52 protein-coding genes (1 of these 52 running past the window's edge) are annotated in these 57,671 nt (G+C 54.7%); 14 read left to right on the top strand and 38 right to left on the bottom strand.

The window, feature by feature from the left end:
• From ACUVOF_RS08070 to ACUVOF_RS08030, 9 genes are all read right to left on the bottom strand, one after another.
• Nucleotides 1–73, bottom strand: the 5' end (the start) of a protein-coding gene (locus ACUVOF_RS08070) for a glutathione S-transferase family protein (RefSeq protein WP_447043859.1). 554 nt of this gene lie to the left of the window's left edge; 73 of the gene's 627 nt are visible here — the first part of the coding sequence; its start codon is at nt 71–73; the stop codon falls past the left edge of the window.
• A gap of 102 nt (nt 74–175) precedes the next feature.
• A complete protein-coding gene (mmsB, locus tag ACUVOF_RS08065) occupies nt 176–1,075 on the bottom strand; it encodes a 3-hydroxyisobutyrate dehydrogenase (RefSeq protein ID WP_447043858.1) in 900 nt (299 codons plus the stop codon).
• Between the two features lie 46 nt (nt 1,076–1,121).
• Nucleotides 1,122–2,237: an enoyl-CoA hydratase/isomerase family protein gene (locus ACUVOF_RS08060; RefSeq protein ID WP_447043857.1), complete on the bottom strand. Its 1,116-nt coding sequence runs from the start codon at nt 2,235–2,237 to the stop codon at nt 1,122–1,124.
• Between the two features lie 17 nt (nt 2,238–2,254).
• Complete coding sequence (locus tag ACUVOF_RS08055; RefSeq protein ID WP_447043856.1) at nt 2,255–3,409, bottom strand: acyl-CoA dehydrogenase family protein; 1,155 nt, start codon at nt 3,407–3,409, stop codon at nt 2,255–2,257.
• Between the two features lie 216 nt (nt 3,410–3,625).
• The gene (locus tag ACUVOF_RS08050) at nt 3,626–4,618 is read right to left on the bottom strand and encodes a branched-chain amino acid ABC transporter permease (RefSeq protein ID WP_447043855.1); all 993 of its coding nucleotides are present in this window, start codon (nt 4,616–4,618) and stop codon (nt 3,626–3,628) included.
• A gap of 2 nt (nt 4,619–4,620) precedes the next feature.
• Complete coding sequence (locus ACUVOF_RS08045; protein ID WP_447043854.1) at nt 4,621–5,508, bottom strand: branched-chain amino acid ABC transporter permease; 888 nt, start codon at nt 5,506–5,508, stop codon at nt 4,621–4,623.
• Between the two features lie 101 nt (nt 5,509–5,609).
• Complete coding sequence (locus tag ACUVOF_RS08040; RefSeq protein ID WP_447043853.1) at nt 5,610–6,833, bottom strand: ABC transporter substrate-binding protein; 1,224 nt, start codon at nt 6,831–6,833, stop codon at nt 5,610–5,612.
• A gap of 126 nt (nt 6,834–6,959) precedes the next feature.
• Nucleotides 6,960–7,703: an ABC transporter ATP-binding protein gene (locus tag ACUVOF_RS08035; protein WP_447043852.1), complete on the bottom strand. Its 744-nt coding sequence runs from the start codon at nt 7,701–7,703 to the stop codon at nt 6,960–6,962.
• Entirely contained in the window at nt 7,700–8,506 is an 807-nt protein-coding gene (locus ACUVOF_RS08030; protein WP_447043851.1) for an ABC transporter ATP-binding protein, read from the bottom strand. The genes ACUVOF_RS08035 and ACUVOF_RS08030 overlap by 4 nt, the downstream gene beginning before the upstream one ends.
• 393 nt (nt 8,507–8,899) lie before the next feature.
• Here ACUVOF_RS08030 and ACUVOF_RS08025 point away from each other — a divergent pair, with 393 nt between their 5' ends.
• The 9 genes from ACUVOF_RS08025 to ACUVOF_RS07985 all read left to right on the top strand — a co-directional run bounded on the left by ACUVOF_RS08025 (nt 8,900) and on the right by ACUVOF_RS07985 (nt 19,271).
• Entirely contained in the window at nt 8,900–9,352 is a 453-nt protein-coding gene (locus tag ACUVOF_RS08025; protein WP_447043850.1) for a MerR family transcriptional regulator, read from the top strand.
• 91 nt (nt 9,353–9,443) lie between these two features.
• Entirely contained in the window at nt 9,444–10,613 is a 1,170-nt protein-coding gene (locus tag ACUVOF_RS08020) for an isovaleryl-CoA dehydrogenase (protein WP_447043849.1), read from the top strand.
• Between the two features lie 22 nt (nt 10,614–10,635).
• On the top strand, nt 10,636–12,243 hold the full coding sequence (locus ACUVOF_RS08015) for a carboxyl transferase domain-containing protein (RefSeq protein WP_447043848.1): 1,608 nt from the start codon (nt 10,636–10,638) through the stop codon (nt 12,241–12,243).
• A gap of 11 nt (nt 12,244–12,254) precedes the next feature.
• Nucleotides 12,255–13,079: an enoyl-CoA hydratase/isomerase family protein gene (locus ACUVOF_RS08010; RefSeq protein ID WP_447043847.1), complete on the top strand. Its 825-nt coding sequence runs from the start codon at nt 12,255–12,257 to the stop codon at nt 13,077–13,079.
• Nucleotides 13,076–15,157, top strand: a complete 2,082-nt coding sequence (locus tag ACUVOF_RS08005) for an acetyl/propionyl/methylcrotonyl-CoA carboxylase subunit alpha (RefSeq protein ID WP_447043846.1) — start codon at nt 13,076–13,078, stop codon at nt 15,155–15,157. The genes ACUVOF_RS08010 and ACUVOF_RS08005 overlap by 4 nt, the downstream gene beginning before the upstream one ends.
• 10 nt (nt 15,158–15,167) lie before the next feature.
• Nucleotides 15,168–16,073 (top strand): hydroxymethylglutaryl-CoA lyase, encoded by a 906-nt coding sequence (locus tag ACUVOF_RS08000; protein WP_447043845.1) that lies wholly within the window; start codon nt 15,168–15,170, stop codon nt 16,071–16,073.
• Nucleotides 16,074–16,123: 50 nt separating this feature from the next.
• Nucleotides 16,124–17,827, top strand: a complete 1,704-nt coding sequence (locus ACUVOF_RS07995) for an AMP-binding protein (protein WP_447043844.1) — start codon at nt 16,124–16,126, stop codon at nt 17,825–17,827.
• Nucleotides 17,828–17,833: 6 nt separating this feature from the next.
• Nucleotides 17,834–18,661, top strand: a complete 828-nt coding sequence (locus ACUVOF_RS07990; protein WP_447043843.1) for a class I SAM-dependent methyltransferase — start codon at nt 17,834–17,836, stop codon at nt 18,659–18,661.
• A gap of 46 nt (nt 18,662–18,707) precedes the next feature.
• A complete protein-coding gene (locus ACUVOF_RS07985; protein ID WP_447043842.1) occupies nt 18,708–19,271 on the top strand; it encodes a hypothetical protein in 564 nt (187 codons plus the stop codon).
• Here the strand turns inward: ACUVOF_RS07985 and ACUVOF_RS07980 are convergent.
• From ACUVOF_RS07980 to cysM, 9 genes are all read right to left on the bottom strand, one after another.
• The gene (locus ACUVOF_RS07980) at nt 19,268–21,160 is read right to left on the bottom strand and encodes a monovalent cation:proton antiporter-2 (CPA2) family protein (RefSeq protein ID WP_447043841.1); all 1,893 of its coding nucleotides are present in this window, start codon (nt 21,158–21,160) and stop codon (nt 19,268–19,270) included. The genes ACUVOF_RS07985 and ACUVOF_RS07980 overlap by 4 nt on opposite strands.
• A 4-nt stretch (nt 21,161–21,164) precedes the next feature.
• Complete coding sequence (locus ACUVOF_RS07975; protein ID WP_447043840.1) at nt 21,165–21,440, bottom strand: DUF1294 domain-containing protein; 276 nt, start codon at nt 21,438–21,440, stop codon at nt 21,165–21,167.
• 26 nt (nt 21,441–21,466) lie between these two features.
• Nucleotides 21,467–22,519, bottom strand: coding sequence for a 23S rRNA pseudouridine(2604) synthase RluF (gene rluF / locus ACUVOF_RS07970; protein ID WP_447043839.1), 1,053 nt, complete (start codon nt 22,517–22,519; stop codon nt 21,467–21,469).
• Nucleotides 22,520–22,571: 52 nt separating this feature from the next.
• Nucleotides 22,572–23,117, bottom strand: coding sequence for a DUF924 family protein (locus tag ACUVOF_RS07965; protein WP_447043838.1), 546 nt, complete (start codon nt 23,115–23,117; stop codon nt 22,572–22,574).
• A 69-nt stretch (nt 23,118–23,186) separates the two neighbouring features.
• A complete protein-coding gene (gene ppc, locus ACUVOF_RS07960; RefSeq protein WP_447043837.1) occupies nt 23,187–25,835 on the bottom strand; it encodes a phosphoenolpyruvate carboxylase in 2,649 nt (882 codons plus the stop codon).
• Nucleotides 25,836–25,873: 38 nt separating this feature from the next.
• Nucleotides 25,874–26,728: a nucleoside triphosphate pyrophosphohydrolase gene (gene mazG / locus ACUVOF_RS07955; RefSeq protein WP_447044347.1), complete on the bottom strand. Its 855-nt coding sequence runs from the start codon at nt 26,726–26,728 to the stop codon at nt 25,874–25,876.
• Complete coding sequence (gene relA, locus ACUVOF_RS07950) at nt 26,728–29,004, bottom strand: GTP diphosphokinase (RefSeq protein ID WP_447043836.1); 2,277 nt, start codon at nt 29,002–29,004, stop codon at nt 26,728–26,730. Before relA ends, mazG begins: the two co-directional genes overlap by 1 nt.
• Before the next feature lie 85 nt (nt 29,005–29,089).
• Nucleotides 29,090–30,490: a 23S rRNA (uracil(1939)-C(5))-methyltransferase RlmD gene (gene rlmD, locus ACUVOF_RS07945; protein ID WP_447043835.1), complete on the bottom strand. Its 1,401-nt coding sequence runs from the start codon at nt 30,488–30,490 to the stop codon at nt 29,090–29,092.
• A 2-nt stretch (nt 30,491–30,492) separates the two neighbouring features.
• Nucleotides 30,493–31,413 (bottom strand): cysteine synthase CysM, encoded by a 921-nt coding sequence (gene cysM, locus ACUVOF_RS07940; protein ID WP_447043834.1) that lies wholly within the window; start codon nt 31,411–31,413, stop codon nt 30,493–30,495.
• Between the two features lie 91 nt (nt 31,414–31,504).
• Between cysM and ACUVOF_RS07935 the strand changes: the two genes are divergently transcribed.
• Nucleotides 31,505–34,249 (top strand): ATP-binding protein, encoded by a 2,745-nt coding sequence (locus tag ACUVOF_RS07935; protein ID WP_447043833.1) that lies wholly within the window; start codon nt 31,505–31,507, stop codon nt 34,247–34,249.
• A 55-nt stretch (nt 34,250–34,304) separates the two neighbouring features.
• Here ACUVOF_RS07935 and acpS read toward each other — a convergent pair whose 3' ends face one another.
• The 7 genes from acpS to lepA all read right to left on the bottom strand — a co-directional run bounded on the left by acpS (nt 34,305) and on the right by lepA (nt 40,566).
• Nucleotides 34,305–34,682, bottom strand: coding sequence for a holo-ACP synthase (gene acpS / locus ACUVOF_RS07930; RefSeq protein WP_447043832.1), 378 nt, complete (start codon nt 34,680–34,682; stop codon nt 34,305–34,307).
• A gap of 3 nt (nt 34,683–34,685) precedes the next feature.
• On the bottom strand, nt 34,686–35,522 hold the full coding sequence (pdxJ, locus tag ACUVOF_RS07925; protein ID WP_447043831.1) for a pyridoxine 5'-phosphate synthase: 837 nt from the start codon (nt 35,520–35,522) through the stop codon (nt 34,686–34,688).
• A gap of 50 nt (nt 35,523–35,572) precedes the next feature.
• A complete protein-coding gene (gene recO / locus ACUVOF_RS07920; RefSeq protein ID WP_447043830.1) occupies nt 35,573–36,268 on the bottom strand; it encodes a DNA repair protein RecO in 696 nt (231 codons plus the stop codon).
• A gap of 8 nt (nt 36,269–36,276) precedes the next feature.
• Nucleotides 36,277–37,176 (bottom strand): GTPase Era, encoded by a 900-nt coding sequence (era, locus tag ACUVOF_RS07915; protein ID WP_447043829.1) that lies wholly within the window; start codon nt 37,174–37,176, stop codon nt 36,277–36,279.
• The gene (gene rnc, locus ACUVOF_RS07910; RefSeq protein ID WP_113268093.1) at nt 37,173–37,865 is read right to left on the bottom strand and encodes a ribonuclease III; all 693 of its coding nucleotides are present in this window, start codon (nt 37,863–37,865) and stop codon (nt 37,173–37,175) included. Before rnc ends, era begins: the two co-directional genes overlap by 4 nt.
• A 67-nt stretch (nt 37,866–37,932) precedes the next feature.
• Nucleotides 37,933–38,736: a signal peptidase I gene (gene lepB, locus ACUVOF_RS07905; protein ID WP_447043828.1), complete on the bottom strand. Its 804-nt coding sequence runs from the start codon at nt 38,734–38,736 to the stop codon at nt 37,933–37,935.
• 15 nt (nt 38,737–38,751) lie between these two features.
• Nucleotides 38,752–40,566 carry a translation elongation factor 4 gene (gene lepA / locus ACUVOF_RS07900; protein ID WP_113268095.1) on the bottom strand — a complete coding sequence of 605 codons (1,815 nt, stop codon included), beginning with the start codon at nt 40,564–40,566 and terminating at the stop codon, nt 38,752–38,754.
• Nucleotides 40,567–40,871: 305 nt separating this feature from the next.
• Here lepA and ACUVOF_RS07895 point away from each other — a divergent pair, with 305 nt between their 5' ends.
• Nucleotides 40,872–41,372, top strand: a complete 501-nt coding sequence (locus tag ACUVOF_RS07895; protein ID WP_447043827.1) for an MgtC/SapB family protein — start codon at nt 40,872–40,874, stop codon at nt 41,370–41,372.
• 127 nt (nt 41,373–41,499) lie between these two features.
• Here ACUVOF_RS07895 and ACUVOF_RS07890 read toward each other — a convergent pair whose 3' ends face one another.
• From ACUVOF_RS07890 to rpoE, 5 genes are all read right to left on the bottom strand, one after another.
• The gene (locus ACUVOF_RS07890) at nt 41,500–42,921 is read right to left on the bottom strand and encodes a DegQ family serine endoprotease (protein ID WP_447043826.1); all 1,422 of its coding nucleotides are present in this window, start codon (nt 42,919–42,921) and stop codon (nt 41,500–41,502) included.
• An 82-nt stretch (nt 42,922–43,003) separates the two neighbouring features.
• A complete protein-coding gene (locus tag ACUVOF_RS07885) occupies nt 43,004–43,456 on the bottom strand; it encodes a SoxR reducing system RseC family protein (RefSeq protein WP_447043825.1) in 453 nt (150 codons plus the stop codon).
• Between the two features lie 46 nt (nt 43,457–43,502).
• A complete protein-coding gene (locus ACUVOF_RS07880; RefSeq protein WP_447043824.1) occupies nt 43,503–44,576 on the bottom strand; it encodes a MucB/RseB C-terminal domain-containing protein in 1,074 nt (357 codons plus the stop codon).
• A 47-nt stretch (nt 44,577–44,623) separates the two neighbouring features.
• On the bottom strand, nt 44,624–45,367 hold the full coding sequence (locus ACUVOF_RS07875) for a sigma-E factor negative regulatory protein (RefSeq protein ID WP_447043823.1): 744 nt from the start codon (nt 45,365–45,367) through the stop codon (nt 44,624–44,626).
• A 292-nt stretch (nt 45,368–45,659) separates the two neighbouring features.
• Complete coding sequence (gene rpoE, locus ACUVOF_RS07870) at nt 45,660–46,259, bottom strand: RNA polymerase sigma factor RpoE (protein WP_035578604.1); 600 nt, start codon at nt 46,257–46,259, stop codon at nt 45,660–45,662.
• A 391-nt stretch (nt 46,260–46,650) separates the two neighbouring features.
• Between rpoE and ACUVOF_RS07865 the strand changes: the two genes are divergently transcribed.
• Nucleotides 46,651–47,727, top strand: coding sequence for a 3-deoxy-7-phosphoheptulonate synthase (locus ACUVOF_RS07865; RefSeq protein WP_447043822.1), 1,077 nt, complete (start codon nt 46,651–46,653; stop codon nt 47,725–47,727).
• A gap of 38 nt (nt 47,728–47,765) precedes the next feature.
• On the opposite strand, the gene dinG is transcribed toward ACUVOF_RS07865, so the two are convergent.
• Both dinG and rhlB read right to left on the bottom strand, forming a co-directional pair.
• On the bottom strand, nt 47,766–49,895 hold the full coding sequence (gene dinG, locus ACUVOF_RS07860; protein ID WP_447043821.1) for an ATP-dependent DNA helicase DinG: 2,130 nt from the start codon (nt 49,893–49,895) through the stop codon (nt 47,766–47,768).
• A 5-nt stretch (nt 49,896–49,900) separates the two neighbouring features.
• Nucleotides 49,901–51,175: an ATP-dependent RNA helicase RhlB gene (rhlB, locus tag ACUVOF_RS07855; RefSeq protein WP_241524523.1), complete on the bottom strand. Its 1,275-nt coding sequence runs from the start codon at nt 51,173–51,175 to the stop codon at nt 49,901–49,903.
• Between the two features lie 144 nt (nt 51,176–51,319).
• On the opposite strand from rhlB, the gene ACUVOF_RS07850 reads away from it, so the two are divergent.
• Nucleotides 51,320–51,574, top strand: coding sequence for a hypothetical protein (locus ACUVOF_RS07850; protein ID WP_447043820.1), 255 nt, complete (start codon nt 51,320–51,322; stop codon nt 51,572–51,574).
• Nucleotides 51,574–52,401 carry an exodeoxyribonuclease III gene (xthA, locus tag ACUVOF_RS07845; protein ID WP_447043819.1) on the top strand — a complete coding sequence of 276 codons (828 nt, stop codon included), beginning with the start codon at nt 51,574–51,576 and terminating at the stop codon, nt 52,399–52,401. Before ACUVOF_RS07850 ends, xthA begins: the two co-directional genes overlap by 1 nt.
• A 26-nt stretch (nt 52,402–52,427) precedes the next feature.
• Here the strand turns inward: xthA and ACUVOF_RS07840 are convergent, their stop codons facing one another.
• The 6 genes from ACUVOF_RS07840 to ACUVOF_RS07815 are packed head-to-tail and all read right to left on the bottom strand — an operon-like array spanning nt 52,428 to nt 57,354.
• A complete protein-coding gene (locus ACUVOF_RS07840; RefSeq protein ID WP_447043818.1) occupies nt 52,428–53,492 on the bottom strand; it encodes a hypothetical protein in 1,065 nt (354 codons plus the stop codon).
• Between the two features lie 4 nt (nt 53,493–53,496).
• Nucleotides 53,497–54,264 (bottom strand): TonB family protein, encoded by a 768-nt coding sequence (locus ACUVOF_RS07835; RefSeq protein WP_447043816.1) that lies wholly within the window; start codon nt 54,262–54,264, stop codon nt 53,497–53,499.
• Entirely contained in the window at nt 54,261–54,668 is a 408-nt protein-coding gene (locus tag ACUVOF_RS07830; protein WP_447043814.1) for an ExbD/TolR family protein, read from the bottom strand. The genes ACUVOF_RS07835 and ACUVOF_RS07830 overlap by 4 nt, the downstream gene beginning before the upstream one ends.
• Nucleotides 54,661–55,203 carry a MotA/TolQ/ExbB proton channel family protein gene (locus ACUVOF_RS07825; RefSeq protein WP_113268106.1) on the bottom strand — a complete coding sequence of 181 codons (543 nt, stop codon included), beginning with the start codon at nt 55,201–55,203 and terminating at the stop codon, nt 54,661–54,663. Before ACUVOF_RS07825 ends, ACUVOF_RS07830 begins: the two co-directional genes overlap by 8 nt.
• A 1-nt stretch (nt 55,204) precedes the next feature.
• Nucleotides 55,205–56,575, bottom strand: a complete 1,371-nt coding sequence (locus ACUVOF_RS07820; RefSeq protein WP_447043812.1) for a MotA/TolQ/ExbB proton channel family protein — start codon at nt 56,573–56,575, stop codon at nt 55,205–55,207.
• Nucleotides 56,572–57,354: a DUF3450 domain-containing protein gene (locus ACUVOF_RS07815; RefSeq protein ID WP_447043810.1), complete on the bottom strand. Its 783-nt coding sequence runs from the start codon at nt 57,352–57,354 to the stop codon at nt 56,572–56,574. Before ACUVOF_RS07815 ends, ACUVOF_RS07820 begins: the two co-directional genes overlap by 4 nt.
• Between the last annotated feature and the right edge of the window lie 317 nt (nt 57,355–57,671).

Below are 57,671 nucleotides of genomic sequence, written 5' to 3'. Positions count from 1 at the left end.
GTTCCAGCTCTTCTAACACCCACCGCACTTTTTTAACGTTGGTGGAGTTATTGCGGCCCCAAAGCGTGATCATGGCAATCCTTTTTTAGTGGTTTTTTTGAGTTTGCCCGCAAGCCTTGGGTGTGACAAGTAGTGGGCAGGCGCGCTGCCCCTACCACTCCTCTTTCACCGTTGGCTATTCGCCTTCTTTATCTTGATAAAACCGCATTAGGCTTGAGAAATCGAGCTTGCCGTTGCCTTTGGCTTTGTGAAGAGTGAACAGCGAACGAGCAGCGGATCCCATGGGCACCGCAGAAGCGCTTTGCTGACTGACATCCATGGCGAGCCCCAGGTCTTTAATCATTAGGTCTACCTGGAAGCCGCCTTGGTAGTTTTTGGAAGCCGGTGCATTTTCCATGACGCCTGGGTAGGGGTTGTAAACGTTGAGCGCCCAGTTGCCGCCGGAGCTCTGCTTCATAATCTCTGACAGCACAGCGGGATCTAGGCCGTTTTTAACGCCCATATTGATTGCTTCGCAGGTGCCCGCCATCAGGATAGAGAGCAGCATGTTATTGCAGACTTTGGCCACCTGCCCTGCGCCATGGTCACCGGCATGGAAGATGTTTTTGCCCATTACGTCCAGCACCTGCTTGGCCTGTTCGAACTGGGCCTCGGAGCCGCCGACAATAAAGGTGAGTGTGCCCGCTTGGGCGCCACCAACCCCGCCTGACACCGGCGCGTCCACAAAGCCAATGCCCTTTTCCGCGCCAGCGGCGGCGACACTGCGCGCGGTATCGGCGTCAATGGTGGAACAATCGATGACCAGCGCGCTCTGCTTGATTACATCAAACAGCGGCGTATCACCCTCTACATAGAGTCCGCGCACATGTTTTCCCGCCGGCAGCATCGAAATGACAAAATCCGCATCGGTGGCAGCTTCTTGGGCCGAAAAAGCCACTTCACAACCGTTGGACTTGGCAACGTCTAACGCCTCTTGAGAAAGATCGAAGGCGCGAACATTGAAACCTGCTTTTGCCAGATTGGCAGCCATCGGGCCACCCATATTGCCTAAACCAATAAACGCGACGGTAGTCATCTGTATTGTCCTTATTCGTTATATAGATTGTATCTAGGTCTGTTATTTACTGTAGATCGGCAAGCGGGTTCTTCTCCCACGGCGAAGCTAACAGCTCATCAATAAAGTGCTGCTCGACCGAAGCGACATCCGGGTACGTCCACACCGGTTGGCCGTCTTTATCGACCAGCAGCGCGCGCACCCCTTCGGGAAACTCACGGTGGCGGCAGCACTGTACCGAAAGCGCCATCTCGGACTGAAATACCTCTGCTAGCGACATATGCTTGGCGCGCTTTAGCTGCTCATCAATCAGTTTGACCGACACCGGGCTACCGTGGGCCAACGTTTTCTGTGCTTTGTTAAACCACTTATTGTCACTTTTCACCGCGGCAATGGCCGCGACGATTTGCTCGACACTATCGTGGTCCATCAATTCGCGAATCAGCGGTGAGTGCTGGTAAACGGGGGCTTCCAGCTCGCTGAAGACTGGCTGCGATGTTTGCTCTAGCTCACGCATGAGGCGGTTGACCACACCGTTGGCATCGGTATTTTCCCCTTTCCCCCAGCGTGCGTCGGCTAACTGCTGCAACAAGGCATCGCGGTGGTGGCTGGCAATGCAGCGGTCGGCCAAACCCAGATGCACGGCATCAGGTGCGTTGATCTGGCTGCCGGTCATCGCTAAAAAGCGCCCTGCGCCATTGGTTAAGCGGTTCAAAAACCAACTGGCCCCCACATCCGGGTAAAGCCCGATGGTGACTTCCGGCATTGCCAGGCGCGAGGTTTCGGTCACCACGCGGTGGCTGCTGGCACTTAACAGCCCCATGCCGCCGCCCATCACAATGCCATTGCCCCAGCAAATGACGGGCTTGGGGTAAGTGTGGAGGAGAAAGTCGAGCCGGTACTCGGTCTCAAAAAAGCGTTCAGGGAAACGGGGATCGCCGTCGCCGGTAATCGCCTTATACAAGTTCACGACATCGCCACCGGCACAAAAGGCTTTTTCGCCTTCGCTATCGAGCAGTACCGCCACGACTCGCTCATCGGTGGCCCAGGCGTGCAGACGAGGCAACATCGCTTCACACATCTCAAGCGTTAACGCATTGAGCGAGCGTTCAGCATTGAGCTTAATCTCAGCAATGACATGGCCATCGTGGGTAGGGTGTTCGTTAAACAGTACGCTGCTCATTGGTATTCCTTATTTTCTTACAGCTCGGTGGCACCGTCTGCCAGTACCCGGCGTGAGATGATCAGTCGCATGATTTCATTTGTACCTTCAAGTATTCGGTGTACCCGCGTATCACGCACGTAGCGTTCCATAGGGTACTCCTTGATATAGCCGTTGCCGCCGTACAGCTGAAGTGCCTCGTCGCATACCTTGAAACCCACATCGGTGGCGAAGCGCTTAGCCATGGCACAATAGGTCGGTGCGTCGGCGTGGCCTGCATCCAGCTTGGTGGCGGCCATGCGCACCAACTGCCGTGCGGCGACCAGTTCGGTGACCATATCGGCCAGGCGGAACTGCAGCGCCTGAAACTCGGCCAAGCGCTTGCCGAACTGCTTGCGCTCAAGCATGTATTCCCGCGCTTTGTTTATTGCCTGCTGAGCAGTACCGATGGAGCAGGTGGCGATGTTGATTCGCCCCCCATCCAGGCCCTTCATAGCGATCTTAAAGCCGTCACCTTCGTTGCCCAATAGGTGGTTGGCGGGCACCCGTACGTCTTCAAATGTGACCATTCGAGTGGGCTGACTGTTCCAGCCCATTTTCTCCTCTTTACGCCCGTAGCTGATGCCATCACTTTTGGCATCTACCGCAAACGCCGAGACGCCGCCTGCACCTTCCCCACCGGTACGCGCCATCACCACGAGAAAATCCGTGCTGCCGGCGCCAGAAATAAACATTTTACTGCCGGTTAATACGTAGTGATCACCATCACGCTTGGCGGTGGTTTTCAACGAGGCAGCATCAGAGCCTGAATTGGGTTCGGTTAAACAATAGGAACCCAGAAGTTCGCCCGTGGCGAGCCTTGCGCCCCACTGCTCAACCGCTTCAGGCGTACCGAAATCCGCCAACATCCAGGTCACCATATTGTGGATCGTTAGATACGCCGTGGTAGAGGTGCAGCCCATGGAAAGCTGTTCGAAAATGATGCTGGCGTCTAACCGGGAAAGCCCTAACCCACCCACGCTTTCAGGTGCATAGAGTGAGCAAAAACCCAGCTCGCCTGCTCTACGGATCACGTCGACAGGGAAGAACGAAGTTTGGTCCCATTCTGCGGCGTGAGGTTCTAGTTCATTTTGAGCAAAGGCCCGCGCCATATCGGCAAAGGCGACCTGATCTTCATTGAGTTCAAAATTCATGGCGTATCTCCGCTAATGCGCTAGCGCACTGGCTGTTGTCGTTGTAATTGACGTTAACGTTAACTTATCTATTTACCCACCCACAAGCAACATGCCAGCGCTTGCTACCTTAGATGTAGGTCTTCAATGAATAGCTAAAAAAAGGGCGCCAAGCGGCGCCCAACAGTAAGGATCAATAAGTCCGAGGCAGAGAAGCTTCTACTGTCAGAAAAACGGCTACTTAAAGTTCTTGCGATACATCTTGTCCAGCTCGCCGATAATCCCACTGCGAAAGCTAAGCACACAGAGGACAAAGATAATCCCAAGGATTACGCTCACCCAGTTGCCCAAGGGTGATTGCGCCAGGATATGTTGGAGGCTGACCACGATACTTGCGCCCATTAAAGGACCAAGCAGCGTGCCCACGCCGCCCAGCAGGGTCATCAAAATAACCTCACCCGACATATGCCAGTGCGCATCGGTCAGCGAAGCCAGCTGAAAAACCACGGTTTTAGTCGAGCCCGCCAAGCCCGCCAAACCTGCGGAAATCACGAACGCCACTAGCTTGTAGGCATCGGTGTTGTAGCCCAGCGATATTGCCCTGGGTTCGTTTTCACGAATCGCTTTTAGCACTTGGCCGAACGGTGAATGCACCGTGCGCTGAATAAGCGCGAAGCCAGCTATGAATATCGCAAAAACAAAGTAGTACATCGCTAGATTGCTACTCAGGCTGATGACGCCAAAGAGTTCGCCGCGCGGTACGCCGTGCAAACCGTCTTCCCCGCCGGTAAACGGTGCCTGAACGAACATAAAGAAAACCAGTTGCGCCAGCGCCAACGTAACCATCGCGAAATAGATACCCTGGCGGCGAATAGAGAGCACCCCAAACAGCCCACCAAGCAGCGTCGCCAGCAAGGTACCGGCAATAATCCCCACTTCTGGCGTTAACCCTGGGTAGCTTGCCAACAGGTAGCCAGTCACATAGCCACCGGTCGCCAGGAAAGCCGCATGCCCGAAGGACAACAGCCCCGCATAGCCCAGCAACAGGTTAAACGCACAGGCAAACAGCGCAAAACAGAGCACTTTCATTAAAAACACAGGGTAGGCTAGAAATGGCGCCACCAGCCCCACCACGATCAACGCCAGATAGAACATATTGCGGCGAAACTTCGCACGCTTCTGGCGTTCCAGCACGGCGGACGGGGCCGCCATCATTTGAGATTCCGTCATGCTTATGCCTCCTTACCGAACAGCCCGACAGGGCGCAACATGAGTACGAGGATCATGACGAGGAAGATCACCGTATTGGAGGCTTCGGGGTAATACACCTTGGTCAACCCTTCGATGATACCCATCGCCAGGCCGGTAATAATCGCGCCTAGGATTGAGCCCATTCCGCCAATGACGACCACTGCAAACACCACGATTAACAAACTCGACCCCATGGTGGGCGATACCGGATAGAGCGGCGCAGCCAGCACCCCAGCAAACGCTGCCAAGCCAACACCGAAACCGTAGGTAAGCGTAATCAGCAGCGGCACATTAACGCCAAAGGCCTGCATTAACTGCGAGTTTTCCGTGCCCGCGCGTAGGTAAGCCCCCAACCGCGTGCGTTCGATCATAAACCAGGTAAATAGGCACATGGCCAAAGCAGCGACCAGCACCCATGCGCGGTAAGTGGGTAAGAACATAAAGCCAAGGTTCAAACCGCCTTGCAGGATTTCAGGCGTTGCGTAACGTGTGCCGGAAACACCAAAAAAGTTGACCAGCGTGCCCTCGAAAATCAGCGCTAGGCCAAAGGTCAGAAGCAGTCCATAAAGGTGGTCCAGGTGGGCAATCCGGCGTAGTAAAAAACGCTCTAAAAGCACCCCAAACGCACCGACCACCAAGGGCACCAAAAACAGCGCCAGCCAATAATTAATACCTAGATAACGAAAGCCTAACAGCGCGGCGAAGGCCCCCAGCATGTATTGCGCCCCGTGGGCAAAGTTGACGATCTTCAACAGGCCGAAGATGACCGCCAGGCCCAGGCTAAGCAGTGCGTAAAAGGCACCATTCACAAGGCCCAGCGTTAGCTGCCCCATGAAGACGGCCATTGGCACGCCGAATATCATCGTCATAACGCGACTCTCCTCGCCGTCAAGCAGTTGGCGGCAATGCGCCGCCAACCGGTTCTACACGTCTCTTGCAATTGCTGTCTGATCCAAGCGCTGCCTGGAAATTAGTTTTGCACCAACTTGCACTGGCTTTCAGACAGCGGGCGGTAGGCTTCTTCGGCGGGAATCGTGCTGAGAATCTCGTAAAGGTCCCACTCACCAGTGGACTCTTCAGGTGTTTTCACCTGGGCCAGGTACATATCGTGGATCATGCGGCCATCTTCACGAATTTGACCATTACGGGCGAAGAAATCATCGATGGGCATTTCAGCCATTTGTGCACGAACAGCTTCAGGGTCGTCGGTGCCAGCGGCTTCGACGGCTTTCAGGTAATGCATGGTGCTGGAGTAAATACCTGCTTGCACCATGGTCGGCATGCGGCCGACTTCATCGAAGTAGCGCTGCGCCCATTCACGCGACTGTTCATCCATATCCCAGTACCAGCCGGTGGTGAGCAGCAGATTCTGTGTGGCCTCCAGGCCAAGTGCGTGAACGTCGTTCAAGAAAATCAACAGACCCGCTAACTGCTGTCCGGATTGCGTCAAACCAAACTGACTTGCCGTGGTGATTGCATTCACGGTATCCGCACCGGCATTGGCCAAGCCAATGATTTTGGCACCCGAGCCTTGGGCCTGAAGGATATAAGAAGAGAAGTCGTTAGTCGGGAACGGATGGCGCACACCGCCGACAATTTCACCGCCGCTTTCTTCCACGACTTTTGTCACGTCGGCTTCGAGCGCATGACCGAACGCATAGTCAGCCGTCAGCATGAACCAGGTATCGCCGCCCTGCTCAACCACCGCTTTAGCGGTACCGTTAGCAAGCGGATAGGTATCGTATACCCAGTGAATGTGGTTAGGCGTGCAATGTTCATTGGTAATACTAGAAGCCGCTGAGCCGGACACAATGCCCAGGCCGTTATTCTCTTCCAGCACTTTGGTGACCGCGATCGACACCGAGGAAGCCACCAAGCCGCCGACCATATCGACGTTATCCTGGTCGATCCAGCCACGCACCGTGTTTGCGCCAACGTCAGCGCTGTTGCGATCATCCGCGCTGGAAATCACGATCGGAGCGCCATTTACGCTGCCACCAAAATCGGCCACCGCCATCTCCATCGCGGTTAAGCCGCCAGGGCCAGCCAGATCGCGGTATGTACCGGACATATCGGCCAGGTAGCCAATGCGTACTTCGCCATCGCTCATATCCGCCTGGGCGGTAGACACAGCGAGGCTAGACGCTGCAGCGACGGCGATGCTGGTAGCCAGCGTTTTTTTCATAAAAGTCATATTCGTCTCCTGGCCCTTGGGGCCTTTGTTGTTGTCTAACGACGTGCAATTTATTGTTTTTTAATAACAGTCTTGTAATTTTTGAGCAGTTTGCGCTGATGTTGTGAGCGTATAATCGTGCGTGCTTTATACCCCTAGCATTGAGTTGAGATGTTCCCGACGCGATGGCAACTGCGCGGCGCTAATTTCTTCGACAATCTGACCGTGATCCATCACGAAGTGACGATCCGCAAGCGGTGCCGCAAAGCGGAAGTTCTGTTCCACAAGCACGATGGTCATACCGCGCTCTTTTAGTTGAACCAGCACTTCGGCTAACTTCTGAACAATGACCGGGGCCAGCCCCTCGGTGATTTCATCCAGCAACAACATGCGTGCACCGGTGCGCAAAATGCGCGCCATGGCTAGCATCTGCTGTTCGCCACCGGAAAGCCGCGTGCCCTGGCTTTTGCGCCGCTCATATAGGTTGGGGAACATGGCGTAGATTTCATCCAGGCTCATTCCCCCCGAGCGCACCGTGGGCGGCAGTAAAAGGTTTTCGTGTACATCCAAACTGGAAAAAATACCGCGCTCTTCGGGGCAGTAACCAATCCCTAAACGCGGGATATGGTGAGGCTTCATATGCAGCGTTTCGTTACCGTTTATCACGATAGAGCCCGTGCGACGTCCCGCCATATTCATAATCGACTTCAACGTCGTGCTGCGGCCTGCGCCGTTTCGTCCTAATAGCGTGACCAGTTCGCCACGCTTAACGTCAAAATTAACCCCGTGCAGAATATGTGATTCGCCGTAAAAAGCATGCAGATCCTGCACGCGTAACATTTCCAGGCTTTGGGCATTCTCGACAGGCGCGTGCGCTTCAGCAGTATTCATACGGCTGCCCCCTCTTTTTCAGAACCATCCTCTTCCGCGGCGTCGCTGCCCATATAGGCTTCGCGTACCAATGGGTTACGAGAGACCGTATCGTAATCACCCTCAGCGAGTACCGCGCCCCGCGCCAGCACGGTAATCCGATCACACAGGCGGCTAACGACGCTTAAATTATGTTCGACCATCAATACAGTACGCCCTTGGGAGACACGCTTAATCAGGGCCACGATGCGATCAACGTCTTCTGCCCCCATCCCCTGAGTTGGCTCATCCAACAGCATCATGCTCGGATCAAGCGCTAGAGTCGTGGCGAGTTCGAGCGCTCGCTTGCGGCCGTAGGGCATTTCCACCGTTAAAGTGTCGGCGTATTCACGCAGACCTACTTCTTCCAGTAGTTCAAGGGCTCGCTCATTGAGATGGTCCAGAGATTTCTCGGATTTCCAGAAATGAAACGAGGTACCCAGCTTGCGCTGTAGCGCCACCCGCACATTCTCAAGTGCGGTCATGTGGGCAAAAACCGCTGAAATCTGAAACGAACGCACCAGTCCTAACTGAGCTATTTCGTTAGATTTTTTACTGGTAATCGACTTTCCACGGTACAAAATATCGCCGCGGGTAGGTGGTAGAAATTTGGTCAATAGATTAAATACGGTGGTTTTGCCTGCGCCGTTGGGGCCAATCAGTGCATGGATATGCCCTTCCTGCACCTGCAGATTGACTTCGTCCACAGCGGTAAACCCACGGAACTCTTTGGTTAGTCCTCGGGTTTCGAGGACAGGTCCCTGAAGGACATCGTTTGCACTCATAGAGTGGCAAGCCTCTTGTTGTTGTAGTGCTGACTGTTGTAGTGCTGATCGTTGTAGCGCTGACTCTTTTACAGGTAATCAATGAAGTAGCATAAGTGCTTGCCACTGCCTTACCTGAACGTAAGGTGTACGTGCAAACTAGCAACTCTAGCTATGGCAATACAATTACAACTTTGGTCTATCGACGATATTTTGCTGAATTAACAGTCGCATCGAAAATAATAAAATCAGCTGTTTATGACATTTCAACGCTTTTCAACTGCTAGCAACTATCGCTTTACGTTAACGTAAACTTGTTTTAGCCTCAGTGGCAGTGTTCCATAGGTGTCATGTCTTGGGACTAATTCTAAGAAACTGTCCTTAAGAACAAAGCCTTTTTGAGAGAACGTCACCATGAGCAAAACTTACTCGATCAGTGAACTGGCCAACGAGTTTGATTTAACTACCCGCAGCATTCGTTTTTATGAGGATCAGGAGTTGCTTCACCCCACCCGCCGTGGGCAAACGCGGGTTTACAGCAGCAAAGACCGAGTGCGGCTTAAGCTAACCATTCGTGGCAAGCGTCTGGGGTTTTCACTGGCAGAAATTCGAGAACTGTTCGAGCTTTGGGACGAAACCCGCAGCGGCAGTAAAAAGCAGCTGCATTTAATGCTCAGCAAAATAGCCGAGCGACGAGCGGCTCTCGACCAGCAAATGAAAGACATCACAATGGTGCAACTAGAACTTGAAAGCGCGGAAATTCGCTGCCGCCAAGCGCTGGAAGAACTGCACGAAAAACAGAACGAAGAAGAGCGAGCGGGAGCAAGCGATCAGTCGTCGCCCTCCTCTCCTGCCACGATGCACTGAGTCGACATTCCATATACCGCCAGCTCGGCTAGCCGACACAGCTAACCACAAGAACTAGCCTCTATAAATAATTAGTAATAGGTGATTGACCATGTTTTCACACTACTCAGAACTTAATTTTGGCCTCGATGACGAACTGAACATGCTGCGCGAGCAGGTCAACGCCTTTGCGGCCAGCGAAATAGCGCCCCGCGCTGCCGAGATCGACCGCAACAATGAATTCCCCAACGATTTATGGAAGAAGTTTGGGGATATGGGCCTGTTGGGCATCACCGTCTCAGAAGAAGATGGCGGCAGCGGCATGGGCTACCTCGCCCACTGTATTGCCATGGAAGAGATCTCCCGTGCCAGCGCATCGGTCGCGCTCTCCTACGGCGCCCATTCCAACCTGTGCGTTAACCAAATCAAGATCAATGCCTCCCCCGAACAGAAAGCCAAGTACCTGCCCAAGCTGATTAGCGGCGACCATGTGGGCGCGCTGGCGATGTCCGAGCCCGGCGCGGGTTCTGATGTGGTCTCGATGCAGCTGCGCGCCAAGAAGGATGGCGACCATTACGTTCTTAATGGCAACAAGATGTGGATCACTAACGGTCCCGATGCCGATGTACTGGTGGTCTACGCAAAGACAGATCCGGAAGCCGGCTCCAAAGGCATCACCGCGTTTATTATCGAAAAAGGCATGCCGGGGTTCTCTACCGCCCAGAAGCTCGACAAGCTGGGCATGCGCGGCTCCAACACGTGTGAACTGGTGTTCCAGGATTGCAAAGTGCCCGCTGAGAATATCCTTGGTGACGAAGGTAAAGGGGTTCGCGTACTGATGAGCGGCCTGGATTACGAGCGCACCGTACTGGCCGCTGGCCCGATTGGCATTATGCAAGCCGCCATGGATGTGGTGATGCCCTATATCCACGAGCGCAAACAGTTCAATCAGTCGATTGGTGAGTTCCAACTGGTGCAGGGCAAAGTGGCCGATATGTACACCACCCTAAACGCCTGCCGCGCCTATTTATACGCCGTCGCCGGTGCCTGCGACCGCGGCCAAACCTCGCGCAAAGACGCCGCTGGGGTGATTCTCTACTGCGCTGAAAAAGCCACCCAGGTGGCGCTGGATTCCATTCAATTACTCGGCGGAAATGGCTATATCAACGAATACCCCACCGGGCGTCTGCTGCGCGATGCCAAGCTGTATGAAATTGGTGCGGGCACCAGCGAAATTCGGCGGATGTTAATTGGCCGCGAACTGTTCACTGAAACCCTTTAATTAAAATCAGCAGGGCCGCGCCATGAGTACCATCAATAGCCAAGTCAATCCGCGTAGCGATGTGTTTCAAGCCAACGAAGCTTCAATGCTCGGTGAAGTCCACAAACTGCGTGAACTGACCGCCGCTGTCGCGCAGGGTGGCGGTGCCAAAGCCCGCGAGCGCCACGAAAGCCGCGGCAAGCTGTTTGTCCGCGACCGCATCGATCACCTGATCGATGAAGGCTCACCATTTTTGGAGTTTTCCGCCCTGGCGGCGCACAACATATACGATAGCGAGATCCCTGCCGCAGGCGTGGTCACGGGTATTGGCCGTGTTTCCGGCGTGGAGTGCGTGATCGTCGCTAACGACGCCACGGTGAAAGGTGGCACTTACTTCCCCCTCACGGTGAAAAAGCATATTCGCGCCCAGGAGGTCGCCCGCAAGCATCGCCTGCCGTGCATTTACCTGGTCGATTCCGGCGGCGCCTTTCTGCCCCGCCAGGATGAAGTATTCCCCGACCGCGACCACTTCGGTCGCATCTTCTATAACCAGGCAACCATGTCGGCCGAAGGCATTCCGCAAATCGCCGTGGTGATGGGCTCCTGCACTGCCGGTGGCGCTTACGTGCCTGCCATGGCGGATGAATCGATCATCGTTAAAGAGCAGGGCACGATTTTCCTGGGTGGCCCCCCGCTGGTAAAAGCCGCCACCGGTGAAAGCATTAGCGCTGAAGATCTGGGCGGTGCGGATGTTCACGCCAAGGTCAGCGGCGTGGCCGACCACTACGCTGAAAATGATGCCCACGCGCTGCAGCTTGCCCGCGCCTGTGTCTCTCGCCTGAACTGGCAGAAGCGCGGCAAACTGGCCATGAAAGCGCCCAAACCGCCCAAGCTCGATCCCACCGAGCTGTATGGGATTGTGGGCACCGACCTGAAAAAGCCCTATGACGTACGCGAAGTGATTGGCCGTATCGTCGATGACTCCGATTTCGACGAGTTCAAACGTTACTACGGCGAAACCCTGGTGACCGGTTTTGCGCATATTCACGGCTACCCGGTCGGCATCGTGGCCAACAATGGCGTGCTGTTTTCTGAAAGTGCAGTGAAAGGCGCACACTTTATTGAGCTATGCGCCCAGCGCAAGATTCCGCTGATCTTCCTGCAGAACATTACCGGCTTTATGGTCGGCTCCAAGTACGAACACGAAGGCATTGCCAAGCACGGCGCCAAGCTAGTGACCGCTGTGGCCTGTGCCAAGGTGCCCAAATACACCGTCCTGATTGGCGGTAGCTTCGGTGCGGGCAACTACGGCATGTGTGGTCGCGCCTACGATCCCAACCTGCTATTCATGTGGCCCAATGCGCGCATTTCCGTGATGGGCGGCGAACAGGCGGCGGGCGTACTGGCTCAGGTGAAGCGTGAGCAGCACGAACGTGACGGTCGTGAATGGAGCAAAGAGGAAGAAGAAGCCTTCAAGCAGCCCACCCGCGAGCAGTACGAACACCAGGGCCACCCCTATTACGCCAGTGCCCGTTTGTGGGATGACGGCGTCATTGATCCGCTACAAACCCGCGATGTGCTGGGGCTTTCACTGGCTGCCGCAATGAACGCAGAAGTAGAAGAGACACGCTTCGGCGTGTTCAGGATGTAGGGGCGAACTCAATGGCTTACTCAACACTGAAAATCGAAGACGGCGTGGCGCGTCTTACCTTAAACCGCCCAGAGGTGCATAACGCTTTTGACGACAGCCTGATCGCCGAGCTAAACGCGCACCTCAATGAACTCCATCGACTTGCCGACGCAGGCGATGTGCGTGTGGTAGTGCTCGGCTCCGAAGGTAAAAGCTTCTCAGCGGGCGCCGATTTAAATTGGATGAAGCGCATGGTCGATTACGACCTTGACGATAACCTCGCCGATTCCCGTAAGCTCGCCGCACTGATGCATGGTTTGGATGCGTTGCCCTGCCCCACGCTATGTCGTGTGCAAGGCGCCGCCTTTGGTGGCGCTGTAGGCCTTGCCGCCTGCTGCGATGTGGTGATTGCCTCGGATAAAGCCAAATTCTGTCTCTCGGAAGTCAAAATTGGTTTATCGCCTGCCGTCATCAGCCCGTATGTTCAGCGCGCCCTGGGCGAGCGCCAGATGCGCCGCTATGCGCTAACAGCCGAAGTGATGGATGCCCCAACCGCGCTCGCGCTCGGCCTAGCCCATCAAGTGGTGGAACACGAGGCGTTAGATAGCGCGATCGACGCCATGCTGGTAACGCTATTAGCAGGCTCGCCTCAAGCCCAGCGTGCCACTAAAGCATTGATGGCAACCGTCGCCCAAGCGCCGGATTCTGATGCTACCCGCGAACATACCTGCCAGGTGATCGCCAAGCTGCGGGTAAGCCCAGAGGGCCAAGAGGGCTTATCCAGCTTTTTTGAAAAGCGCCGCCCGAATTGGGTCGAATCTAATCACACACCTCACGCTTCGGAGCGTCGCTCATGAGTCATTCACCCCCTATTGAAAAAGCCGAAAAAGCTGAAAACGCCGCTCGCACGACGCCTTTTGGTACGCTGTTAGTCGCCAACCGCGGTGAAATCGCCTGCCGTGTGATGCGCACTGCCCGCCGGATGGGCCTGAAAACCGTCGCGGTCTACTCCGATGCCGACGCCAGCGCCCGCCACGTTCGTGAAGCCGACGAGGCCGTGCGTTTAGGCCCCGCTGCTGCGCGCGAAAGCTATCTCAACATTGATGCGGTCATCGACGCCGCCAAGCGCACCGGTACCGGTGCTATCCACCCCGGCTACGGCTTTCTTTCCGAAAACGGCAGCTTCGTCAAAGCCCTTGAAGAAGCGGGCATTACCTTTGTTGGCCCGCCCGCCTCGGCGATTGCTGCCATGGGCGATAAATCCGCCGCCAAAGCGCGCATGGCCAACGCGGGCGTACCACTGGTGCCGGGCTATCACGGGGATAATCAGGACGACGCCCTGCTGCGCACTGAAGCCGATAAAATCGGTTATCCGGTCATGATTAAAGCCAGCGCCGGCGGCGGTGGTAAAGGCATGCGCGTGGTTGAATCTGGCGATGGTTTTCAGGCTGCGTTAGAGGGCTGCCGCCGTGAATCCAAAGCCGCCTTCGGCGATGACCGCATGCTGATCGAAAAGTACCTGGTGCAGCCGCGCCATGTGGAAGTGCAGGTGTTCTGCGACCGCCACGGCAACGGCGTTTACCTATTCGAGCGTGACTGCAGCGTGCAGCGCCGTCACCAGAAAGTGATCGAGGAAGCCCCCGCTCCCGGCATGACGGCGAAGCTGCGCAGCGCCATGGGCGATGCCGCGGTACGTGCCGCCCAGGAGATCGGCTATGTGGGCGCAGGTACCGTCGAATTCTTATTAGACGCGGACGGCTCGTTCTACTTTATGGAGATGAATACCCGTCTCCAGGTCGAGCATCCGGTGACCGAAATGATCACCGGGCAAGACCTGGTCGAGTGGCAGCTACGCGTGGCCATGGGCGAGCCGCTCCCTTTCAGCCAAGACGAGCTGACAATTACCGGCCATAGCTTTGAAGCACGCATTTACGCCGAAGACCCGGAGCAGGACTTTCTGCCCGCCACCGGCCTGCTGAACCGGTTCGCGCTGGATTTAGTGGGTGCTGGTTTAAGCGCTGATCAAGTGCGCCTGGACAGCGGCGTAGAGAGCGGCGATGCGGTGTCGATGCACTACGACCCCATGCTGGCCAAGCTGATTGTGCATGGGCCTGACCGCGACGCGGCGCTGGCCACGCTTAACCGCGCCCTGGCGGCACTGGATGTGCAAGGCGTGGTGACCAACCGTGCCTTCCTGATGCGTCTGGCGACTCACCCGGGCTTTAAGAACGTGGAGCTGGACACACGCTTCATTGAACGCAACGAAGCGACGCTGTTTGCACCACGCACCTACAGTATGGACGCCTACGCGAGCGCGGCGCTGATCGGCCTACATCAGCTCGCCCAGGAGTGTGAAAGCGACTCCCCCTGGGATCGCCACGACGGCTTCCGGCTCAACGCGCCGCACACCATTCGTATTGCGCTGTGTGACCCAGCCAATGTTCAAGCGGATGATAGCGATGAAGCAGTCGTCATCGTTGAAGGCAAACGCAGCGCAGGCGAATCGCTTTGGAATCTTACCATTGGCGATGACACCCTTACCGCAAGCCTGCAGCCGCTCACTGGTGATGCAGTCGCCGTTACTTTAAACGGCCATCGTCGCCGCCTCCAGGCGCGCCGTGACGGGCATGTCGTGGTAATGGCCGACCCAAGCGGTGAAACCCGTCTGTTCTGGCGTCGCATCGATGCGGTTGACCATGGCCACCACGAAGCTGAATCGACACTCACGGCGCCGATGAACGGCACGGTGGTGGCACTGCTGGTGGAGCCCGGTAAGGCGGTTGAAAAAGGCATGCCGCTGATGGTGATGGAAGCCATGAAAATGGAGCACACCATGACTGCCCCCGCCGATGGTAGCGTGGAAGCCTTCCACTTCCAGGCGGGCGATACGGTCAGCCAAGGTGCTGTACTTCTCGACTTTGCCCCCAGCGAATAGGAGCTCACCCATGGCACTGCCGACATCCGTCAAACTGTTTGAAATGGCCCCCCGTGACGGCCTGCAAAACGAGCCGGGGGCAATGGTGCCCACCGCGACTAAAATTGCCCTGGTCGAACGGCTTGCCAAGGCGGGGATCACGCATATTGAAGCCGCCAGCTTTGTCTCGCCCAAGTGGGTGCCACAAATGGGCGATGCCGTTGAGGTCATGGGCAGTATTCAGCGCCAGCCCGGTGTGGTGTATTCAGCACTGACACCCAATCTCAAAGGGCTGGAAAACGCGCTATCGGTGGGCGTGGAAGAGGTCGCCGTGTTTGGTGCCGCCTCGGAGGCCTTTTCACAAAAAAATATCAACTGCTCGATTGCCGAATCACTTACGCGCTTTGAACCTGTGTTAGAGCGCGCCCGAGAGGCTGGCGTGCGCGTGCGTGGGTACGTTTCGTGTGTGTTGGGCTGCCCTTACGAAGGCGAGATTGCCCCCACCAAAGTGGCTGAGGTGGCCAAAGCGCTTTATGAGATGGGCTGTTACGAGGTGTCACTGGGCGACACCATTGGCGTGGGTACACCGCTGGCTGCTAAACGCATGATTGAAGCCGTTCAGCAGCAGGTGCCCTTAGAGTTTCTGGCCGCCCACTTCCACGACACTTACGGCATGGCATTGGCTAATTTGTACGCCGTAATGGAAGAAGGCGTTAGCGTGATTGATGCGGCGACGGCAGGCCTGGGTGGCTGCCCCTATGCCAAAGGCGCCTCCGGCAATGTGGCCACCGAAGACGTACTCTACCTGCTTGAAGGGTTGGGTGTTAAAACGGGCATCGACCTGCAGGCCGTGATTGATACCGGCTATTGGATCACCGGCGAGCTAGGCCGCAAACCCAGTTCCAAAGTCGCCCTGGCGAAAGGCGCTAGCAGCTAACCAACCGCTGCCGATCCGTTCGGACAAGAAAAATATCGGAGAGTCTCAACATGACGTCACAAGCACTCACGTTACCCAGCTACTCCAGCAGCATGGCGGACAAGCCACTGCTGGGCATGACCATTGGCGACAAGTTTGACCAGATCGCCACGCAATATGCCGATAACGACGCGCTGATTGTGCTGCACCAGAACATCCACTGGAGCTATCGCCAGCTTCAGGAAGAGGTCAATCGCTGCGCCCGCGCCTTGCTCGCTATCGGTGTTCAAAAAGGCGACCGCGTCGCCATTTGGGCGCCCAATTGCAGCGAATGGACACTCACCCAGTTTGCGACCGCTAAAATTGGCGCCATTCTGGTCAACATTAATCCTTCATACCGTACTCATGAACTGGAATATGCGCTGAATCAATCCGGCGCTCGCTTTTTGGTCACCGCCAACAGCTTCAAAACCTCTGACTACAGCGGCATGCTGTATGAATTGGCTCCCGAGTTAAAAGCCTGCAACGAAGGCGAGCTGAAATCCCAGAAACTGCCCGACCTTGAGTGCATCATTAATTTAAGTAGCGAAAAGCTCAGCGGTATGTGGCGCTGGGCAGACCTGATGAGCGAGGCCAACAAGGTTAGCCAAACCGACGTTGATGACCTGCAAGCGACACTACAGTTCGATGACGCCATTAATATTCAGTACACCTCAGGCACCACGGGCTTTCCCAAAGGGGCGACGCTTTCTCACCACAATATCCTCAATAATGGTTTTTTTGTGGCAGAAAGCATGGGCTTCACCCACGAAGATCGCCTGGTGATCCCCGTACCGCTTTACCACTGCTTCGGTATGGTGATGGGTAACCTGGGTTGTGTGACCCACGGCGCCACCATGATCTACCCGGATGAGGGCTTCGACCCCGGCAAAGTGCTGAAAGCCGTTCATGAACAGAAAGCTACCGCCCTTTACGGCGTGCCAACCATGTTTATCGCTGAGCTAGATCACCCTGATTTCCCCAGCACCGATCTCTCATCGCTACGCACCGGTATCATGGCGGGCTCGATCTGCCCCGCTGAGATCATGAAGCAGGTGATCAACAAGATGAACATGAAAGGCGTACAGATCGCCTACGGCATGACAGAAACCAGCCCGGTGTCTACCCAGACAGGTGCCAACGACAGCATCGAGAAACGCGTTTCCACGGTGGGCCGCACTCAACCGCACCTGGAGAATAAGATTGTCGATCCCGGCAATGGCGGCATTCTGCCCCGAGGTGAAATCGGCGAGCTGTGTACCCGTGGTTACAGCGTGATGCTCAAATACTGGAACAACGACAAAGCCACCGCTGAAGCCATTGACGAAGCGGGCTGGATGCACACCGGTGACCTCGCCACCATGGATGAAGAGGGTTACATTCAGATCGTGGGGCGCATTAAAGACATGGTGATTCGCGGCGGAGAGAACGTTTACCCCAAAGAGATCGAGGAATTCCTGTACGCCCACCCGGCCATTTCAGAGGTACAGGTCACTGGGGTGCCTGATAAAAAGTACGGTGAAGAGTTGATTGCCTGGGTAAAACTCAACAGCTCAGCGGGCGAAGTCACTGGCGAAGAGTTGCGCGAGTACTGCAAAGGCAAAATCACCCACTTCAAAATTCCGCGCTACTTTAAATTCGTTGACGAGTTCCCAATGACCGTTACCGGCAAAATTCAGAAGTTTAAAATGCGCGAGATTTCGATACAGGAGCTAGGCCTGGATCAAGAACCATAACTGGCCATGTCTACCTCCCACCCTTTGTCAGACCATTATCAGCGCGCCCTGCGCGCTGATGAAGTTTTGGCACAAATTGATGCTCACTACCCCGATGGCCCTACTCTGCATCAACTAGCCCCCTTGGATCAGCTACATATCGGTGGCTTGGCGGCCTCCGCTCGGTTACTTGATCGGCTCAACCCTGACACCCATGGCAAGGTATTGGATATTGGCGCTGGGCTGGGGGGATTAATGCGCCAGGGTGCATCGCTGGGCTTTCATATAACAGGGCTGGATATTACCCATGGGTTTAGTGCGTTAAACAAAGCACTGAGCACTAGGGCTAATCAATCTGCCGTTTCATCGCTTGCCTGGGTAACGGGTAATGCACGCGCGCTACCGTTTGCTGATCATAGTTTCGACGCGGTTTTGTTTCAGCACAGCCTACTCAACATGCCCGACCCCACCAAGGTGCTGGCTGAGAGCTTGCGCGTGCTGCGCCCTGGCGGGCAGTTGGTGATGCACGAAGTCGTCAGCGGCCCCAACGTGTCACAACTTCACTACCCAGTGCCCTGGGCGGTTTCTCCTGAACATTCGCACCTCCTGCCCCTAACGACGCTAATCCGCTTGCTCGAAACAAGTGGCTTTGTACTTGAGCACGTGGAGGATTGGAGCGAACTAGCCTTGGCGTGGCGCCAGCGCCAACGCCAGAAAGAGCAGTCAGCCGCCCGGCAATCGGTGCTCTCACCTCAGTGGGTATTTGGAGAGCAATTTCTGACCATGGGGAGTAATTTGCTAAAAAATTTGGCCGAGGGCGCAATTAAAGTGGTAGAGATAGACGTCCGTTGCTAGTCTCAATAAGTACCGTTCTTTCTTCCTACCGATAGGCGTACGAGAAATGCCAATGGCACGCTTGGCAAGCACCCTGCTCTGTTGCTCAGTTCCCTGGTTTAGCAGCTACGCCGACGATAAACCGCCGGTGATGGCCTATACCGCCCCTGATAGTGAACTCATGCAACTTGATAACGGCGTTATCCTAGAAGGTAGTGACCTTCAAAGCCTTGATAACTATTCCAGTGGTTTCCGCGTAACCGCAGGTTTCAGCCCCTGGCGGCTCCCTCAACTCGATATTGGCGCTGAAATCGCCTATCGGGAAAGCGAAGAAATCTCCACCACATCCAGTGTTAATCCGCTCGTTATGGATACGTTAAGTTTGGGGGGCGCCCTTGTAGCCGGTGTTCGCATGGGCGCCTTTAGTGTCTATGCGAAGTCCGGCATTACTGAATGGCGCGGTGACAGCGAGGTGGAAGGTGCCGATGAAAGTGGCACCGCGATGCTGCAAGGCTTCGGTGCTACCGTGACGATCAATCGGCTCGTCAGTCGTCTAGAGTATGAGCGCATTGATGCCCCAAGCCTTGAGCATCTCAATATACTCAGCGCCTCGCTGCACCTGCCGTTTTAAAGGGCATCGTTTTTCTGATCGGGTGGCGTCCAGATAGGCACATCTTCGCGCTGCGGCTCGTGCCAATCCTGCTTCATAGCACTGTTCAGCGACTCTTCCAGTTTCATAAACAGCTCGCCATAGCGCGGACTAAAGCTAATACCGCCCTCTATCTCTTTCCAGGCTTCGAACAACTCGTCTTCGTGGGCATCTTCATTCCGCACAAACGACCAGGTCATTTGCTTGGCACGCATGGGGTGAACGCCCATGGCGGTGAGCGCGTGGCCACCCAGCTCAAGCGCTGAATGGTAGGTTTCGCTGACCGTATCATCGGCGCCCGCTTCACGCAGTTGGTAGCCATGACCACGATCAAAGGCACGGGCCAGCACCCAAACGTGGGGATAGTACTGTTTTACGTGCCTGACCATCTGCACAGCACGGTCACGGTCGTCCAACGCGATCACAAGTAACCGGGCCTGCTCAATACCTGCGGTTTCGAGCAAATCGGAGCGGCTGGCATCGCCGAAGTAGCTTTTGATACTTATCTTGCGCAGGTTCTCGATCTGCTCAATCTCATGATCCAGGGCAACAATGGGGATATTATTGGCACGCAGCAAGCGGCAGATAATCTGCCCAAACCGCCCCACCCCCGCAACGATAACCGGGGCCTGCTCCTCTATCGTATCGGCCTCACGATCATCATTTTTAGCGCTACGATAACGCGGCAGTACCAAGCGGTCGTAGGCGATGAACAGCAAGGGGGTCAAGAACATCGAGAGTGCCACAACGAGCGAGAGAATCTGAGATATATCCGAAGGGATCACGCTGTTTTGTACGCTATAAGTCAACAGTACAAAGCCAAATTCACCCGCTTGGGCAAGGCTTAAAGTGAACAGCCAGCCGTTGCTGCCATGTAGCCGAAACAGCAGCGCCAAGCCAAACAGAATTAATCCTTTTACGACGATAACCGCCGTGCCTAACAGCAGTATCGTCTCCCACTCCGCTGCCAGCACAGCGAAGTTGATACCCGCTCCCACGGTAATAAAGAACAGCCCCAGCAGCAGCCCCTTGAAGGGTTCAATATTGGCTTCCAGTTCGTGCTTGAACTCACTATTGGCGAGCACCACCCCCGCCAGGAATGCGCCAAGGGCGGGGGATAAATTGACTAAACTCATCAGGGCGGCAATACCTATCACCAGCATTAGGGCAGTGGCGGTAAATATTTCGCGCAGGCCAGAGCCAATCACATAGCGAAACAACAACGGCACTAAATAGTAGCCCGCGGCTATAACGCTCGCGATAGCCGCGACGACCACTAAAGCATGAGCCCAGCCGGGCAGATCCGATACCAAATTTAAACTGGCATGGCCCTCATCACTGACCGGGCCCATTAACTCGGGAAGAGCTAGCAGCGGAATTAACGCCAGCATGGGAATAACGGCTATATCCTGAAACAGCAGCACCGAGAAGGCGCTGCGGCCGCCTTCAGTTTTGGCAAGCCCTTTTTCATTCAATGTTTGCAGCACAATGGCCGTGGATGAGAGCGCAAAAATCAGCCCCACCGCCAGAGCGGTTTGCAATACTAGCCCCAGCCATAAGGCGATGGCAGTACCAGCAACCGTCGTTAACACGACCTGAAGCCCGCCCAGACCAAGCAGCCGTACACGCATGGCCCATAGCCCTTTGGGATCTAGCTCCAGGCCCACCAAAAACAGCATCATCACGACGCCAAATTCTGCAAAATGCTGAATGGTGGTGGTCTCCTGGCCCACCAGCCCTAGGATCGGGCCAATGACTACGCCAGCAACCAAATAGCCCAGCACCGATCCAAGTCCAAACCGCTTGGCGAGGGGAACCGCAATGACGGCCGCAAGAAGGTAGATAAACGCCTGAACGAAATAGGCTGTCATTTTTTCACCCGCCGTAAGGGTAGAGAGTTAAGCTCAATAAGCACGCCACATTCACGGCGACCGTCAGCCAGAAAATGGCTTGAAAAGTAGTTTTCTGGGTTTTATGCCTCAGCCGCTGCTGAGCAAACAGCCCGCCCGGCCAGCCACCCAACAACCCAAGCAGGTGTAACGACTTCTCGCTCACTCGCCGTCGCTGTTTGATAGCAGCCTGTTTATCAATAGCGTAGGTAACGTAAGCGAGAATGCTAACCACAATGTAAAAAGCGGCGATTGAAATCACTGTGAAGACTCTTAAAAGATGAGGAACTACTTGCGCCGCTGGGAAGGCTTACCTCCACCCGCTAGCTTACCGCGCCCAACACGCCCTTTACCCACGGGCTTAACACCCGCTTTTCCTTTAGCGCCCTTACCTGGCGTATTGCCTTTCGGGCCGGCACTTTTTTTTGCGCTGACTTTTCCACTGGCGGCCTTTTTACCCTTGGGAAGTGGTTTAGCCCCAGCGGCTTTAGTTCCAGCAGCCTTTGCGCCAGCTTTTGCAGGTTTCTGGCGCTCTTTTGCGGCGGGTTGGTTGGTCTTTCCTGCGTTTGAACGCCCGCTATAGTTGGGCCTTGCCGGTTTACTTTTCTTTTCCGGCACGGCTTCTGATTTTTCGGTCAACGCGATAATGGTGTCGATCTCTTTAGGGGTAAGATCGCGCCAGTCGCCTAGTGCTAAGCCCTTTAATGGCACATTCATAATGCGCGTACGAATAAGCTGGGTGACCTCATAACCGAAGTATTCGCACATACGACGTATTTGCCGATTGAGCCCCTGCACCAGAGTAATCGTGAACACAAAGGTGGACTCTTTTTGCACTTTGCAGCGTTTGGTCACTTTGCCGAGAATCGGCACACCACCCTGCATGCCGTCGATAAACTCGTCGGTGATCGGCTTGTTCACCGTCACTTGGTACTCTTTTTCATGGTTGTTATTGGCGCGTAGAATCTTGTTAACCAGGTCGCCGTTATTGGTTAAAAAGATTAACCCTTGGGAGTCTTTGTCGAGCCGGCCAATGGGAAATATACGCGTGCCGTGCTTGACGAATTCGACAATATTGTCCTTTTCGCTGGACTCGGTGGTACTCACAATCCCCACCGGCTTGTTCAACGCAATAAGGACAAGATCCTCCTCTTCCTGTGGCTCGATCTCCTGGCCATTAACCTTAACCAGATCCCCCGCTACCACTTGGTCGCCAGTCGTGGCACGGCGCCCGTTAATCCACACATTGCCCTGCTCAACAAAGCGATCGGCCTCGCGTCGAGAACACATGCCACTTTCACTGATGTACTTATTAATGCGGGTAGATTTTCGTAATGACATAAAACGCCATGTGGCTGTAGAGAGGTAAAAACGAATAAGAAGTAATTAACGATTAAAAGGAGGAGCCAGGCTGCTTTAGGAAAGCCAGCTCCTCGTCAGTGGAGGCCCGCCCCAACAGTGCATTCCGATGCGGGTAACGCCCGAAGCGATCAATAATCGCCTTGTGACGGACTTCAAAATCGAAATTTTCCTCTAACCCGGGCTGATCAAAGAGCTGCATCGCTACCTCATGAATGACCACTGACTCACTGTGCATAAAGGGCATATATAAAAATATCCGTTGCTGGCTGGTCAGCTCTGCGTCTGCCCCCGCAGCCACCGCCTCCTGGGCTAGCGCCAGTGCTAAGGCATCATTGGCAAAGGCGCGGGCATTGTCTCGGTAGATATTGCGCGAGAACTGATCCAGCACAATGATTTCCGCCAGTCGCCCATGAGGCGTTTGTCGCCAAGCGAAGCACTCGCACCGGGCAGCCTGGGCATGCACGGTGCCAAATTGCGCCAGGATCGTACGGTCCATCTCAATGTCTTTTTTAAACCACTGAGAGGGCGTCAACGTTTCAAACCAAAAATCCAGTATTGCCTGAGCATCTGAAGACATTGACGCCTCCCTGTCCTGGTGAAAAGTCGTGTTACAAAGTATTTATAAACCGTTGTGGAAATAAATAACCTAGCCGGTGTTGCGTAATCCGGCGGCTATCCCCGCCATCGTAACCATCAAGGCCCGGGAAAGGTCGGCGCTAATCGCCCCATCGGCGTCGCGATTACGCTGCAGCAGCTCCGCCTGCAGGCCATGCAGCGGATCAATGTAGGGGTTACGAACATCGATTGCCTGGCGAATCAGCGGCGTGTTCTCCAGCAGCTTTTCCTGCTGCAAGATATCCAGTACGGCCTCTTCCAAGCGCCCAAAGCGTTCACGTAGTTTTTTACCCAATGCCTTAAGCGAGGGCTCATCGACAAGACGATGCTCGTAGTAAGCGGCAATCGCCACATCGGCTTTGGCCAGCAACATCTCAAGCATGTCCAAATAGGTGCCGAAGAAAGGCCACTCATTGCGCATTTCTTGAAGCACATCGCGCCCACCGGGTTGCTCTAAGCGTGTTGAGAACGCTTCACCGCTGCCCAGCCACGCTGGCAACATTAAGCGAATCTGCGTCCAGGCAAAGATCCATGGGATCGCCCGCAGGGTTTCAACACCGCCATCCTGGCGCCGCTTGGTGGGGCGCGAGCCTAACGGCAACCTGCCTAAAGCACCTTCCGGCGTTACTGCCCTAAAGTAGGGAACAAAATCAGGATCTTCCCGCACTACGCCCACGTAAGCGCCATGCGCGACCTTGGCCAACTGGTCCATCTCATCACGCCAGTGGGGTTCAGGCGTGCGAGGTGGCAATAACGTGGCCTCCAAGACCGCACAGGCGTAGATTTCCATGGAGCGCAGCGCAATATCCGGCTGGCCGAACTTGAAGCGGATCATCTCGCCTTGTTCAGTCACCCGCAGGCTACCGTTTACCGAACCGGGGGGCTGGGAGAGAATCGCCGCATGGGCCGGACCGCCACCCCGGCCAACGGTACCACCACGGCCATGGAATAAGGTTAAGTCGACACTATGACGCTCACATACGTTCACTAGCGATTCTTGAGCGCGGTACTGCGCCCAAGCAGCGGCTAACTGACCGGCATCTTTGGCTGAGTCGGAGTAGCCAATCATGACCTCTTGGCGATCATCGATAAGCGAACGATAGCCAGGGATTGAGAGCAGTTTATCTACCACTTCGCCTGCATGGTCCAGGTCGTTGAGGGTTTCGAACAGCGGTGCGATAGGCAGCGTGACCTGTCCGCCTACCTCTTTCATTAGCAGTGCCACGGTGAGCACGTCAGAGGGCTCAGCGGCCATGGAAATAATGTAGGTTCCCAGGGCTTCGGAGTGCTCCTGGGCGATCACCTTAAAGGTATCCAACACTTCACGAGACTCAGCCGAGCATTCCCAGCGACGCGGAATGAGTGGCCGGCGCGAGGCTAACTCGGCAAGCAGAAACTCCTGCCGTTTGGCTTCATCCCACTCCTGGTAATGGCCCAGGCCAAGGGCGCTGGTCAGCTCTTCAATCACTTGTGCGTGGCGGCTGGCCTCCTGGCGGAGATCCAGTTTGGTCAGCGTCACGCCGAATACGGCTACCCGGCGTAGCGTATCGAGCAGCGCGCCGTTAGCGATGGTATCGAGGCCGACATCACACAGTGAACGGTAGCAGGCGAGCAGCGGTGAATAGAGCTGATCGCGGGTTTCGATAATCGGCCCGCCATCATAGTTACGCCCTTCCAGCTCTGCTTTGGCCCAATCGCGGGTCGCTTCCATTTTTGCCAATAGGCGCTTCAGCACTTCACGATACGGCTCGGTGACATCGCCCGCCTCGGCTTTTAGCGCGCTGTTGGCTTTCCACATGGAGAGTTCGGTTTTCAGCTGCTCCAGGTCGCGCAGGTAAAGATCGGCGGCCATCCAGCGGCCCAGCAGCAATACTTCGCGTGTTACCCGGGCGGTCACGTTGGGGTTGCCGTCCCGGTCGCCGCCCATCCAAGAGGCGTAGCGAATCGGCGCTGCATCCAGAGGCAAGCGCTCGCCAGCCGTATCCAACAGCAGGTTATCCAAATCCCGATGGAAGTCCGGCACTGCCTGCCAGAGTGAATTTTCAATGACGGCAAAGCCCCACTTGGCTTCATCGACTGGGGTGGGCCGCTCATGGCGAATCTCATCGGTGTGCCATGCCTGGCTAATCAGCTCTTCCAAACGCCCTTGGGCGCGAGTGCCACGTTCGGGGTAATCGTCCGAACTCTCAATAGCGGTTAGGCACTCGTCAATGGCGTCATATTTTTGAATCAGTGTTCGGCGGATAACTTCCGTAGGGTGCGCAGTCAGCACCAGCTCAACGCGCATATTGGCGAGAGTTTCGACCAGCTTACGCGGTGAGTTGCCCGCTTGCTGGGCACGCTTTAGCAGTTCGCCCAGTACCGGTTGGGAGCCAGGTTTATAATCTTCAACGCGACGAAAGCGCGCCCGATAGTGCTGCTCGGCAATGTTGGCGAGGTTTAAAAATTGGTTAAACGCCCGCGTGACCGGCAGTAGGTCATGCTCAGGTAACTGGCGAAGATATTCGATCAATTCACGTTGCTGTAGAGAATCACCCTGGCGACCGCGCTTGGCATGCGCACGGATCGTTTCAATCTTATCGACAAATGCTTGGCCCAAATCGTCGGCAATGGTTCGCCCCAGGCTATCGCCCAGAATACGCACGTTATCGCGCAGAGATTCGTGTAGGTCGTGACTCATTGGCATGGCCTCCTTGCAGGGGTCGCGTCATTATTAGATCAGGAATGGGTAGGTTGTTTTTCTTGTGGCTGGATTTCTAGTGCTTTGGCTGCCTGCCAGTGGGCTTCCATCTCGTCTAGCGAAGCCTCTGTTAACGGCCGCTGGGCAGCGCTAAGCTCACTCTCGACGTAGCGAAAGCGGCGTTCAAATTTGGCATTCGTCGTGCGCAGGCACTGTTCCGGGTCAGCGTTCAGGGTGCGCGCAAGGTTGGACACCGCAAACAGCAGATCGCCCACCTCTTCTTGAGCGTGCTGTTGATCACCGGCGGCAAGCGCCTCTTCTACCTCCGCCAGCTCTTCACGGATTTTTGCCACTACGCCGCGGGCATCTGGCCAATCAAACCCCACCCGTGCGGCACGCTTGGATAGTTTGGCGGCGCGGCTGAGCGCAGGCAGTGTGCGCGGTACGTCGTCGAGAACTGAGGGCGTATTGGCCGTGCGTTCCGCACGCTCTTCAGCCTTCAACGACTCCCAGCGACTATTCACTTGCTGCGTCTGCACCTCTTCAGCGCTCACTCCCGCTGGACGACGTGAGTCCAGGGTGCCCTCAGGAAAGACGTGCGGATGGCGGCGCAGCATCTTTGCTGTCAGCGTATCGACAATATCGTCAAAGTCGAAGCGCTGCTCTTCTGCCCCAAATTGGGCGTAATAGACCACCTGAAAAAGCAGGTCGCCCAGTTCACCGGGTAACTCGTCAAAGGCGCGCCGCTCAATGGCATCGGCGACCTCGTAGGCCTCCTCTAGCGTGTGCGGCACGATGCTATCCCAGTTCTGCTGCAAATCCCACGAACAGCCCTGCTCAGCGTCGCGTAGTACTTGCATAAGCGTCAACAGGTCCTCCATACGATGGCGCATCATGCCCCTCCCTTACGTACTTGCTGTTCCGGGTCGGCATTGCGCAAGCGGCGGACTTCGGTGACGTTGGGCAATTGCTGAATGCGGGAAAACAGCCGTCCTAGAGATTCCAGCCCATCGACTTCCAGCGTAATGCGCAGTCGGGCAATGCCCTCATCGGTATCGGTTAAGGTATTCACGGCAAGTACATTCACTTTTTCATTTCCGAGCAGACCAGTCACATCACGAAGAAGCCCCGAGCGGTCCCAGGCCTGAATTTCTATGGTCACCGGATAGCGGGTCTGGGCGCGTTCGCCCCACTCTACTTCGATAATGCGCTGAGGCTCGTCCAGGCGCAATTGCAGAATATTGCTGCAGTCCTGGCGGTGTACGGTGACACCGCGGCCCTGGGTAATAAAACCGATGATTGGCTCGCCGGGCACCGGTCGGCAGCAGTTCGCCATACTGGTTTTCAGATTGCCGACGCCAAGTACCGTAATGTCACTTTTGGTGGCTTTGCTGGATTGCCGCTTAGGCTTGGCAAGTAAGCGATTAAGCTGATCCTGGTCGTCGGTTTCACCAAACAGCTGCTGGGCCTGATGCAGCACTTGACCGACACGCAGGTCACCGGCACCAATCGCGGCGTACATATCCTCAGCATTAAGGTAGTTAACGGCCTTGGCTAGCTTGGGCAGGTCGAGCCCCTCGACATCCAGGCGACGCATCTCGCGTTCAAACAATGCGCGCCCTTCGTCAAGATTCTGATCTCTCGCTTGGTGCTTGAACCACGCCTGGATTTTGGCCCGCGCCCGGGAGGTGCGCACATACCCTAAGCTGGGGTTTAACCAGTCGCGGCTTGGGCCACCTTTGGTGGCAGTAAGAATCTCCACCTGCTGGCCAGTTTTCAACTTGTAGGTAAGCGGTACGATGCGTCCATTAATCTTGGCGCCACGGCAACGGTGACCGATTTCGGTATGCACGCGGTAGGCGAAATCGATAGGCGTCGCAATCCGCGGTAAATCAATAACGTGGCCGTCGGGGGTAAAGACATAGATACGGTCAGGGGCCACATCGCTGGAGAGACCTTCGCGCAGGTCACCAAAACCGCCCACTTCGTCCTGCCACTCCAACACTTGGCGCAACCAAGCGATTTTCTCTTCGTAGCTACGGCTTTTAGCGTTGGTATCGTGCCCCTTGTATCGCCAGTGGGCACAGACGCCCAGCTCCGCTTCGTCGTGCATGGCGAAGGTGCGAATTTGAATTTCGAGCACCTTGTTTTCAGGGCCCATGACGGCGGTATGCAACGACTGATAGCCATTTTTTTTAGGGTTGGCGATATAGTCGTCAAACTCGTTCGGCACGTGGTGCCAGCGCGAGTGAATGATACCTAGTACGGTGTAGCAGTCGGCTACCTCCGGTACCAGAATGCGCACCGCGCGTACGTCGTGAACCTGTGAAAAATCGATCCGTTTACGCTTCATTTTGCGCCAGATCGAGTAGATATGTTTGGCCCGACCATCCACGTCGTAACGGTGAATGTGCTGGGCCTCCATTAAGCCTTTAATGGTTTCCACCACATCGTGAATATAGCGGTCTCGGTCGAGGCGCTTTTCTGCCAGCAGCTTGGCAATCGCTTTGTACTCATCTTCGTGCAAGTAACGAAACGATAGATCTTCCAGCTCCCACTTAAGCTGGCCGATGCCAAGGCGGTGAGCCAGAGGTGCGTAAATATCAGCAACTTCTCTGGCAACCTGTAAACACTTCTCCCGTGGGGCGTCTTTTACCTGGCGCAGCGCACAGGTACGTTCGGCAATTTTGATCAGCGCGACGCGTACATCTCCCACCATATTGACCAACATCTTACGCAGGTTTTCCTGCTGGTTGTGTTGGCCCATGCCATGATCAGGCGCCAGCGGGTAGCTGATAGCGGCCATTTGCAGCACGCCATCAATCAGGCTGGCCACTTCAGCACCGAAGCGTTTTGTGACCGAATCAAGACTCAGCAACCCCTCCCGCACTGCGCGGTAGAGCACGGCGGCTTCCAGAGTGGCTTGGTCCAGTTTCAAATCACCCAGTATATCGGCCATTTCCAGGCCCATACGGAAGCTAGAGCCAGGTGTCAGCCATACGCGATGATGGCGTGGGGCCTCAAGCTCTAACTGCTCGGCAAGCTCGCAGGCATCGGCTAAGCGCTCAGGATCACGTAGACGCACATCCTCTTGAAGACGTGTTAACCATTGCTGTATGTCCACCTTTCCGCTAGCGGTTAGCGGCTGGTCTTCACGCACTTTCACCATGACAATTACTCATCCTTTCAGGGAGACGGCCTCCACACGGCCTGCACCGTGGTTTGAAGCAATAGTCCAACGGCTGGCCCCGGCTTTAATCCACATTAGCTTCAAAAAGCACCAGTGTTTCCATATGCGCAGTGTGAAGGAACATATCCGCCACTGCTACTTGCTTAACCCGGTAACCCGCATGCACAAGATGTGCCGCATCCCGGGCAAGCGTTGCGGGGTCACAGGAAATATAGACCACCTTGGCGAGCAGGTGACGTGCCAACGCCTGACAAATCGCTTCACCACCGCTGCGCGGGGGATCAAGCACGAGCGCATCGGAATCACCATGTTCATCCAGCAGTTGCTTAACGCTGCCGGAGTCGCTCAAGTCGGCCTGCTGACCACTGACCATCAGCCCGTTGTGCTTCGCATTGATAGCAATCCGCGCCACCATGGCAGGGTTTCCTTCCACTGCGTGAACCTTAGCGCCCGCGGCGGCGATGGGCAGGCTGAAGTTACCAATACCCGCAAACAGGTCGAGAATCTTTTGCTCTGGTTGCGGCGCTAACCACTCTATGACCCGGGCGACAATTTGCTGATTAACCTGGGCGTTGACCTGTAAAAAATCGCCCGGTGCAAAACTTAAGCTAAGTGGTGTTTGGCCATCGAGCACTAGCGACTCTTCCAGCACAGGCGCTGCGCTATTCCAGTGCAATGTGGGGGTATCACGCCCCAACCAAGTGCCTAGGGCCACCTGCTGGTGTTGGGCAAAGGCTTGCCAGCGCTCGGCATCTTGCGAATGCTCTTTTAACTGACGCACTAACACCACCTGAGTGGTCGCTGTTGCCATTAATTCGATATGCCCCACTTGGCGCGGAGCATCTAAGCTTTCCAGCAATTCACGCAATGGCGTTAATAACTGCTGTAAGGAATCCACCAATACCGGGCAGCGCTCGATATCCACCAACCGGTGACTATGCGCGGCGCGAAAACCGAGGCGCGTATTGCCCTGACTATCGACTTTGACTCCCAGACGCGCACGGCGGCGATAGCCCTGGTCATCGCCTTGAACCGAGCCGATATCCTTGAGCGTGATACCTTGGCGAGCAAAGAGGTCGCGCACTACTTCTCGCTTATGGGCACGCTGGGCATCGACGCTTAAATGTTGTAAATCGCAGCCGCCGCAGTGGCCGAAATGCGGGCAAGGCGGCGTAACCCGCTGCTCCGACGTCGTCAGCAAAGATTTGATATGCGCTTCGTCAAAGCGTTTACGTGTCAGATGAACTGCCACGTCAACGTGTTCACCGGGCAATGCCTGATCAACAAACACGGTTTTACCGTTGGCAGAATGGGCAACGCCACGACCATCATGTGCTAAGCGTTCAATGACAAGGGGTGAAGCATCTTCAGTTGCCGTATGCGGTGCTTTGCCACCCGGCGTGCGTGCTAACCCCGAATGACCAGACGCGGGCCTGGGCGGTCGCCGTTTTCCCAACATGGCCATCGTTATACTCCTGGGGCAAAAAGGCCAGTCGATAGGTAGCGATCACCGCGGTCGCAGACGATAAATACGATCACTGCGTTTTCCGTTTGCTCAGCAATGCGCAGCGCACCGGCCAAACTACCACCCGATGAAACCCCGGCCAAAATACCTTCTTCACGGGCCAAACGCCGCATGTGCTCTTCAGCCTCTTGCTGGCCGATATCCAAGGTGACATCCACCCGCGGCGCTTCAAAAATAGCCGGCAGGTACGCTTGCGGCCAGCGTCGAATACCGGGAATACTGGCGCCATCGGCAGGCTGCAAACCGACAATTTGAATCGCCGGGTTCTGCTCTTTTAAATAGCGGGACACACCCATAATAGTGCCCGTGGTGCCCATTGAACTCACAAAGTGAGTCACCTCACCCCCGGTTTGTTGCCATACTTCAGGACCGGTGGTGCGGTAGTGCGCTAGCGGGTTGTCCGGGTTGGCGAACTGATTTAGCGGTTTACCTTCGCCTTTGGCGATCATGTCATCCGCTATATCGCGCGCTTCTTCCATGCCCCCCGCTTTGCTGGCAGAAATTAACTTAGCGCCATAGGCTGCCATTGCCTGCTTACGTTCTTCCGAGGCATTTTCAGGCATCACCAATACCATCTTGTAGCCTTTAATCGCCGCCGCCATCGCTAGCGCAATGCCGGTATTACCTGAGGTCGCCTCAATCAGCGTATCGCCGGGGGTAATATCGCCACGGGCTTCTGCCTCGCTAATCATGGAAAGTGCGGGGCGATCCTTGACCGACCCAGCAGGATTATTGCCCTCAAGCTTGGCTAACAACGTATTGTTGCGACCGGCGCTAATACGCTTCAGGCGCACTAAAGGCGTGTTGCCAACCACCTCTTCTAACGTGGGATAGCTCTTGAGATAGCCCTTAAAATCATTCATGAATATTCCTTATCGTCACCATTATGCTGCATTATATCGATGCTGCCTTGAGCTTGACAGGCAACCTTATTGAATCAGCGAGCTTCTTTTCATGTCCTTGAACACCCGTCTTCTGTTTGCCTTGCTCGGTTTCCCGCTTCTGATATACGCCACGATGGCAGTATTACTGGTTATACAGAGTGATACGGAAGCTCGGACCGCACTGCAAGAGCGCTTGGAAGCTGCAAGCGAGTTGCTTGCTCCAAGCTTAACTGAGGCGCTTGCAGAGGGTGATTCACAGCGCCTGGAAACGTTGACGCACCGACTACTCAACCAAAAAGGGGTGCGTACGGTTGGGCTGTTTAACGAGCAAGGCAATCGTCTGTTATTAGCTGGCCAAACCACGCCACCATCCCTTCACGCGCCTGCCGAAAAACAATTAAGGTTGGAGGAAGACGCTTGGCAACTGCGTTTACCACTGGGTATTCCCAGCAACAATGTTAATCAATTCAATGCAGATCAAGTGAGTGCAAGCGCTGGCTACATTGGCTGGCTGGACATAGAGGTCGATACGCGGGCGCTAATCCTGGGGCGCTATAAACTGATTGCAAGTCTTAGCTTGGGCGGCATGCTGCTAGGGCTGCTGATGTTTTTAATCGCTTTCGCCATTAGCCGCTATACCACTCGCCCTATAGAGGAAGCCAACCAGGCTCTTTACCGCTTATCCCGTGGTGACTATCGGCTACATCTGGCGCCCTCTAATGCCCCAGAGCTTCATCGTCTGACCAGCCATATTAATACGCTTGCTGAGCATTTTCAGCAGGCTCAGCGGGATATGCAAACCCAAATCGAGCAAGCAACCAGCGAGCTGCAAGAGTCAATGGAAACCATTGAAGAGCAGAATATCAAGCTTGATTTGGCACACCGTAGTGCGCTGCGTGCCAATGCGGTGAAATCCGAGTTTTTAGCTAATATGAGTCACGAGATACGCACCCCACTCAACGGCATTATCGGCTTTTGCCGATTACTGGGGCGCTCATCTTTGGACAAACGTCAACAGGAGTGGCTGCAGCACGTACACCGGGCTTGCGACAACCTGCTCATGCTAGTGAACGATGTACTCGACTTTTCCAAATTGGAAGCTAATCGACTTACCCTTGAAGAGGCGGATATCGACATCGTGGCGCTGGTGGATGAAGTGGTGGGGCTGCATGCTCCAGAAGCTCAGCGCAAACAATTACACCTAGTGGCGATGGTCTATGATGATGTTCCCACGCCGCTATGCGGTGACCCGCTGCGTATTCATCAAGTGTTAAATAATTTGATTAGTAATGCGCTCAAATTCACTCATGAAGGTGAAGTGATAGTGCGTGTCATGCTGGATAACCAGGAAGGCCAGCATGTGGTGCTTAATCTCAGCGTTAGCGACACGGGGATTGGCCTTAGCGACGATCACCAAAAGGCGTTATTCAGTGCCTTTTCCCAAGCAGAACCCAGCCATTCACGCCATTTTGGCGGCAGTGGCCTCGGCCTTACTATCTGCCGCCAACTTATTGAGCGCATGGGGGGCGAAATTGAGATGGAAAGTGAGTTGGGTAAAGGCACCACCTTCTCCTTCACACTGCCTATGCTAGCTCATAAAGCTATCGAACGACCCACGGAAATTAGCCTCCCTTACCCAACTATTCGCTTATATGAAACCCATGCGCCTACCCGACATGTACTCGAACATCTGCTACAACGCTGGGAAGCGAAGCCGATCGCATTCAATGATCCTGAGCAAGCGCAACTGCTCATATTAGGATTGGAGTTCAGCGATTTTAGCCCCGAACGCCACAGCCACTGGCAAACTATCATTGACCAAACATCTTGCCCGGTATTAATTTTAGCCAACGGCAATAGTTTCGATCTGCCGTCGCTACGCTTACCTCATGGCGGCGAGATTCTCTACAAACCCTTTTCCCGCGTCCAGTTAGTCACCTCGCTGAAGCAGCTTCTATTACCTGGCGCCGCGAAAAACAAAGCTGTCGAGATGTTGTTAGCCCAGCCTAATGCTTCGCAGTCCCTCACGCTATTGATAGTCGACGATAATGCGCCAAATCGTGAGCTGCTCAAAACGATGCTTGAAGACCCGACATTGCATGTGACCACGGTGGGAAGCGGCCACCAAGCGCTGGAATTCGCACGAACTCAAAATGTTGACATGGTATTAATGGATATCCGCATGCCGGGGATGGATGGCGTGCAAACAACTCAGGCACTGCGCCGACTTAGCAGTACCTGGGCCCGCTGTCCCATTATTGCGGTCACTGCCCATGTGCTTACTAGTGAGCGACAGAAATGGCTTGCGGAGGGGCTGGATGACGTACTGACGAAACCCATTGATGAAGAACAGCTACATCAATTACTTCAGCGCTTTTTGGGGATTACCCACCGGCTAACCGCCAGTCATTCAATACCTATACTAAAAAGCAAAGCCGCCCATAAGCCGGGGTTTAGCCACACGGCCCCCGCCACACTACCTGTCGTTGATCTTGATATGGGTGCGCGCCTGGCAGGGGGCAAAGAATACCTGGCGCGTGAGCAACTAAAACGTCTCATCGATAGCCTAGATGAAAGTGAACAGCATATGCGCTCTGCTTTTGCGCAACAAAATTTGCCGACACTGCTCGATTGGGTGCACGGCTTAAATGGCGCCAGCCGCTATTGCGGCGCGCCGGAGCTGGCCTTGTTGGTCGAGACATTGGAAACTCGGCTACGTACCACTGGCCTGGAACATGTCGAGCAACTACTGGAGGATCTATACCAGGCAATGGCAAGGCTACGTGCGCAACGCCCCCTTCTACTCAGGCACTAATCCACGAGGGCTAACAAAGGATAGAAGTTAATAAGAAAGTTCAATCGCGAGATTGTTAACGTTCCAGCACAACAAAGGCGATTGCATACTCCGCCTCATCACTCAAAGTGATATGGCTGGTTGTGACGCCTGCCACCGTCAGTAGTCGCTCGGCTTCACCACTAAGCAGAAAATAGGGTTTACCCAGAACATCATTAATGACCTGAATTTCACCCCATTGCATCCCTTGACGTAAGCCTAGTCCCAGGGCTTTAACGAATGCTTCCTTGGCAGCAAAGCGTTTAGCCAAAAATGCAGCAGGTTGAGATTTCTGCAACCAAAGCGCATGCTCATCAGGCCCCAAAATGCGTTGAGCAAAGCGCGGACCGTGCCGTTGCACGGCCCGTTTAAAACGCTCAACGCGCGCGATATCAGAGCCAATCCCAACGATCATCGGTTAATGTCCGCAGCAGCCACTATGCACATGCTCAGAATGATTGGCATGCTCATGATCGTGTTCAAGGTCATGCGCATCCAGTGCCGCCATCAAGCCTGCTTCCTGGCCTGCAATGATCAAACGCTTCATTTCCTGTACGGCCTCTTTCAAACCAACAAACAGTGCACGGGCGATGATGGCATGGCCAATGTTAAGCTCATTAACGCCAGGTAGGGCCGCAATCGCTTCCACGTTATGGTAATGCAAACCGTGACCCGCATTGACCACCAAACCCAGCGTGACGGCATGGGTGGCCGCTGTCGTTAGCCGATGATACTCAGCATTCGCCTCATGGCTGCCTGGCCGGGCTTCTGCGTAACCCCCTGTGTGCAGCTCAATAGTCGGTGCTCCGGCACGCTGGGCAGCATCAATTTGCTCAATGTCAGGGTCGATAAACAGAGATACATCGCAGCCAGCTGCGCTCAGCCGTCGGCAAGCGCTGGCAATAGCATCGAAGCCGCCAACCACATCCAAACCGCCCTCAGTGGTCAGTTCCTCGCGCTTTTCGGGCACTAAACAGACATGCGCGGGGCGTATCTCCTCGGCCAGAGACAGCATCTCTTCGGTGACGGCCATTTCCAGGTTCATGCGCGTATTAAGCACTTCGGCCAAAATGCGCACATCACGGGGCTGGATATGCCGACGATCTTCACGCAGATGCACCGTAATGCCGTCAGCCCCCGCTTCTTCAGCCACTAAGGCGGCTTGAACGGGATCGGGGTAGCGGGTGCCTCGGGCTTGGCGAAGTGTCGCAATGTGATCGATGTTGACGCCTAACAGGATCCGAGGGGGGTGCATGGTGCCTCCAATGCAATAAAGAAAAAAAGTTTAGGGATATGAGTATCCGTTTATTGGCGATGACGACGCCGAGCTAAGTCGAGCATTAGCTCCCGCGAGCGTAAAACGGTGGAACCCAGATGTGGCGCCAGTGCGGCGCGCATTACCGCTTTTAACGCATTGGCAAGCCCTTCATGCTGCCAGTCACCCTGCTCAATGTAGCGTAGCGTTCTTCCATCGAGCCCGCGCTCGGCCGGTATAAATGCCCGACTGGCGGCGTCAAAGCGGTAGCGGAGCTGAGGATCCAAAACGCTACCCTCTGGCGTCGTAAACTGCGGCGTGGCTTCAAGCGCCTCTAACAGCGCCCACTCATAGCGGCGCAATGCCAACGCCCTTTCCGCAGGGGCTGGTAAGGCTTCCAATAACGCCGTATAAAAAGCGAACACATCGGCTGCAGGCAGTTCGAGCGGCAATAGCCGTGTGGCAATTTCGTTAGCGTAAAGCCCGCATAACAAACCTTCACCCGCCAGCAATGCCGTCTGTCCGCGTGACTCCATCAGCGTGAGCCGCTTTAATTCACGACCGCCCTGCCACGTTACGAAAAGTGGGGTAAAAGGCTGCAAACGTTGGCGCGATTTTGAACCGGGTCGCTGACCACCGTGGGCGACAGCGCGCACTCTGCCATTATTAAGCGTTAACAAATCCACCAGTGCACTGGTTTCACGGTACGGCCGACGGTGCAGTAAAAAAGCCGGCTCTGGCGACATTGCTACACTCAATCGAGATCGTAACCCAGGCTTTTCAATGCGCGCTCGTCATCCGACCAGCCACGCTTCACTTTCACCCACAAATTGAGCATTACTTTGGTACCCAGCGCACGCTCCATATCCAGTCGCGCCTCGCGGCCAATGCTCTTGAGTCGATCGCCGTTTTCACCAATCAAAATAACTTTCTGCCCCTGACGCTCGACAAGGATGAGCGCGCTGATATGCGTCACCCGCTCTGTCTCGCGGAACTCTTCAATTTCCACGGTCATCTGGTAAGGAAGCTCATCGCCCAACTGGCGCATCACCTTTTCACGCACTAGTTCCGCGGCCATAAAGCGCAAGCTTTTATCAGTAATCTGATCTTCAGGGAAGAAATGAACGCTTTCGGGAAGATGTTTGGCCACCTCCTCTTCAAGCGTATCTACCTGAGTACCGTGCTTGGCAGAAATAGGCACGATGGCGGCAAAATCGCGACGGGCACCTACCTCGGCCAGCCATGGCAGTAAATCGCCTTTTTCACCCAGGCGGTCGACTTTATTAACCGCCAGAATGACCGGCGCTTTGACGTGTTCCAGGCGTTTCAGTACCGCTTGATCTTCGTCTGTCCAGCGCGTTCGATCGATAATGAACACCACGCAATCTACGTCTCGCAGTGCCTGAGTAGCAGCTTGGTTCATAAAGCGGTTGATGGCTTTATTACGATCCTTGGACATAATGTGCATGCCCGGCGTATCGACATAGATGAACTGGGTCTCATCCTCCGTTTTAATCCCCATTACCTGGTGGCGCGTGGTTTGGGGACGCCGTGAGGTGATGGAGATCTTTTGCCCCAAAATACGGTTCATGAGGGTCGATTTGCCCACGTTGGGACGGCCGACAATGGCAACGAAGCCGCAAGTTTGGCTCATGATTTTTCTCCGGGGCTTTTTTCGAGATACGACAACGCTTCTTCTGCCGCTTGCTGTTCAGCATGACGTCGGCTAGGCCCCTTACCAGTGGTATGCTCAACCAATAGGTCAATGTAGCACTCCACGGTAAAGGTCTGCGCATGCGCCTCGCCCTTCACGCAGACAACTTCATACCGCGGCAATGCGGCTTGACGCGATTGCAAAAACTCTTGTAACCGCGTTTTTGGATCCTTTTGGGTATCTTGTAAAGAGATATTCCCCAGCCGCTCGAAGTACCAATCTAATACCCGGTCGCGCACGACATCCATACCAGCATCTAGATAAATAGCACCGATGATGGCTTCAACCGCATCCGCTAAGATCGATTCACGGCGATGCCCACCGCTTTTCATCTCGCCAGAACCAAGCCGTAAGCACTCACCGAATTCCATTTCCCGGGCCAGTTCGGCTAAAGTTTGGCCTTTCACCAACCTCGCGCGCAGGCGAGAGAGCTGTCCTTCTCGCGCCTGGGGAAAACGCTGGAACAAGGCTTCGGCGATCACAAAGTTGACAATGGAGTCACCCAGGAATTCCAGGCGCTCATTGTTACGACCACCGAAGCTGCGGTGGGTCAAGGCCAATTCCAATAGCGTAGCGTCGCCAAAGGTATGGCCGATTCGTCGGCAAAAAGCGTTCAAGGAATTACTCACAGCTCTCCTACGTCATTGACGTTAACTAAAGTGACATAACTGACTAAACACAACGTAAGCAGGCACTTCATTCAATGCGTCGCACGCTGGTGAAGCTTGGCAACCCGCCATCCCAATGCATCCACACACCAAAGGCACGCCCGACAATATTCTCTTCCGGGACAAAGCCCCAGTAACGGCTGTCATTGGAGTGATCGCGATTATCGCCCATCATGAAGTAGTGCCCTTCTGGGACTTCCACTTCACGCATTTGCGGTCCAGGGTCTCGTGGATTGTTGTAAATAAAATGTTCGGCATCACCCAACTGCTCTTCTAATAATAGCTGCTCGGGCGAAGCGTCTGGCCCTTCTTCAATCAGTTGTTTGGCGACCGGTTCCCCGTTGATGTAAAGCTGTTTGCCTTCATAACGGATACGGTCTCCCGGCACACCAACCACTCGCTTGATGAAATTCACCGCAGGTTCATCAGGAAAACGAAACACCATTACGTCGCCACGCTCGGGGTCATCTATTTCGATAAAGCGGGTGTTTACCACCGGCAACCGCAGCCCATAGGCAAACTTATTGACCAGGATAAAATCACCCACTTCAAGCGTCGGCCGCATTGAACCCGAAGGAATCTGAAAAGGCTCAATGATAAAGCTACGCACCACAAGCACTATCAATAGCACAGGAAAAAACGAACGAGCGTAATCAACTGGCCAAGGCTCTTTAAGCAGCTTTTCGCTCGTTGCTGGGTCCAGTCCTTCCTGGGTATTGGCCTCCGCTGTAGCAAAGCGCTGGCGGCGCTTGGGCTTTAATAACAACACGTCCAACAGGTAAACAACGCCCGAGAGCGCAACGGCAAGTACCAGCAGTAATGAAAAATCCATGAGTGGCGTTCTTTCCTAGTCGTTAACCTTGAGCACAGCAAGGAAGGCATCCTGGGGAATTTCCACACGCCCTACTTGTTTCATGCGTTTCTTACCCGCTTTCTGTTTCTCGAGCAGCTTCTTTTTACGGCTAACATCGCCGCCATAACACTTAGCCGTGACGTTTTTACGCAGTGCCTTCACCGTTGAGCGCGCCACTACCTGACCACCGATGGCGGCCTGTATCGCAACGTCAAACATTTGCCGTGGAATCAGCTCTTTCATTTTTTCCACTAACAAACGGCCACGTTGGTGGGCGTGATCACGATGAATAATCACCGCTAACGCATCGACTTTATCGCCGTTAATAAGCACATCAAGACGCACCAACTTGGCTTCTTCAAAGCGTTCGAAGTTGTATTCAAGCGACGCATACCCCTTCGAGATCGATTTCAGACGATCAAAGAAATCCATGACCACTTCTGACATAGGCAATTCGTAAGCCAGCTGGATTTGGTTACCTAGAAACTGCATATCCAGCTGTGTGCCACGACGCTGCTCGCACTCGGTGATCACGTTGCCCACGTACTCTTGGGGAACCAGGATGCTGGCACGCACCACAGGCTCACGCATTTCGTCGACGTCGGCCATGTCGGGCAGTTTGGAAGGGTTGGAGACGTACTGAACATCGCCATTTTTCATCGCAAGTTCATAGACCACCGTCGGCGCAGTGGTGAGCAGGTCAATATCATACTCACGCTCCAGACGCTCCTGAACAATCTCCATGTGCAGCGTGCCAAGAAAGCCCACGCGGAAACCGAAGCCTAGTGCATCGGAGTTCTCGGGCTCATACGCAAGCGAGGCATCGTTGAGTGCAAGCTTCTCAAGTGCATCACGAAAATCTTCATAATCGTCGGCACTGACCGGAAACATCCCGGCATAGACCTGCGGCTTCACTTTTTGGAAACCCGGCAAACGCTCTACATCAGGTGTTTTGGTGTGGGTAATCGTATCGCCCACCGGCGCACCGTGAATTTCCTTGATACCGGCGACTATGAAGCCGACTTCGCCAGCGCGCAGAATATCGGTTTGCTTACGTAGCGGTGTAAAGATACCGACTTCCGTCGCGCCCCAGTCGCGACCCGTCGATTTAATGCGAATTTTATCGCCTTTGCGCAGCGTGCCATCAAATAAACGTACTAATGAGACCACGCCAAGATAGTTATCAAACCAGGAGTCGATAATTAGCGCTTGCAAGGGTGCATCCGGATTGCCTTTCGGTGGCGGAATATCACGTACTAAGCGTTCAAGCAGCGCATCAATACCGATCCCGCTTTTGGCCGAGACTTGGCAGGCATCGGTAGCATCTAAACCAATGATTTCTTCGATTTCTTGGGCCACTCGGTCGGGGTCGGCTTGAGGCAAATCGATTTTGTTCAGTACGGGCAGTACTTCAAGCCCCTGTTCAATCGCGGTATAGCAGTTGGCAACCGACTGCGCCTCGACTCCTTGTGCTGCATCGACGACCAGCAGCGCCCCTTCACAGGCGTAGAGCGAGCGTGAAACTTCGTACGAGAAATCTACATGGCCCGGTGTATCGATAAAGTTCAGCTGATAAACCTGACCGTCGGCAGCGGTATAGTCCAACGTAACCGACTGCGCTTTGATAGTGATGCCGCGTTCGCGTTCGATGTCCATTGAATCGAGCACTTGCTCTTTAAGCTCTCGCGCAGTCAACCCATCACAGGTCTGGATCAGACGATCAGAGAGCGTCGATTTACCGTGATCAATATGGGCGATGATTGAGAAATTTCTGATGTGCTTGATCTTGCTATCGTTTTCTTGGGTCATTTGCCGTTTTAATCCGGGTGTGTACGCAACGTTGTACAATTAAAAATAAGATGATGAGTTGCGCAGTCGAAATTTGGTGACATTGTACCGTTAGCGAGGTTCCGGTGCTATGTTCATCAAAAAATGTAAAAAATAACTACTCTCCACTCACTTGCTAACCGCCTGCACCCCCACTTTCTTCCAGGTCTATATAGGCATAAAGCAAGCCAGTTTCGTCTATTTCATTGCATAGGTTTGCATCTATGCTAAGTATGCTAACGAACAAGATCAGGACAGGATAAAAAGTAAGTAAGGAAAGGAGCGACATGGAGACTGAAATCCCCACACTAGACATGCTCACCCGCCTATTGGTTGCCACCGGCCTGGCACTGTGTCTTGGCTTGGAGCGAGAACTTCGCGGCAAACCGGCGGGTCTCCGTTCTCATATGTTGGTATCACTGGGCTCATCCGCTTTCATCATTGTTGGTTTGAGTGTTTTGTTTGGCACCGATGAAGGGGGGAGCGCGGCAAGTATTGATCCTAATCGCGTTGTAGAGGGTGTGGTTGGAGGTATTGGGTTTCTGGGCGCTGGCAGTATTATTCGCAGCGGGGCCCACATTCAAGGGATTACGACGGGCGCTTCGATCTGGCTGGCGGGCGCCATTGGCGTTGCCGCAGGTACCAACAATTTCCCATTGGCTGGCATGGTTACCATCATAGGGTTGATTATCATGGTGGTTTTGGGTCGTTTCGAGCACGAAATTTTAGAGAATCATGCTGAGAAAAAGGTTCATAGAGATGAAAGAAAGAAGAAGCCTGAAGACTGATTTAAAGAGGCAGGAAAGCGAGGTGGTGGAACAGGGCGCGGTGAGTTTAGCCGCCAATACGATGAGCGCTGGCTAACAACCGTGGTCCGGCGACAACCGCCGGACCAGGAGCGCGCAAACAGCAATATTATTCCAGACGTAGCGCCACAAACAGTGAACGCCCATCGCGGAACAAGCGTACAGGAATAGCACGGTCAGTTGGCAACTCGTCGACGATATCTACCAAGTCCTCAGAGGAGGAGACACTGCGGTGATCGATGCTAACCAACACATCGCCTGAACGAATCCCCGCATTGGCAGCCACGCTGTCAGACTCAACCTGGCGAACGACCACGCCGCCCTGAACATTCAGTTGCTCACGCATTGCGTCATCAATTTCCGCGACTACCATGCCAAGCGGTGATTGCGCTTGGTTATTGCCGCCGGATTGTCCAACCTGCTGCTCGGCATCGGGCCAACTGCCCAACTCGACTGACTCTGTCAGCTCTTCACCGTCTCGCATTACGGTCAGTTCCACCTCAGTACCGGGCGAGCCCTTGCCAATCAGACGCGGCAGCGAACTTGAGCGCTCAACCTCTTCGCCATTGACCTCAAGGATGACATCACCCGCCTGTAGACCGCCCTGAGCCGCTGGGCCTTCGGGATCAAGATCTGCAATCAATGCGCCAACGGCACTTTCCATGCCGAAAGATTCAGCCAAGTCCTCGGACACGGGCTGAATCATGACACCAAGCCAGCCACGGTTAACTCGGCCATCTTCACGCAATTGCTCGGCAACATCCATGGCAACGTTGATAGGGATAGCAAATGAAACTCCCATAAAGCCACCGCTACGAGTGAAGATTTGCGAGTTAATACCCACCACTTCACCGTCTAAGTTAAACAGCGGACCACCGGAGTTGCCGGGATTGATAGCAACATCTGTTTGAATAAACGGCACATAGGCATCGCGAGGCAGCGTACGGTTAATCGCACTGACAATCCCCGCAGTGACAGAGTGATCAAAACCAAAAGGTGAGCCAATCGCAGCGACCCATTCACCTACTTTAAGCTCATCAGAGTCTCCCAGGGTAAGCGTGGGCAGGTCACTTGCGTCTATTTTTAGTAGCGCCACGTCGGTTTGTGGATCGCTGCCAATCACCTCAGCATTCAGTTCGCGACGATCGTTAAGACGTACCAGTATTTCATCAGCATCCTGCACGACGTGTGCGTTCGTCATTACGTAGCCGTCTTCACTGATGACGAAACCCGAGCCTAACGACTGACGCTCTTCAGGACGTCCTTGCCCGTTGCCGGGCGGTGCGGGAAAACTGTCCCCGAAATTATCGCCAAAAAAATGACGGAAAATTTCGGGAATTTCCTGACCACCAAACCCAGGTGTACTGGTTCGTTGCACAGTCCTACTGGTAGAAATATTAACCACCCCAGGGGCGGCTTCTTCAACCAGCTCGGTAAAATCAGGTAAACCCTGCGCATTGGCTGCTTGACCAAAGGTTAGCAACGCCACCACACAGACCCATAGCGTGGAAGGGAGAATCAAGCGCTTCATCCAGGAGCTCCTACTTAAGGTAATATTAATCAAAGGCAGATCAACAACTCACACTGTGGTTCCGGAGATCTAAATTGACGAACTAACTGACCAAGCGCGGGCGAAAGCGTTCCCTTCGCCCGTGCAAAAGACATTTAACACCAAGAGCACCGCCAACCAAGGCAATGAAAAAAATCAGCGGCGCTAGCCAAATCATGGAACTAACGAATGAAGCTATGCCGGATAGCAGCAATGCGAGCATTAACGGCAAGGCATAGACAAAAAAAGCCAGCAGCGTGACGGAAGCACGAGGCAGGCTTATGGTGACTTGGTTTCCGAGGGGATAACGCTTTTCAATGCCGTGGACTTTAACGGGTAACGCTACGGCAATGCGCTGGCTTTGACGACGCACCAGCAATCCGACCCCGCACCCTCGACCCTGAGCGCACTGCTCACAGTTTTCTTGAGATGAAATCTCTACAATAAGATGCCGAGGGGCATAGTCGACAATAATGCCCGTGCGAAGCAAAGAAGCACAGTAAGCAGACGCCATCATTTTTCTCTTACCTTGCATGAATGACTACTGGCATGAATGACTACTACTAATGCTCAGGCTTAGGTGCTTCATGACCGCCGGTGCTTTCTTGCGTTTGAGCCTCATCAACCACGTCAAAGGTAATTGAGCGGACAATTCGCTGCAGAGTGGCTATCGGCAGCTCACCAATAGCCACTAATTGCCAACGGCCTTCAGGGGTAAGCAAGTGCTGAACAGCCACTGCAGACACGCCCAACTGGTGTACGCCTTCTTGCAGTAGGGTGGCTTCAGCAGACTCAAGAGATTCAACAAAGATGCTGACAGTGGTCAAGCCATCGCTATAAACACGCTTATGTATATCATTGCCCGCAAAGCTCACCGGCTGAGCGACAAATCCATCGGGTAGCCATGTGGTATGCCACGGGGTGCTAAGAATAACCTGGGGCGAAGCCACCCAAACACGTCCATTATACTTTTGAGGCGACTGAAGCTGGGTAATTTGAAAAGTTTCAATAATTTGCGCCTGTTGATCAATAAGCACATGTTTAAGTAGCAGCCCCGTATCACGGTCTAGCCACCACTCATGAGAAAAACGCCATTGATCAAGGGGCTCAAAAATCAGCTTGACGGCGTCGCGATCTGCAACCCGGGCATCCTCTTCAAGCGAAACAGTATAAAATTGCTCTAAATGTGCCGCCCACCTTGCGGGAGAGGGCAACTCACTATTGTGGCTTTGGGTCCACGCCAACTTACCCACTGGCGAGCGGCGCTCGATACTGACGGAGGGACCGTCTAAATATTGCACTACTTGCTGTCGAATACCATCTTGAATGCGGTGAGAGAGCGCTAATGTACGTACGTTAATAGCATCGATCGCAACCGCTCTCGCCTGAAAGGCGTAACAGTGGCTAGCCCATAAGCCTCGCTCAAGCCACTGCGTTGCATTACTGGGCGTCGCCTGGGGAGCTTCTGTACATTCATAACCCGTCGTACGGCTGTCAGTCTGCCTGTCTTCTGGATCATCTGTGTTCAATGCATGCGCTTGCGATGAGAGTACCCCCATCATTACCGCCAGTAGCCATGCACACTTAGCGTGCTTGGGTACTATCTTTTTGCGCATACCCTTTTTGCGCACACCCATCCCGCGCACTCCCTACTCACCTGACAAGATCGTTAATAACGGGTTTGTTAGCGTTGGCCTAATGGCTCAGTTACCGCTGATGAACGCATTAACGGCATCCAGCTATCGCCACTACCATAAGCGGCACTTTGGGTGTGCTGTTCTAAGTAGGATTGCAGCAAGCCAATCTGGTCAACATCAATGTTAGTACCCTGAGAGGCGGTAACCCCTTGGGGGGCCTGAGCGGAGAAGCTGGCTTCGCTAACATTCATCAGACCACTTTGCCCCGTCTGGCCACTAAGCCTAAACGGTGTAGGCTCAAACATGGGCATATCTGCACGCGACGCAACGGCGGGTTGAGACGCCAAACTAACGGGTTGCACTTGGTTAACCCTATTTACGCTAGCCCCATTAACCCCCTGCGCTGCTGTTGCCACTTCACTGCCACTTTGGCTAACAGATGAGTTATTGCCAAAGAACTGTACGCCTGTGATCACCATCAATGAGACAGCAGCAGCAACGCCTGCGCCACGGGCAAACGAAATACCTCCCGCGCGGTGAGCCACATGGTCGGCATCCTGCATTACCGGAGCAGGTTCTTCACGCAATCGGGCCATAATACCAGCTGACAGATCAACACTGACATCAACACCCTGCTCACGCTGCATCATGCTGCGCGCAAGGTGGTAACGGCGCCAAGTATCTGCGGCATCGTCATCATTAGGCAGTGCCTTTAACACTCGGCGAAGCTCAAGCTCATCACTTTCGCCATCCATTAACACCGAAAGTGATTCCCGTGTGTTTTGACTCATACTTCACACCCTCACACTGTTTAAAAGAAGTACTGGCGTGATGAATAATCTTAATAGACACCTTCACACCGACGACTTCCAAGGCCAAGACTCCGCTGCAAACTAATGCGTTTTAAAACCAATTAGGCAACAACGCTAAGCTCATGACGCTTCACACATTGATCAAACATGCGCATCAAGATAATCAAGTTGTATGACGCCTTACAAGCCAGACAGTTCACAAAAAAAGTAAAATCTTCATTCTTTGTGATGGTCATTTACGAACGTCATTCAACACTGCAACTACTGACCGTTATTCATCACGACTGTTCCGTGCCGTTGATACTAACGGTCGAATATGTTCATCAACCGCCTCACGGGCACGAAAAATACGCGAACGAACGGTTCCCACCGGACACTGCATCACCTGCGCGATATCTTCATAAGCCAGCCCATCCAGCTCACGAAGAGTTATCGCTGTACGTAGGTCATCAGGCAAATTTTCGATCGCCTGATAAACCGCTGCCTCTAGCTGATCCCTGGCAATTGCCGCTTCCGGTGACTCTGAATCTGCTAGTCGGCCGCTTTGGTCGATAATTTCAGCATCGACGATATCCAAATCGCTTCCCGGTGGGCGTCGTCCTCGCGAGACCAGATAATTTTTCGCGGTATTGATGGCAATACGGTACATCCAGGTATAAAACGCACTTTCTGAACGAAACTTGCCTAAGGCGCGATACGCCTTAATAAAAGCCTCCTGGGCTACATCCTGAACTTCTGAATGATCATGAACGTAACGACCGATTAGACCGATAATTTTATGCTGGTACTTTTTTACCAGCAAATCGAAAGCGCGCGTATCGCCTTTTTGAGCACGTTCCACAAGTTGTTGATCTGTTTCCCGAGTGCCCATTCACACGCCCCTCCAGCTCGTACGGCGCGCGCCGAGCTCCATTCCTATTAGCCCTAACACGTGGGCGTTCACAGCAAGCAGCATAGCGTCCCTTGGGCATTGATTAATAATCGAGTGAAATAAAAGGGCAAATACGTCGCCCGAGAATGTTGCCACCTATTATGACTAGGCTATGTTTTACGACGATTATAACGACATTGAGAGCAGTGTTACGCGTTCTGAGCGGCGCATCAAGCGCTGCATACCCCTATCTCAAAACCCTGCGGCTGACACTTTTAATCTCGCTATAGTTCCACAGCAATTGATTTTTACCGCCACGGCAAGCGATAGTAGGTGCCACTTTTATCGCCCCCCTCTCTTTTTCAGCCATTACGCAAGCACAGGTAGCAAGATGTCAGAACAGCAGGTTAATAACCTTAACGTCCTCGCTCAAGACGTTCTTACCACGCCAGAAGCGCTCAAAAACGCAGTACCGTTGACCGACGCGGCAGAGCGCACGGTTATCAAAGGACGCCAAACCATTCAGAATATTCTGGATGGCAACGATCCGCGACTGCTCGTGGTCGTCGGCCCTTGCTCAATTCACGACGTGGAAGCAGCACTTGATTATGCCCGCCGGCTCCGCGCATTGGCCGATCAAGTCAGTGACAGCCTGTATATTGTGATGCGCGTTTATTTTGAAAAACCGCGCACAACGGTCGGTTGGAAGGGCTTAATCAACGACCCCCACCTCAACGACTCTTTTGAGATCGATGAAGGCTTGCATATCGCACGAAAACTGTTGGTCGATCTCGCTGAAATGGGCTTACCGCTCGCCACCGAAGCACTCGACCCCATCTCGCCCCAGTATATGCAAGACTGCATTAGCTGGTCAGCGATTGGTGCTCGTACTACCGAGTCGCAGACACACCGCGAAATGGCTTCTGGCCTCTCCTGTCCGGTCGGTTTCAAAAATGGCACCGATGGCAGCCTGGACGTGGCCATCAACGCCCTTCAGTCCGTCGCTAGCCCTCACAATTTCCTGGGCATTAACCAGGCAGGCCAAGTGGCGATCATCCGTACCCGTGGCAATGCCTACGGCCATGTTGTGCTGCGTGGTGGCAATGGTAAGCCCAACTACGACAGCGTCAGCGTTGCCCTGGCAGAGAGAGAGCTTGAGAAAGCCAAGTTATCACCCAACATCATGATTGACTGCTCTCATGCCAACTCCAACAAAGATGCTGCACTGCAGCCGCTGGTGCTGGAAAACGTCACCAACCAGATTCTGGAAGGCAATACCTCCATTATTGGCCTAATGGTCGAATCCAATATTGGCTGGGGCAATCAAAAGCTACCCCAGGATCTCAGCCAACTACAATATGGTGTCTCCATTACCGATGCCTGCATTGACTGGGATACCACGATAGAAACATTCAACCGTATGAACACCAAACTGGCCGACACGCTAGCCAAACGTATCGCCAAGTAGGTCCAGAACCCCGCTATGGCGGGGTTTTTAATGACCTTCTAACGGCTAATTTCACGCCGAAATGGCGGCAGAGCATCCAGCAGTGCTTGCCCGTAGCGGCGGGTAATCACCCGCTTATCCAGCAAGGTAATCGTCCCTCGATCACTCTCTTTGCGAATCAAGCGCCCGCAGGCCTGTACCAGCTTGATAGACGCATCAGGCACACTAATACGCATGAACGCATTGCCGCCCTGGCTCTCTATCCACTCCGCTAACGTCGCCCCGACAGGATCGTCAGGCACGGCAAAGGGCAGACGCGTTATCACTACATGGGTTAGGTAATCACCAGGTAGATCGATACCTTCGGCAAAACTGGCCAAGCCAAAGATAATACTCCCCTCGCCTTTATCGACTGCCGAACGGTGCCGCTCGATCAACTCACGCTTAGGAAGAGCATCCTGAGCCAATACACGGGCTTTAATTTCGGCCGGCAGCGCCTTGTCCACCGCGCGAAGCTGGGCGCGGGAAGAAAACAGCACCAACGCTGCCTCTTTGTCCGCTAACTGCGATACGAAAGCAACAATAGCCCTTTCATGGGCGTCGCGGTCACCAGGATCGGTGGCTTCCTTAGGTACTCGCAGCACTGCATTAGCGTAATCAAACGGGCTGGGTAATGCCTGGTAGCGATAACGGTTGGCTAAGCCTGCACGCTCCTGCAAGCGCTCAAAGCGCCCCAAGGCCGTTAAGGTCGCCGAAGTGACCACCGCCCCATGGCAGCGCCCCCATAAATGTTTGGCCAGCGTATGCGCGGCTGAAACGGGGCTAGCCGAAAACTCAACTTCCGGCTCGCCCGCTACACGGCTTAAGGTGATCCAACGGGCGCTGGGCGCTTCGTTAGCCACATCCTGTTCGCTAAACGCCTGCCAAAGCGCGTATGCTTCTAAGGCACGCCCATGGAGCAGCGCCACAAGCGGCAGCCAGGTTTCCGCCTGCTCGCGATCAAGGCCGGTCTGCTTATCAGAGTCGAGGCTTTCGCGCAGAATATCGCTGATACTTTCCAAACAGCGCGACAGCGACGCAAACATTACCAGCAACTGCTGGGCCTGTTCACGTAAAGCGTCGGGCACTTGACCCTTCTCAAAACGCGATTGATGGGTGGCCTCTTCATCGGCCAAGCCGTTGGGCCTGTCCGCCAATTGATGCCCCATGCTGAACACATCGCCTAGCGCGGGTTCCAGATTATGAATCAGCTCTGGCAAGCTAACCAACAGCCGTGACACCGTGGGCTGAATAGCCAACGCCTGATGAAGGTCGGTCAAACTGCTTTTTAGCGTTTTCAACCAGCGCAAACAGCCGTGTACCGCAAAGCGGTGGGCAAAGTGGGAGAGCGCTTTTTCAGGCAAGTGATGGCCTTCGTCAAACACAAAGATGCAGTCCGCCGGATCGGGCAGAATAGCGCCGCCGCCCAAGGCCAAGTCAGCCAGCACCAGATCGTGGTTGGCGACGATAACGTCAGCATTCTCAAGTTCCCGGCGGGAGCGAAAAAACGCGCAGGCCCCGAAGTGCCCGCAGCGCCTGCCCGTGCACTGGCGATGATCCACCGTCAGCCGCCGCCAGTGGGCATCCTCAATCGCTTCCGGCCAGTTGTCGCGGTCCCCTTCCCACTCGCCCTGCCCGTAAGCCTGCGCCATATCGCTGGCAATCACGGTGAAGTCGCTACTTTGCGTTTGCAGCGACTGCTCAAACAATGACAGCGTTGGGTTGGGTTCAGTCCCTTCGAGAGCCTGATCCAGGCGCGCGACACACACATAACGGCCACGCCCTTTGGCTAGTGCATAGCGAAAGGCGATACCGCTGTGGCTGGCGAGTGAAGGTAAGTCCTGGTTAAGAACCTGCTCCTGAAGAGCGACCGTGGCCGTGGAGATAATCAGCCGCTTGCCCCGCGCTTTAGCGATCGGCAAAGCGGCGATCAAATAAGCCAGCGTTTTACCCGTACCGGTGCCTGCTTCAAGCACACAGACATGGGTATCATTTGTGCGCTTACCCTCACTGTCGCTCTCGATATTCCCCAGCGTGCGGGCGATTTCAGCGATCATCATGCGCTGGCCATAGCGTGGCGTTAGCTCAAGGTTTTCCACCACGCGACGGTAAGCGTCTTGAATCTCGCTTTTGAGGGCTGTATCAAGCATGCGGCTTAGAGCATACCTTCCGGCGGATGCACGCAGGGTAGCTTGTCGTTGATATAGCGCTCGATTTCGGGCAGCGAGAAGGCATCTTCTTCACCAACGAAGCTAATCGAAACGCCTTTGGCCCCGGCACGACCGGTACGGCCAATACGGTGCACGTAGTCTTCCGGGTCTTCGGGCAGGGTGTAGTTGATGACGTGGCTGACGTCTTCAATATGAATACCACGGCCAGCGACATCGGTGGCGACCAATACCTGGATTTCGCCTTCGCGGAAGCTTTCCAGGGTTTTGATACGCTGGTTCTGAGGCACATCGCCCGACAGCATTGCCACACTAACGCCGGCTTTCTTGAGCACGTCGTCTAGCTTGCGCACCAAATCACGGCGGTTACCAAATACCATCACGCGCTCAAAGCTCTCTTGCTGGAGTAAATTAACCAACAAGCGCTGCTTATCGTCATCGGACACCATGTACACACGCTGATCGATATCGGCCTGATTCTCGACGGTCACTTCGATCTCAACGTGGGCAGGATCCAGCGTCCACTGACTAGCAAGATTCAAGATATCGTCAGTAAAGGTGGCCGAGAAAAGGAAGGTTTGACGCTCCTCTTTCTTCGGCGTGTAGCGAATGATCCGCTTCACATCGGGGATAAAGCCCATCGACAACATGCGGTCGGCTTCATCTAACACCAATACTTCGACTTCATTGAGGTCGATATCGCGCTTCTGATGGAAATCCAACAGGCGCCCAGGTGTTGCCACCAGGATATCGATCTTGCTACCCAGGCTTTCACGCTGCTTTTGGTAGTCCATACCGCCGACCACGCTTGCCACATTAAGCTGGGTAAAGCGTGCTAGTGCTTTAGCATCCTTTTCGATCTGCAGCGCCAGCTCACGGGTGGGCGCAATGATCAAGGCGCGCGGCGCACCCGGCTTTTGACCGTTAGGTGTTGGCTCTTCCAGGAAGTAGGCCATCACGGAAATCAAAAAGGCCGCGGTTTTACCGGTTCCCGTTTGCGCTTTGCCGACAATGTCACCACCTAATAGCGTTTGGCGCAGGGCCTCGGCTTGAATAGGTGTGCAGTACTCAAACCCTTGGGCATGAATAGCGCGCATTAATGGCAGCGGCAGGTCAAAGTCATGAAAGCGCCACTTGCCGGCCACGGCGGGCACCTGAAACTGACGAAGATCCCAGTTCGACTGGCGACGACGCGGTTTACGACGGCGGCGTTTTGGCTTGCGGTTCTGGGCCGGGGCTGTGGTCTGTTCCGACTCGCTCATAGGCTGTCTATCTGTCCATTGCTGTGGAAGTTGGCTTCTTGACGTGCGCATTGTACCAGGGCTTGGCGATAAGAGCGCGTCCTGCTGTCGAAGGAGTCCCAAGGCCTGTTAGAATAACCGTCAAATCGACGTAAGGAGCGCGACATGACGCGTAAGAAAAAAACCCGTTCACTGGCCGACAAGGTGACTATACGTACCGGTCGGCGCAAGGATTACAAAAAATGGCGTCACGATAATCCTGACCAAGTTGCCCCTTCACGCCGCTTTGTGGCCAAAAAGCAACAACAGCGCAAGCTTCAAGCGGTAAGAAAACTTGCCCGTCAGCAGAGTGGCCAGCAGATCGCGATACATGCTGATAAAGGCAACCAGCCTGACAACCCTAAGGGAGATGGCTCGTAATGCGTTTGGTTTCTTTCAATATTAATGGCATCCGAGCCCGCCTTCACCAGCTACAGGCGTTGATTGATACCCAGCAACCTGACGTGATTGGCTTGCAGGAAACCAAGGTGCAGGATAGCGAGTTTCCCATTGCCGATGTTGAAGCCATGGGTTATCACGTTTTTTATCACGGACAAAAAGGCCATTATGGCGTTGCCTTACTTTGTCGTCAGGCACCTCAAGAAGTGTTTTATGGCTTCGCCGACGATGAAGAAGACGCTCAACGCCGCATGATTGGCGTACGCTTAATGGCGGAAGATGGCGAAGCCGTTACCGTTTGGAACGGCTATTTTCCGCAAGGGGAAAACGTTACCCACCCCACTAAATTTCCCAATAAAGAGCGCTTTTACGGCCAGCTAGCGCGACTGCTTAACGAACAGCACCGCCCTGATGAGAGACTAGCCGTCATGGGTGATTTTAATATCTCGCCGGAAGATCAGGACATCGGCATCGGCGAAGCCAACCGCAAGCGCTGGCTGCGCGAGGGCAAAACCAGCTTTCAACCCATCGAGCGGGAATGGCTCAATGGGATTAAAGCGTGGGGGCTAACCGATAGCTACCGACTTTGCTATCCCCACAGCAATGATCGTTTTAGCTGGTTTGATTACCGCTCCAAAGGGTTTAATCAAGAGCCCAAGCGCGGCCTACGCATTGACTATATTTTAGTCACCCAGGCACTGGCCAAACACATTAGCAGTGCTGGCATCGATTACGAACTGCGGGGCATGGAACGACCTTCTGATCATGCGCCCACCTGGAGCGACTTTGCGCTAACGCTTAAATCTTAGTTTGCAGCACCAGAGATGCTTAACGCTTAGTCAAAGTGGGCTAACCACTGCTCCGCCTCATCGTCCCCCAGCGCCGTGGCGCGAGCAAAAGCTTGTTTCGCCTGCCCATCGTCACCCCAGGCGTACGCAAGCTGGCCATAAGCTCGCCAGTCGTCGGCTGTTTGGGTGTGCAACGCTAAGGCTTGCCAAGCACTTAAGGCCTTCTCAACATCCTTAGCCTGCCGCCAAGCGCTGGCAAGCAAACGCAGGTTGGTCTCATCGCGGACAATATCGCCTTCACTCAGTGCCTGCTCTAGATGCTCTGCCGCCCGCGCGGGCGTTCCGCCCGCCAAATGAAGTTGAATCAACAGCCAGAAATCTTCCTGCTCGGATAATTTGCCTAATTGCCACGCTGTTTCCCACAAGCCAGCAGCCACGCCCGACTGACCTGCCTGCTGGGCAAGCCCGGCGGCTTGGCGCCAATCGGCGGCACTGCTTTGCGTATTTAAACCATCCAGCAGCCAGCTCAATGCCTGTTCGCTTTGCCCAGCATTGCGGTAAATCGCCAGCGTTAACGCCTGTTGCGAATCGCTTGGCTCTGGCGTCTGACTCAGCGCCTGTGCAAGCCAATCGGCGGCTTCCTCCCAGTGCTCTTGTTGCGCCAGCAGCCGGGTTAGCTGCCAGATAGTATCAACGTCTTGATGATCGGCTAACCACTCAGCAAGGAGTTCAATGGCTTGGTCACGCTGACCAGCCGCGCGGCGCAGTGAGGCCTCTTCCCGTAGCCAGCGGGCTGCCTGGTCGTCATCAACACCATTTAAACCACGCGCAATCGCCAGCCGATCTGCTGCTGCCGCAGGCTGATCCTGGCGCGCCAAGGCGCCTGCCGCCAGCTGTTGATAGAGCGCACTCGCCCATTGATCCGATTGGTTGCCGGATGCCAACCGCTCAGCCTGGGCGGTTGCCCGTTCAATGACTTGAGCCAGTGCGCCCTCTTGTAACTGGCTCTGCAGTGCGTTGAGGTCGGCAATCACGTCGCCTTGCAGCGCTGGGCTGGCTGACGCCGAAAACGACCAGATACTGAGTAACAAACACATTAAAGAACGCTTCATACGGCTACCTCAACTGAAACTCGATCCGCTGGGTGGCATTGCGTAACCGATCGCTGGCTTCAAACTGCCACTGGGCAATCGCATCCCTCGCAGCATCGTCAAATACACGGCGCGGCTGGGCATTGGTAATGCGTATCGAAGAGGCATCGACACTACCATCACGGCGAATCATAAAGGCGACCTCTACAAAGCCTTCCATACCCCGTCGCTGCGCGCGCGGCGGATAGCTTGGGTTGACCCGGCTAGTTGGGGTAGCTTGGCCAACGCTCACCGGCTCGTTAGAGGGAGCAGGCTCCGCGACTGGAGCTGCCTCGCGCTCAGCAGGTTCACTCTGCTCAGCAGTAGTAGCGACGGGTGCCGGTTCAGCAGGCACTTCTCTCGGGGCAGGCGTTGGCGCTGGCTCTGGAGTAGGTTCAGGCTGGGGCTCCGGCTCTACTTCGGTAAGCTCAGGGAGCTCACTGTCCATTTCGACAGGCTCAACGGGCTCATCCGGAAGCTCTACCTCGGGCAGACTAATCGTGCTTTCCACTACCGGGGGCGGCTCAGGAGCAGGCATAGGCGGTGGTGCTTGTTGCGGCGCCGTTTCAATAGGCTGGGGCGTGGGCGCCTCCTGTTCCGGGGCCACCTCCGGCGCATCGACCATTGTCATCGCCATGCTCATGGTCAGCTCTTCGGGCTCCCGTTCAGGGGGTGCTACAAGTTGCGCAAGCAGCCAGAACAAGCCCACCGCCAGCACGACGCCCCCCAATAACGACAGCAGGTGACGCATCATGACCCACTCCGACTCGCTGCCACCGCTACCTGGTCAACACCGGCTTCGCGTAGCCGGTCCATCACTTCTATCAGAAGCCCTGTCGTGGATTCACGATCGGCTTGGATAACCACTGAACCATCTTCGCTTAACATATCGGCCACCTGTTGGCCGACCCGATGAATATCTACCGGGCTCCCATCAACCCACACCGCGCCTTCAGGGGAAACGGCGACAAGCACCTGGGCGTCTGGACGCGGGGTAGCGGCACTGGATTCAGGCCGCTCAATTTCGACACCGCTCTCTTTGACAAAGCTGGTGGTCACGATAAAGAAAATCAGCATGATAAACACGACGTCAAGCATGGGTGTTAGGTTCACCTCGTTGCTTTCAGCAGTGGCATCTATGGAACGGCGTCTACGCATCACTTTCCTCCAGTGCCCGCGCCAAGCGATCATGTAGCCGCTGGTCTTCACGACGAATGACATGTTCTAAACGACTAATAAATAAAAGCCCAACCACAGCAATGGCCATACCGGTTAGCGTCGGCAGCGTCGCCCGCGCAACACCGTCTGCCATGGCGCGTGCTTGATGAGTCTCACTGAGCGAAAGACTATCGAATACGCTAATCATGCCCGTCACCGTGCCTAATAAGCCTAGCAAGGGGCAAAGCGCGACCAGCAGCTTCAGCCATGGCAGCGGTTTACGTAACCTAGCCACTAATGCGTCCGCCCATACATGACGCAGTGTACGGGCGCTCCAGCTCGTATGATCGCTGCGCGCCGCCCAGCGGCGTAACAGCTGCCGCCGCGCTAATCGCCAGGTAATCCGGTAATACCACCAGCGCTCCATGGCCATGGCGAAGACCAACACGGCCACTACCGCCAGCACGACCAGTACAGCGCCACCCGCCTCAACCAAGCGCTCAACGGGTTCGAGCCAAAGAGGAAGCGTGGACATGTTAAGTCACCGTGGTCGAATGAGCAGGCGTGGCATGGGACGTGTGAGACTCCAGATGGTCAGCTAATGTCGCGCTCGCTTGCCCTTCAATCACATGGGTTAAATAGCGACTGCGACCCGCCAGCGCTGTTTGCACAAAGAGCAGCGGTACTGCAGTAATCAACCCCAGTACGGTCGTTACCAGCGCTTGGCTAATACCGCCCGCCATCAGTTGGGGGTCGCCGGTACCGAACACGGTAATCGCCTGAAAAGTCACGATCATACCAGTCACCGTACCCAGCAAGCCGAGCAGTGGCGCGATGGCGGCCAGCAGCTTCACCATCGGCTGGCTGCGTTCTAGTCGAGGCAACTCAGCCAGCACCGCCTCATCCAAACGTGCTTCCAGCGCTTCAGGGGTTTGATGTTTATCCATGCCCTCAAAGCGCAGCAATACGCGCCCAAGTGGGTTATTCGTTTGCAGTTGATCAAGGGATTGACGCTGGCGCTTGACGCGCAGACTAACCAGCATCAGATAGAGGTACTGCCCTAGCCCGATGATCATGCCCACAATACCTAATGCCACTACCACGTAGCCGACGTAACCGCCCTGCTGGAAGCGCTCCCATAGGCTGGGCTGCTGGGCTAAGGCTTCAAGCACGCTGCCCTGGGTCGGGTCAACAGCGAACACATTGCTCTCGCCCTGGTAGTAATCTGTTAGTAACCCGCCGATGTCATCGGGAGTGCGGGGCATTACCGCTAGACTGCTGTCGCCTTCGCCGCGCTGTAGTAGCTCGTTTTCAGTGAAAGCTGCAAAGTCGCCCAGCCGCACCACCTCGCGAGAAGCTACCTCGCCAGTGGCATCGGCGACCGGCAACGTGAGCCGTTCGGCACGGCCAGTGCGAGCCGTTAACGCCGCTAAGCGATCCACCACCATCTCTAGCTGATGTTGCTCAAGCACTTCGACTTCGTCCAAGCGCAGTGGTAGCGACGCTTCTTCTAACGTCAGCAAGCTTTCTTCACCAAGCGCATTGCGTACCTCAGAGCTGTGGCGGGCAAGATTATCCAGCAGGCCTGAAAGCGCTTCGCCCTGTTCCGATTGCCGCTCGGTAAGTTCGCTGGCTTGGCTTGTTTGTTCTGCCCGCTGTGCCTGCAGCGCTTCATGCTGTTGTTCGGCGCTATCATGCGCTGAGCGGGCCTGTTCAAGCGCGGCCTCAAGCGCTTGCTGATCCTCCAGGAAACTCATTAGCCGCTGTTGATCGCGCACTTCTGCAGCTTCGCGTGCCTCGCGCAGCGAAGTAGTATCTTCGGTCTGTGCCACCGATACGCCACTTACTGCTACCAGCCCCAATAGCACACATACATAACCGAGTTGACGGAGCGAAAAACGACTCATGGCTGCTCTCCCTGCTGATCATTCGCGCTAACCGAGAGCGGCAAGGTTAGTAAATCTGGGGCGCGTTGATCTTCTGCCATGCGCAACCCACTGCGTACTTCACGCAGATACTCGTCATTGAGCGGTTGCCACTCACCACTCTCGGCATTCCATACACCACCCTCGCGGCCATCGGGAGTAAGGTAATAAAAACCGATACGCCCGATGCGTAAAAAATCCACCTCTCGCTCACGGTTCTCTTGGCGTAAACGGCCTCGCCAGCTATCCATCTCTCGGCCATAGTCGAGCTCTACGCGCCACGCTTCGAGCAGACTATTAATACGCTCAATGGTGTTTTCACCCTGCTCACCTGGCTGACGTTCGAAGCGCGCCAACCGCTCATCGCGAAGGAAGGGTAAGTCACCCTCAATCCAGTTGCTAAGCTGCTCGACCATATTTTGCTCAATCACGGGCAATGCTGCACGGGTCTCTTCCAGCGTATCTAGCGCCGTCGCCAGCCGCTGCTGGCGCTCGGCCTCTTCCGCTAAACCTCCAGCCAATGAGGCGTTGTCAGCCTCTAACCGGCGAGTCTCACGTTCCAGACGACGCAGCTCTTCTAACTGCTCGCGGGTCTGTTCATCGGCGGCATCAATCTGCTCCTGGAGCGCTGCCTGGGTTTGCTGGGCTTCTACACTTTCGGCCGCTTGAGCCACTGCTTGTTCACTTGCCAGCAGCGTGCCACTGGCCAGCACTCCCGCTAGCCACCATCCACGCAAGGCAAAGAAAGGCCTGTTCAGCACGTCGACTCTCCGTCACTGAGTAGCGGGCGGCGTGCACCGCCCCACTAGAAACTAATTGGGTATCAGAACGATTTGCGTTTATCTTTTACGTTGGCTAGCCTACCACTAATATAATAAATGACAATATTTATCATTAACCAAACACAGCTGTTACTGACATCAGACGCAAAAAAAAGGCGCCTATTGGCGCCTCAGGTTGCTGACAAAGCGCTGGCGCTTTTGCCAGCGCTTTGCTTTTATGGGCACATGCTAAAAGATCCCTCTCCCCAACAGTTTGAACTCGAGATGGTCACGCTTGACGAGTTGGTGCCTCAGAA

The organism is Vreelandella sp. H-I2, assembly GCF_052959335.1.
The sequence above is the reverse complement of the archived record's forward strand: the minus strand, read 5'-3'. Positions and strand labels throughout refer to the sequence as shown.

Coding starts and splice junctions, on each gene's coding strand:
- mmsB (WP_447043858.1), bottom strand. CDS start 1,075: ATGACTACCGTCGCGTTTATTGGTTTAGGCAATATGGGTGGCCCGATG.
- ACUVOF_RS08060 (WP_447043857.1), bottom strand. CDS start 2,237: ATGAGCAGCGTACTGTTTAACGAACACCCTACCCACGATGGCCATGTC.
- ACUVOF_RS08055 (WP_447043856.1), bottom strand. CDS start 3,409: ATGAATTTTGAACTCAATGAAGATCAGGTCGCCTTTGCCGATATGGCG.
- ACUVOF_RS08050 (WP_447043855.1), bottom strand. CDS start 4,618: ATGACGGAATCTCAAATGATGGCGGCCCCGTCCGCCGTGCTGGAACGC.
- ACUVOF_RS08045 (WP_447043854.1), bottom strand. CDS start 5,508: ATGACGATGATATTCGGCGTGCCAATGGCCGTCTTCATGGGGCAGCTA.
- ACUVOF_RS08040 (WP_447043853.1), bottom strand. CDS start 6,833: ATGACTTTTATGAAAAAAACGCTGGCTACCAGCATCGCCGTCGCTGCA.
- ACUVOF_RS08035 (WP_447043852.1), bottom strand. CDS start 7,703: ATGAATACTGCTGAAGCGCACGCGCCTGTCGAGAATGCCCAAAGCCTG.
- ACUVOF_RS08030 (WP_447043851.1), bottom strand. CDS start 8,506: ATGAGTGCAAACGATGTCCTTCAGGGACCTGTCCTCGAAACCCGAGGA.
- ACUVOF_RS08025 (WP_447043850.1), top strand. CDS start 8,900: ATGAGCAAAACTTACTCGATCAGTGAACTGGCCAACGAGTTTGATTTA.
- ACUVOF_RS08020 (WP_447043849.1), top strand. CDS start 9,444: ATGTTTTCACACTACTCAGAACTTAATTTTGGCCTCGATGACGAACTG.
- ACUVOF_RS08015 (WP_447043848.1), top strand. CDS start 10,636: ATGAGTACCATCAATAGCCAAGTCAATCCGCGTAGCGATGTGTTTCAA.
- ACUVOF_RS08010 (WP_447043847.1), top strand. CDS start 12,255: ATGGCTTACTCAACACTGAAAATCGAAGACGGCGTGGCGCGTCTTACC.
- ACUVOF_RS08005 (WP_447043846.1), top strand. CDS start 13,076: ATGAGTCATTCACCCCCTATTGAAAAAGCCGAAAAAGCTGAAAACGCC.
- ACUVOF_RS08000 (WP_447043845.1), top strand. CDS start 15,168: ATGGCACTGCCGACATCCGTCAAACTGTTTGAAATGGCCCCCCGTGAC.
- ACUVOF_RS07995 (WP_447043844.1), top strand. CDS start 16,124: ATGACGTCACAAGCACTCACGTTACCCAGCTACTCCAGCAGCATGGCG.
- ACUVOF_RS07990 (WP_447043843.1), top strand. CDS start 17,834: ATGTCTACCTCCCACCCTTTGTCAGACCATTATCAGCGCGCCCTGCGC.
- ACUVOF_RS07985 (WP_447043842.1), top strand. CDS start 18,708: ATGCCAATGGCACGCTTGGCAAGCACCCTGCTCTGTTGCTCAGTTCCC.
- ACUVOF_RS07980 (WP_447043841.1), bottom strand. CDS start 21,160: ATGACAGCCTATTTCGTTCAGGCGTTTATCTACCTTCTTGCGGCCGTC.
- rluF (WP_447043839.1), bottom strand. CDS start 22,519: ATGTCATTACGAAAATCTACCCGCATTAATAAGTACATCAGTGAAAGT.
- ACUVOF_RS07965 (WP_447043838.1), bottom strand. CDS start 23,117: ATGTCTTCAGATGCTCAGGCAATACTGGATTTTTGGTTTGAAACGTTG.
- ppc (WP_447043837.1), bottom strand. CDS start 25,835: ATGAGTCACGACCTACACGAATCTCTGCGCGATAACGTGCGTATTCTG.
- mazG (WP_447044347.1), bottom strand. CDS start 26,728: ATGCGCCATCGTATGGAGGACCTGTTGACGCTTATGCAAGTACTACGC.
- relA (WP_447043836.1), bottom strand. CDS start 29,004: ATGGTGAAAGTGCGTGAAGACCAGCCGCTAACCGCTAGCGGAAAGGTG.
- rlmD (WP_447043835.1), bottom strand. CDS start 30,490: ATGGCCATGTTGGGAAAACGGCGACCGCCCAGGCCCGCGTCTGGTCAT.
- cysM (WP_447043834.1), bottom strand. CDS start 31,413: ATGAATGATTTTAAGGGCTATCTCAAGAGCTATCCCACGTTAGAAGAG.
- ACUVOF_RS07935 (WP_447043833.1), top strand. CDS start 31,505: ATGTCCTTGAACACCCGTCTTCTGTTTGCCTTGCTCGGTTTCCCGCTT.
- acpS (WP_447043832.1), bottom strand. CDS start 34,682: ATGATCGTTGGGATTGGCTCTGATATCGCGCGCGTTGAGCGTTTTAAA.
- pdxJ (WP_447043831.1), bottom strand. CDS start 35,522: ATGCACCCCCCTCGGATCCTGTTAGGCGTCAACATCGATCACATTGCG.
- recO (WP_447043830.1), bottom strand. CDS start 36,268: ATGTCGCCAGAGCCGGCTTTTTTACTGCACCGTCGGCCGTACCGTGAA.
- era (WP_447043829.1), bottom strand. CDS start 37,176: ATGAGCCAAACTTGCGGCTTCGTTGCCATTGTCGGCCGTCCCAACGTG.
- lepB (WP_447043828.1), bottom strand. CDS start 38,736: ATGGATTTTTCATTACTGCTGGTACTTGCCGTTGCGCTCTCGGGCGTT.
- lepA (WP_113268095.1), bottom strand. CDS start 40,566: ATGACCCAAGAAAACGATAGCAAGATCAAGCACATCAGAAATTTCTCA.
- ACUVOF_RS07895 (WP_447043827.1), top strand. CDS start 40,872: ATGGAGACTGAAATCCCCACACTAGACATGCTCACCCGCCTATTGGTT.
- ACUVOF_RS07890 (WP_447043826.1), bottom strand. CDS start 42,921: ATGAAGCGCTTGATTCTCCCTTCCACGCTATGGGTCTGTGTGGTGGCG.
- ACUVOF_RS07885 (WP_447043825.1), bottom strand. CDS start 43,456: ATGATGGCGTCTGCTTACTGTGCTTCTTTGCTTCGCACGGGCATTATT.
- ACUVOF_RS07880 (WP_447043824.1), bottom strand. CDS start 44,576: ATGGGTGTGCGCAAAAAGGGTATGCGCAAAAAGATAGTACCCAAGCAC.
- ACUVOF_RS07875 (WP_447043823.1), bottom strand. CDS start 45,367: ATGAGTCAAAACACACGGGAATCACTTTCGGTGTTAATGGATGGCGAA.
- rpoE (WP_035578604.1), bottom strand. CDS start 46,259: ATGGGCACTCGGGAAACAGATCAACAACTTGTGGAACGTGCTCAAAAA.
- ACUVOF_RS07865 (WP_447043822.1), top strand. CDS start 46,651: ATGTCAGAACAGCAGGTTAATAACCTTAACGTCCTCGCTCAAGACGTT.
- dinG (WP_447043821.1), bottom strand. CDS start 49,895: ATGCTTGATACAGCCCTCAAAAGCGAGATTCAAGACGCTTACCGTCGC.
- rhlB (WP_241524523.1), bottom strand. CDS start 51,175: ATGAGCGAGTCGGAACAGACCACAGCCCCGGCCCAGAACCGCAAGCCA.
- ACUVOF_RS07850 (WP_447043820.1), top strand. CDS start 51,320: ATGACGCGTAAGAAAAAAACCCGTTCACTGGCCGACAAGGTGACTATA.
- xthA (WP_447043819.1), top strand. CDS start 51,574: ATGCGTTTGGTTTCTTTCAATATTAATGGCATCCGAGCCCGCCTTCAC.
- ACUVOF_RS07840 (WP_447043818.1), bottom strand. CDS start 53,492: ATGAAGCGTTCTTTAATGTGTTTGTTACTCAGTATCTGGTCGTTTTCG.
- ACUVOF_RS07835 (WP_447043816.1), bottom strand. CDS start 54,264: ATGATGCGTCACCTGCTGTCGTTATTGGGGGGCGTCGTGCTGGCGGTG.
- ACUVOF_RS07830 (WP_447043814.1), bottom strand. CDS start 54,668: ATGCGTAGACGCCGTTCCATAGATGCCACTGCTGAAAGCAACGAGGTG.
- ACUVOF_RS07825 (WP_113268106.1), bottom strand. CDS start 55,203: ATGTCCACGCTTCCTCTTTGGCTCGAACCCGTTGAGCGCTTGGTTGAG.
- ACUVOF_RS07820 (WP_447043812.1), bottom strand. CDS start 56,575: ATGAGTCGTTTTTCGCTCCGTCAACTCGGTTATGTATGTGTGCTATTG.